Origin of the sequence: Roseobacter sp. EG26 (assembly GCF_049830555.1) — a bacterium.
Taxonomy (GTDB): Bacteria; Pseudomonadota; Alphaproteobacteria; order Rhodobacterales; family Rhodobacteraceae; genus Roseobacter.
The window spans coordinates 1-46,781 of record NZ_JBNBLH010000017.1 but is presented as its reverse complement, the minus strand read 5'-3'; the positions used below and the strand labels follow the sequence as shown (position 1 = coordinate 46,781).

Genomic DNA, 46,781 nt, shown 5'->3' with positions numbered 1-46,781 from the left:
GACCCGGTTCAGCTCGCGCTCGCTCATCATCACCCATCCCATGCCCGCAACCTCTGCCTGTTATCGTTGCGGGCGAGAGTGACATTCCTGAATTGCAGATGGGTGACATTTTAGCTTTGCTGCTACATAATATATTCTTATAATGTGAATTATGTAATTAAATTTGACGAGGTTCGCGATTTGCAAGTTGACCTTAAATCTAAGAGATTTCAGATGCTTAATCACCTAGCCAGATCGACCGTACGGCAGCTCATATGTTAGGCAAGCGCTCTGTTTCAATATCGGCTCACTATGAAGCTCAAATATTCAGCAGCCAGAACACCAAAGCTGCGGCAGCAGGCATCAACCTGTATGTTAGTATCATATTCCCTTTGGTGCCCGAAGCTCCCACGGCCGCTGTGCCCACGATCAGCGCAAGCACAAAGGCTTGTGATGGCCGTTGTGAACCCTCGGGCAGCAGAAAGCTTAAACATAGCCCAATTGCGATTGCCCCGTTATAAGACGCGAAGCTGCGCCCCAGTGAAATTGTCTTGATTACTTCTTCATTCGTCAGGTCGGTCAGTCGTTTGCAAACGCCGGGCCATTTGAACCACTGCAGATATGCGAAGATAAAATGGCCCAGAATAACGGTCAGAAGCGCGAGAAGATAGAGCGACAACATATTAAATTCCTTATAAAAAGATGTTTTGAAAAATTATTCCCTCGTTAAGAAACTCGCGCCGAAGCGCATCATCATGCGGACAAACTGGGTGCGGTTTGCGCAATGTGATTTGGCTAGAATTGATTTTGTTTGAGCATTGATCGTGGCGACGGAGCGCCCTCGCCGATCCGCGATCTCCGGATTGGTCAACCCTTGCCCGATCGCGTTGACAAGTGATGTTTCAGCTGCGGTAAGTTGAAACGCCTGTTGAACCCGATGCGTATCGCAAACAACCGGCAACGTTGTGTCCGTACTGCACAGCAAAAAGCCATCAAAGACTTCGGAGCCCATTTCATCGGATCGGTGGATTGGTGAAACCTCGATGCAAAGCGCATCAAGCGCATGGCTTGTAATGTTTTCCTTGCGGGGTCGCGCGCCGAATTTTCCATGCTGACTTAAATCCGCCATCAGAACATCAAGGCATTTTTGCCCACGGTTGTCGGTGATACGCAGCTGACCGTTTTGGCTGACGCGAAAGGTGCGATAGGTTTCCTGCTGTCGCTGGAACTCCTGATTGCGCGCAACCACCATGCCCCGCGAGTCCAGGATGCAAACGCCAATTGTCAGCCTGTCGAGTGCCGAGAGCACCCCTTGATAGCGTTTCTGGAGCTGGCGCATGGGGATTCCGAGGTCGAGCGCCTTGGCCAGATGCGGCAAGAGATGTGACAGTAAATGCCGCTCTTTGCCTTCCAGTTGATCACGTTCGGCGTTCAATTGCAGGGAAAACAAAGAAATCGAACGATTGTCTTTGTTCATGACGCCCGCCGCACGGTGAAAAATACCCAGCTTCATCAGTTTTCTGACGTGTTCCTGCTGCCTGAGTTCCTCGACAGATCCCGCAAGAAGCGTGTCATCCAGCAGTTCGATGTCGTCATGATCGGTTGTGTGCCGCTGTATGATTGCCTGATCACGCGCCTCCAGATGCTCGCATTTTGACAGATACACCTCCAGAATATCGGATGAGTAGAACCCGGAATGGATGGGAGCCGTCAGTTTCGGATTTCCACCTTCTTCAACCCATTCGAAAACGATACTGCCCTGCGCGCCGACCTGTTCCACCAATTGATCCAGAACGGACGACCACAACCCTTGATTTGCAACAGCATCGTAAACCTTGAGTGTCAGGTCCCGAAGTTCGTTCTGCAAAATAGCCCACCTTCCCCTTGGCATGATTAGCCGAAAATACGCTATCATATCTCTGCCAATGGCCAAAATCATCGCCCATTCTGACGATGCAGCGACTTTTTGGCTGTTTATAACGGCTCGGCATTTTCCTTTCCGGCGCGTGCTGCGCCTTATCCGCCGCCTCACCTACATCTTGAACGCTGGACAGCGCATCTATCTTGAGGCTATTCATGCAAATCCTTGCATTGTGAGCAGCTTATGTCATCTATCCTCGTTCTTAATGGACCAAACCTGAACCTGCTCGGCACCCGCCAACCCGAGGTATATGGGACAACGACTCTGGCAGATATTGAAAATCTATGTGCCGATTGGGCACAGTCTGAAGGCTGCTCGGTGACGTTCGAACAATCAAACCATGAAGGGGTTCTGATTGATCATATTCATGCGGCAAGGGGTGAACACCAGGGCATTATTTTGAATGCCGGCGCCTACACGCATACGTCCATTGCCCTCATGGATGCGATTGCGTCTGTGGAGTTGCCCGCCATTGAGCTACATCTCAGCAATGTGCATGCGCGCGAGGCATTCAGGCATAAATCCTATATTTCCAAGGTCGCCGTAGGGTTGATCTCGGGTTTTGGGGCGCATGGCTACGTTCTGGCGCTGGAGGCGATGAAGCAACACGTTTCACATTAACCACCTGACGTAAGGCATTGGTAAAAAATGAAAACGGCGCCACTAGGGGCGCCGCCTTAAATAGCTTTGGGTCAGAGCTGCTTAGCCCTTGGCCGCTTTCGCAACCTCAGCGGCAAAGTCTTCTTTCACGACCTCGATGCCTTCACCGACCTCAAGCCGGGCAAATCCTGTGATGCTGGCACCCGCTTCTTTGGCGGCATCTGCAACAGTCAGATCAGGATTGACCACGAAGGACTGGTTTAGCAGCGTCACTTCGGACATATATTTTTTCATCCGGCCAACGATCATTTTCTCAATGACCGCTTCCGGTTTGCCGCTCTCGCGGGCGATGTCCATCTGAACCTGTTTCTCTTTTTCCACAACAGCTGGATCAAGGTCATCTTCGGACAGCGAAGCAGGGTTCACCGCCGCGATGTGCATCGCAACCTGTTTGCCAAAACCTTCGTCGCCCCCATTCATCGCAACCAGCACACCGATCTTGCCCATACCGGGCGCAGCGGCGTTGTGCACGTAAGATACAACGGTCTCACCGTCGATGCTCGACATGCGGCGCACGGACATGTTCTCGCCGACGGTCGCGATCTTGTCCGTCACAACGGTTGCAACGGTTTTGCCGCCCATATCCGCTTCTTTGAGGGCCTCAACATCGGCAACGCTCAGCGCGACATCGGCGATACCCGCAACCATTTCCTGGAACTCCGCGTTCTTACCGACGAAATCCGTCTCCGAGTTCACTTCCACTGCGACCCCGTGACCTCCCTGAACCTTGACAGCAACCAGACCTTCAGCAGCCGTACGGCCAGATTTCTTAGCAGCTTTTGCAAGACCTTTTGTGCGTAGCCAATCGACGGCAGCTTCCATGTCGCCGCCATTTTCTGTCAGCGCTTTTTTTGCGTCCATCATGCCTGCGCCGGTGCTGTCGCGCAGCTCTTTGACCATAGATGCAGTAATCGCCATCTCAGGTTCTCCTCTTGAATAATGAAATCATGGGGCAGGTATCCCCTGCCCCAAATGTCATGCGTGTGACACCTGCGGGGTTATGCCTCCGCTGGTGTCTCTTCTGCAGGCGCTTCGGCGACGGTTTCTTCAACCACAGCTTCTTCGACAGGCGCTTCTTCCATCGCGCCCAGATCAACACCCGCGGCACCCAGTTGCGCGGACATGCCGTCAAGAGCAGCGCGTGCCGCCAGATCGCAATAGAGGGCGATGGCGCGGGCGGCGTCGTCGTTGCCCGGGATGATATAGTCAATACCGTCAGGCGAGCAGTTGGTGTCAACCACGGCCACAACCGGGATGCCCAGCTTGTTGGCTTCGGCCACAGCCAGCGCTTCTTTTTTCACGTCGATGACAAAGAGCAGGTCAGGACGACCGCCCATCTCACGGATGCCGCCCAAAGACGCCTGCAACTTGCCCTGGTCACGCTCCATGCCCAGACGTTCTTTCTTGGTCAGGCCGGCAAAACCGACTTCGGCTTGCTCATCGATGGATTTCAGGCGGTTGATCGACTGAGAAACAGTTTGCCAGTTGGTCAGCGTACCGCCAAGCCAGCGGTGGTTCATGTAGTACTGCGCGCATTTTTCGGCGGCGTCTGCTACGGGCTGGGAAGCCTGACGTTTGGTGCCGACAAAGAGAATGCTGCCGCCCTTGGCAACAGTTTCACGGATCACGTTCAGTGCCTGGTCCAGCATGGGAACAGTCTGCGTGAGATCCATGATGTGAATGCCGTTGCGCGCACCATAGATGAACGGACCCATGCGGGGGTTCCAACGCTGTGTCTGGTGGCCGAAGTGTACGCCTGCTTCAAGCAATTGGCGCATGGAGAACTCTGGAAGAGCCATGTCTTTAATACCTTTCCGGTTTTATCCTCGGCGGGGGCATGACAGATTTCTGCCAACCGGCGGACCGATGAGGATGTCTCCCTCAACAAGCCCAAACCCCGCCTGCGGGTTTCAGTGCGCGCCGTATAGGCCAGTCGCCAGCACATCGCAAGGCCTCAATCACGGCTTTCGGTCAAGAAGTGATCGCAAATCGGCTCTGCGCGCTTGTCACTTGTGGAATCCGCATTCTAGTATCGCCGCAACCGCCTCCGAAGAGGGGTGGATGATCCAATGATCAATGACCGGGAGTGACCATGACCATTAATCTTAGAACCGCTGCTCTGGCGGTAGCCTTGACTGTTCCGGCGTCGGCTTATGCAGCCGCGCTTGACCTCAGCCCTGCAGACCCACAGCCCTCTGCGAGCAACCTCAATCCGGGCCTGGCCGTCTCATACGCCTTTCCGGGAGATGTCCGCACCGTGAAGGACGCGCGCAACGCTCTGAAACGCAAAAAGAAGGCCGGGCCACCTCTGGCGGGTCTGTCATACGATGACACTGAAGACGGGGATCTGATACTGACCTCTGGCAAGGCGACAAAGATCGCGGCCGAAATCTCGGGATACATTAAGTTTGATACACCCGGAACTTATGTGCTGGATTTTCTGAACAACGACGGGCTGGAGATCAGCATCGGCGGCCACATCGTGGGTTATTTTGACGAAGTTCACGCCTGCGGTTACGCGGGCGAACAGGAAGTGAATGTGCCCGAAGCCGGATACTACGCTCTTGAGGCAACCTATTTTCAGCGCAAAGGCACGGCCTGCCTGATGATGGAGTGGGGCCCCGATAGTGATGGTCTGGAACTTGTTCCCGACAGTGCATTTTTCCACTGATCCATTGCAGGGGCAAAACAGTGCCCCTGCCCTTCATCCTGTCAGATGCACACTGCGGATTTGCTGCTCGCAGGCGGCGGCCAAGGCCTTTCTGTCCTGAAATTCCGATACTTTCAGCGGCATGTGATAGGTAAGCTTTACCGCGCCATGGCGTGGCGTGGCCAGCATCCACAGGAAATGACTGCCGAAATCCATGTCTCCCCACCAGCCATAAAACCGCGGGTCGGCGTTGTCGGGCGCTTGGTAGGCCACGGTGACAGGCTGTACGGAAAGCACATCCCGCAGTTCTGGTGAAAAAAACGCCGCAAAAAGGCTGGATTTAAACGGCAGCACCCGCTGACCGTCGCTGCTAGTGCCTTCTGGGAAAAACAGCAATTTGTGCCCCGCTTGTAATCTCGATTGCAGCTTAACCGACTGCTCGGCGGCCTTGTTCCGGTTCCTTTCAATGAACAATGTCCCCGTGGCGCGGGCCAGCCAACCGATCCCCGGCCAGGCTGCAACTTCGGATTTGGAGACAAAATAGATGCGTTTGGACGCATTCAGCACGAAGATATCCAGCCAGCTGGAATGATTGGCCACAACAGCCCCCTGCCCGACCATCGGCTGGCCGGAGGCTGAAAATCCAATCCCAATGATGCGCAGCGCGTTGCGGCAGACAAAAACCGTAAGATACGGCGTGACGGGACGCGCCATGCCAAAAAACGGACGTTCGATGGCACGGATCAGCAGCAAGAGGATCAAGCCCCCAAATACCAGAACGGCCAGGGGCAGGCCTCGCAGGAAAACCAAGAGCCAGCCCAGCATGCCAATGCTGCGCGCGGGTGGCGGTCTCTCGCCCTGCCATGTGGTGCTCACCCAATCGGTCCCTGATAGAGCCGCGCCTGCCGTTCATTCATCCGCGCAGTATCGAGGATCAGGCAGACGTCGGTGGTGTTGAAACTATGATCAATGTAGGCGCCTTCGCCAACGAAACCGCCCAAGCGCAGATACGCCTTGATCAGAGCGGGGACCGCCAACATCGCAGCGCGCGTATCCAGCTCGCCTTCAGGTACAACATCCATGTTCTGAAAGGCCGCAGCCTGTGCCCGCACCCGCAAATCTTCAGGTGCCAGATGACGGTGATGCAACAGGGAAAGAGGTTCGGCCAGTTGTGCAATATCCGTGCCATGGAAACTGGCCACGCCAAAAAGCACTTCGATTTCATGTTTGGCAATATATTGCGCCAGACCGTGCCAGAGGTGGTACATCGCCATGCCGCCGCGATAATCGGGATGCAGGCAAGAGCGTCCAAGCTCCAGCAGGCTGCGATCAGAAGCGAGCAAGACCGATAGATCATATTCGTCGGCTGAGTAGAACTGCCCCGCTGCTTCCGCCTGATCGCGTCGCATCACCCGGTAAACGCCAACGACCGCGTCCTGACGGTGGTCCGTGAGCAACAAGTGATCAAAAAACGGGTCGAAACGGTCTTTCTCCAGGCGCTCCTGATGATCGACCAATGCGCCACCGCCGCCCAATTCTTCCACAAAAACGGAATAGCGCAACCTTTGCGCAGCCTGAAGGTCTGCCGCAGTTTCTGCCAACCTGACAGAGAACGGATTTTGCTGCGTTATTGTCATTTTGCAGAGTCTGTCCTCGTTCAGCGCACCTTGGTTGGTGATAGTGATATGCCGATAATTTCGCAACGCGGCACTGTGACCGGTTTACAATACTCATGGTATCGTTAACCTTTTGGCAATATTCTTCAGCCATCAAATACCGGGATTAAAGCAACGCGGGTGCTATCAATGACGATTTTCCCTTCGTCTCGAAAATTCACTGTCACACGGGCATTTACGTTGCTTTGGACCTGCCCGATACCCCAGTCAGGGCAGTCAGGATGTTGCACTAACATGCCGGGAGACAGGATTGCATTCAAATCTTCCATGGCACCCTTTTCGCGCAGGAGACACTAGATGGGCCCCAATAACGTTAACCTTGCGGCACTGATAGGCAGCCGCATCTGCCATGACCTGATATCGCCTATCGGCGCCATCAACAATGGGCTGGAGCTCCTGGGGATGTCAGGCGGCCCACCCGGACCCGAGATTGACCTCATTCAGGAAAGCGTTGGCAACGCAAGTGCGCGAATCCGGTTTTTCCGCATCGCCTTTGGTGCTGCGGGCGAACAGATGATGGGACGCGCCGAAGTGATCTCCATTCTTGACGACCTGATGGACGGAGGACGGCTGGATGTGGCCTGGGGGCCCATGGATGCGCAACCGCGGTTCGCCGTGCGCATGTCTTTCCTGGCGCTCCAATGTCTTGAAAACGCCATGCCCTATGGCGGGCGGATCGAGATCAGTCAGGATGGCGGCAACTGGCTCCTGCACGGTCGGGCCGACAAGTTGAACATAGATGAGCCGTTGTGGTCGATCCTTGCAACAAAAGAGCCGCCAAAAGATCTGAGACCGGCGCAGGTTCAATTTGCGCTTCTTCCGCTGATCGCGGGGGATGACGGGCGCCGTGTGATCACCGAAATCACCGAAAACGAGGTCAAACTGCGCTTTTAAGCGCGGACGGTCCCCTGCCCTTTCACCTGGTATTTAAAACTGGTCAATTGTGCCGCGCCGACCGGACCACGCGCATGCATTTTGCCTGTCGCAATCCCAATTTCGGCCCCCATCCCGAACTCGCCACCATCTGCAAACTGTGTAGAGGCATTGTGCATCAGGATGGCGGAATCCAGTTCCTTCATGAAGCGCGCCGCGGCATCAAGATCTTCCGTCAAAATACAATCCGTATGATTTGAGCCATGGCGGCGAATATGTTCCATAGCCGTATCCAAATCGGGCACAGCCCGTGCAGCGATGATCATGTCGAGATATTCGTGACCCCAATCGTCGTCGCCCGCCGGCACCGTTCCGCTGATGTTGGCGAGCTGTGCATCGACGCGCACTTCGACGCCTTTGTCCAAAAGAGCCTGGATCACGTCGCGACCAACGGTTTCCGAGATATTTTCGTTGATCAACAGGCATTCGGCAGACCCGCAAATGCCAGTTCGCCTTGTCTTGGCGTTCAGTACCACATTCAGCGCTTTTTCGGGGTCAGCGGTCGCATCTATATAGATGTGCACAATGCCTTCGAGATGGGCAAAAACGGGCACGCGTGCTTCGCGCTGCACCAACCCGACCAGCCCCTTGCCACCACGCGGGACTATCACGTCAATCGTGTCGATCATGGTCAGCATTTCAGACACGGCGGCGCGATCGCGCGTGGGCACCAACTGAATGGCATCTTCTGGCAGACCCGCGTCCTTGAGCCCCTGCACCAGACAGGCATGCAGCGCCGTGGAGGAATGGAAGCTCTCAGAACCTCCCCGCAGGATCACCGCATTGCCCGCTTTCAGGCAAAGCGCCCCGGCATCAACCGTCACATTCGGGCGGCTTTCGTAGATGACACCTACGACGCCCAGTGGTGTGCGCACGCGCTTGATGTTCAGCCCGCTGGGTTGATCCCACTCCGCGATCACTTCGCCCACAGGGTCGGCCTGTTCAGCCACGGCGCGCAAACCGTCAATGATGCCGCGCAAACGATCTTCATCCAGCGCCAAGCGGTCCATCATGGCGTCAGACAGGCCCTTGTCGCGACCATAAGCCAGATCTTGTTCGTTGGCTTTCAGAATGGTAGCGCGCTTGGCCCAGACATGTTCAGCGGCCGAGATCAGTGCTGCGTGCTTTCTCTCCGCCGTTGCAAAACCCAGGGAGGTTGCCGCGGATTTGGCGCGCGCCCCGATTTCCGCCATAAGAGAGGGGATATTTTCAAAATCTTTCATGGCGTTATGCCTTTCAGTTGATCTATCAAATGCGCTGGATCGCGATGCACATCCCGCGTCAAACTGCCATGTCGTCGCGATGAATTAAAGCGGCACGTCCCGGATAGCCCAGCAGCGCCTCGATATCCTGCGATTTTCGACCCTTTATGATGCGCGTTTCATCCGCCGTATAGCGACAAAGCCCGTGTCCCAGAATATGCCCGGACGCATCGGAGATGGCCACAGCATCGCCCCGCTGAAAGGCCCCGTCCACCTGCGCCACACCTGCTGGTAAGAGGCTTTTGCCGGACATCAGTGCTTTTACCGCGCCGGCGTCGAGCGTAATCGTTCCGCGTGGTTTCATCGCGGCAATCCAGCGTTTGCGAGCGGCTTGCGGGTCAGTTTGCGCCGAAAACCAGGTTGCGGGCGCACCGTCCTGCAGGCTTTTCAACGGGTTTCGGGTCGACCCTTCTGTGATCGCCATGGCGCACCCTGCCGCCGTGGCGGTTTTGGCGGCCATCAGCTTTGTTTTCATGCCACCTTTCGACAGGCCAGACCCCGCGTCACCTGCCATGGCTTCGATTTCAGCTGTAATCCGGTCGATCCGGTCAAACCGCGTGGCGCTTCTGTCTTCAACCGGGTTGGCGGTGTAAAATCCGTCCACATCGGACAACAGGATCAACTGATCTGCGCCAACGGTTACAGCAACTTGTGCGGCCAGCCGGTCATTGTCGCCAAAGCGGATTTCATCCGTCGCAATCGTGTCGTTTTCATTGACGATGGCGACCACCCCCAGCGATAAAAGTTGTTCCAGCGTTGCGCGGCTGTTGAGATAGCGGCGGCGGTCCGTGCTGTCCTCCAGCGTTACAAGCACTTGAGCAGTCGTGATGCCATGTGGGGCCAGAGCTTCTTCGTAGGCGCGCGCAAGGCGGATCTGCCCGACAGCGGCGGCGGCCTGTGACTGCTCAAGGGCAAGCTCGACGGCAGGCAATGCCAGAACGCCGCGCCCCAGCGCGATAGAACCGGAAGAGACCAGCACAACGTCGATCCCTTTGGTTTTCAGCCAGGCGACATCTTCGGCCAGTGACATCAACCAATCGCGGCGCAACTGACCTGTTTCGCGATCCACCAGAAGGGCCGACCCTATCTTGACGACAATGCGCCGGGCCGTCGTCAGGGATGCCACGGTTCTTCCTCCACCGTCGGGCGGTGTCGCAGGCGATCCTCATCAATCTGCCCGCGCAGTGCCCGCAGAACGTCGGTCACACCGTCACGCGCAACCCCGGACATCATCATGACCGTACCACCGCTGGCTTCGCGCAGCGCATCTGCCTGCGCCGCGCGCGCGTCATCGTCCAATGCGTCGATCTTGTTCAGAACCGTGATCCGGGGTTTCTGGGCCAGATCACCGCCATACGCTTCGAGTTCGCCAATGATCGTCTTGTAGTCCTCAACAGCGGTTTCAGAGGTGCCATCCACCAGATGCAACAGCACCGCACAACGCTCCACATGCCCCAGGAACAGATCGCCCAGACCCCTGCCTTCGGAGGCCCCCTCGATCAATCCCGGAATATCGGCGACGACGAATTCGGTGTTGTCCACGCCGACAACGCCCAGATTGGGATAGAGTGTGGTAAAGGGATAATCCGCGATCTTCGGGCGCGCATTCGATGTGGCCGCAAGAAACGTGGATTTCCCGGCATTGGGCAGCCCCAACAGGCCGACATCCGCGATCAGTTTCAGACGCAGCCAGAGCGTGCGCTCCACCCCATCCTGACCAGGGTTGGCGCGGCGCGGTGCCTGATTTGTCGCGGATTTGAAATGCAGATTGCCGAAGCCGCCGTTTCCACCGCGCGCCAGCTGCACCCGCTGTCCCACTTCGGTCAGATCGCAGATAACGGTTTCCTGATCCTCATCCAGAACCTCGGTGCCGACCGGCAGGCGCAGGACGATGTCGTCGCCGTCCTTACCCGTGCGCTGACGCCCCATGCCCGGCTGACCATTCTTGGCAAAGAAATGCTGCTGATAGCGAAAATCAATCAGCGTGTTCAGCCCATCCACAGCCTCTGCCCAGACCGAACCGCCGGTGCCACCATCGCCACCATCGGGCCCACCGTATTCGATGTATTTTTCACGCCGGAAACTGACACAGCCACCGCCGCCCGCCCCGGAGCGGATGTAGACTTTACACAGATCGAGAAACTTCATGGCGGCTTCCTAGCCTTATGCGGCGCGACCCTCAATCAGAGTTTTCGCAAATATGTCCATGTGGGCACGGTTGTGTCGCGCGCAACGCAGAAACTTTCCGCATCCCCAAGATATTCAAACCCGCAATGGGTCAATACCCGCGCGGATGCCGGATTGTCCTGAAAAACACTGGCGAACATGGTGCAGTTTTTTAAAGGATTGGCATCGACCAACGCCTGGACGGCATCGGAGGCCAGACCGGTGTTCCAGTAAGGGGGCGCAACCCAATAGCCAACTTCCGATTGCTCCCGCTCCAGCCGTGCGAGCGAAATCAGCCCCATGACCTCGGATGCGCCGGATTTAGAGCCATCCATGACCCAGACATCCTCGTCGCGCTCATCGGCCACGCTCCGGGTGATAAATGCCTCGACCATGCCCGGTGGCACTGGATGTGGGATGGAGGTTGTCATCCGGGCAACACGCGCGTCGCTCCAGTAAAGATCAATCAGCCCCATGTCCGATTTGCGTAACGGGCGCAGGTCAAACCGTTCCGTCTCCACAACGGGCTGTATCGTGATCTTCTTCATTTCCATCGTCATGTCCCTCCTCCGAACAGTACGAACAGAACCGACGCGACAGTCAACGCCGCGAGGCTCCACATTAGATAGGGTTCATATGCCGTTCCCGCTACCGTTCTCGCGATCGCATCACCGGCAAGTGTCCATAATGGATGCAGAAAAACCTGACATCCCAGTAGTATCAGCGCGATTGTCAGCGTGGCCTCCAGCGTCGGCGTGCCAGGGGCAACAAAGGCTGTGAAACCACCGACGATCATCGCCCAGGCTTTGGGGTTCAGCGGGTGCACGATGAGCCCGGCCGCAAAACCGGGCGGCGTGCTGGTTTCGCGGCCCGTCCTTAACCGCATATTGGCCACCTTCCAGGCCAACCAGATGATATAGGCGGCGGAGGCATATTTCAGCGCCTCAAAAATCCAGGGCGCGCGGTCTGCCAGCTCCATCAATCCGAAGCCAACGGGCCAGATAACGAGTTGCTTGCCAAGGGCAACACCCGCCACGAACGGCAGTGCCGCGCGAAAACCAAAACGAGCGCCCGTGGCCATAAGCGCCATATTGGCTGGCCCCGGCGTGCCGACCTGAGACGCAGCAAAGACGGCAAAGCTGGTGATTGCAACGCTCATGACCGGGCCTGCCAATCCTGTGCTGTCAGCCGCATTTTCTGGACTTTCACTTCCGCGCCATGAGAAAGACTATGCACGTCCGCTATCTGCGTCGGCAGAAACCCGAGCTTGTCCAGGACATGGCGCGATGCTGCATTTCCAAGCTGATGGCCTGACATAAGTTCACGATGGCCGCGTGCCATATGGCCATCCACGAGCCCGGTCGCCGCTTCTGTTGCAAACCCCTGTCCCCAGAAAGGGACGCCCAGCCAATAGCCAAGCTCGTCATGTATCGCGCAGCCACCGATGAACGCCCCATCATGCGTGATCGCCAAGGCATCCGGGTCCTCAAGATGTCGGGAAATGAAAGCCTCCGCGTCGCCCGCAAGGTAAGGGTGCGGCACACGCGGCAACCAGCGCGCCACGTCCCACTGGCCGATCAACGCGGTAATCGCGTCTGCGTCCGCCATTTCATACGGGCGCAGCAATAAACGATCGGTGTGGATGCATTCTGACATCGTGGGGGCCTAACACATAGGTATGGCAAAAATGAGAAAGGGGACCGGCGGTATCGCCGATCCCCCTGAATGTTTCATGTCCTTGAGGAAGGGCTTATTCAGCGGCCTCCGCCACCGGCAGAACCGAAATAAATGTGCGGTTCTTGAGACCTTTGTGGAAAGTCACGGCGCCATCGACGGTTGCAAAGATCGTGTGATCCTTGCCCATGCCCACGCCTTCACCCGGCCAGAACTTTGTGCCGCGCTGACGCACAATGATGTTACCGGGGATGGCGGCCTGACCACCATAGAGCTTCACGCCAAGGCGACGGCCCGCTGAGTCGCGACCGTTCCGGGATGAACCACCTGCTTTTTTATGTGCCATTTGGTCTCTCCTTAGCCTTTAGCCAGTTCTTTGGCCTGTTCGATCCAGCCTTCACGCTCGATCCGGCCTTTGAACGACAGTTTCTCGTCCATAGCAGCAACGTCCTCTTCGGTCCATGCTGCAATTTGTGCAAAGGAGGTCACGCCGCCTTCGATCAGTTTTTTCTCAAGCGCCGGGCCAACGCCGGACAGCTTTTTCAGGTCGTCTGCACCCGCATCCGCTTTTGGTGCTGGCTTGGCTTTTGCCTTGGGCGCTTCGGCCTTGGCTTCCGCCTTCTTGGGGGCCGCTTTCTTAGGTGTTGCCGCTTCAACGGCTTTCACGGAAACGGAGCCTGCACCCATCGCAGCCTTGACGCCGGATTTATCAGCGCCGGACGCCAGAATATCAGTAACCTTGACCAGTGTCAGCTTCTGGCGGTGGCCCTTCGTGCGCTTGGAAGAGTGCTTCCGGCGGCGCTTGACGAAGTTGATGACCTTCTCGCCCTTGACCTGATCGACGACCTCGGCCTGAACGCCGGCGTCTTTGACGAAGGGCGCGCCGACAACCGTCTTGTCGCCACCCAGCATCAGAATATCGTTGAATTGGATTTTTTCACCTGCGTCAGCAGCCAGTTTCTCAACACGGAGCGTATCGCCCGCCTGAACCTTGTACTGCTTGCCGCCGGTTTTGAGGACCGCGAACATGCGTCTTTCCTTTGCTCTACCGCGTCCTGTGGTCCCCGTTTCCGGGCGTTTTGGCGAATGTGCCACCTCGAACAGCGCACTCAGTCAAGAGTGATCGTGATAAAAACAACAAGGCCCGGCGCACCGGACCTCATGTATGAAGCCGCCATTTGCACCACGGGGGCTGCCATGTCAAGCGCGTTTGTCCTTAGATATCATTCGCTGTCGCGTTCAATGCCACAGCCCGCCCGAGACCGTAGGCAACTTCCTGAAAGATATCCTCGTACCCCTTGAACAGGGCTGCATTCAGCGCCTTGCCGGCGTCACTACGGGAGAAGGCAAGATACGCTTTCAGATCATCTTGTTCCAGGGGCTGATAGGCCAACAGAAAATAGCCGTAAATCCATGCCTGCGCATCTTGGCGCACCTTCTCCTCTGAGGCCCAGACTTCCTTGAGTATGTCATCTTCGGACATTTCCACGAGGCGACCATCCGCCATACCCTGATAAAACTGAAAGCTGGTGCTCAGGGTAATCGCCACATTGAGCTCAAGAAGGTCGTTTGCCTCGATAAACTCCGCGACAAGAGCGGCTTTGGGATCGTTCCGGTTTTCAAGATCCTGATAAGCCTCGGCGGACGCCTGCTGCACCGTCTCATCCAGCATGGCGCGACGCGCGGCAATCTCCAACTCGGTGATCGTCTGACCTACCACCGTGTCGAAAAACGCGATGCTTTGATCCAGTTCATCGTCATTCAGGGCATCCCCCAATGCTGCGTAGAGCAATTCCTGCATGCGTATCGGGTTGTAAAGCGCATCAACCTGGGTCTGCCAAAGCGCCCCACCCTGCCCGCTCAATAGATCGGCATCCAACCCATCTGCATCCTGCAATCCTTCGGTGCGAATGATCCCGGTCAATTCAGGCAGGCGCAACGCATCCATCAACACGGTCACCCGTGCATCTGACCAGGCAGGAACAGCCATCGTCAGGAAAACAATCGCTGCGCAAACGACCCGCATGATCAGAGGTCTTGGCTCGGCTGCAGCTTTTGCAAGCGTGCAGCAACAGCCTCGTAGCGATTGGCCATGATCTCGAATTGAACCGCATTCATCAGCTCATAAACCTGTTGCATCTTTGGATGTTCCAACGCATCAGCATAGGCGGTGATATCGTCGTCAGAAAAGGCCTGATAGGTATAGGCCGATCCTGTCAGACCAGCCAGTTGCATGCTGCGCCGAAGCTCGCCCTCTTGCGATTTCAGACTTTCACGCAAATCCGCTTCCTCCATCCGCAACTCAATGACGCCCGCAGAAGCCGCGGCCATGAGAAAACGCACCTGCACCTCCTGAATGGCGCGGACAGAAGCATCTTCCGAGCCTACGGCCTTGTTGAGCCGCTTGAGTTCTTCAAGACGTGGAGACCCGATCTGAACCAGACCGGCGACAATGGCTTCGCCGCTCTCTGTGCGCAGGGCTTCATCTTCTTCCATGTGCGACGTGTTCTCCGCAGCCACTAGCCGTCGCCCCAGATCGGACGCATAAAAGTCCACCGCGTGGGTCAATAGATCGTCCTCAAGGGTCTGTGAGAGGATGTCCAAAGCCATGGCATGCATCTGTTCGGTATCGAACACATCCTCCACCAGACGCGTCCATTCAGATCCAAAATCCTCAGCTTCAAGACCGATCATGTTGGGCGCATTTTCCGCGCTCAACCGGATGCTTTCCAAGGCAACATCAAAGCCAGTTACTTCCAGAAACGCCTCCAACCGGTCCAAGTTCGCCGCCCGCACCGGCGACAGGAATATTGTACCGATCACCGTGATCACTAGGAAAAATTGGCCGGGATGGAACCATTTGGTCATCAGGAACTCCTGTATCTGCTCGGATTTGCTGTTTGTTGAGCCGAAGATTAGGGCATTTGTACGAACGAGCAATGAAATTTCCCGTGTTCACCGAATGCCGGCCGATCTTTTCTTGTCAGTACTCTGAAAGCAAAATTGGCCTCTTTCTGCCAGCCGCCCCGCGGCACGGTGCCGACGCTGGTTGAAAAACCTCGGCGCGTCATTTCAAATCAAACCGATCTCTTAAGATCTGCATGTAAGGTTATGAAAATAAATCAATTCCTCCGATTGCATATCGTGCTTTCCAAACCGGCCTTCAACAGTGAGGTCAACGCACTCAACATTTGCTAGCTTTTCGGTGCCGTCACGACCCCTTGCAATCGATCAGCAAAAATCAGTCAAGTCAGCGCATCTGGTTCTCCCATATTGGAGAATTCGGGCTTTGCGACGGCGAATTTTCGCAATTTGCAATTCAGGTTTGCGATACATCAACGCGAATGTAGACTGACCTCAATTAGCTTTTCCGGACTTCTATTGACCGCTTTCATTGCACATATTGGCGCCTATGCCGCATTTTTCGGCCTTCTTGACGCCCTGCTCTCTCGTGAAGCCAGGGAGAGTTTTTCAATGTATATCTTTGGCTTTGAGGGTTGCGATTTCCCTAAAATGGAAAAGGCCCTGATGGATAGCTTGATAGGTTTCGTGCTGCCGCACGGTCGCCCTATGCTAAGCCTATTCAGGCTTTGGATGGTTTCGTGGGCAGCTTTGACACTTAGCTATTCAATCGGCTCGTATTGGACATTCGAGACTGGAGGCGATGGACACGCATATCAAGTGGCGCTGGCCGAAGGCTACGGTGCCGTAGCTTGGCTTCTCTTTCAAGCAGCTGTGGCAATTTCCGTTTTTGCGACTTTCAGTCTTCCAAACGATTTCATCAGCGCAAGGATCACGCGTGCCATCTTTGTGCACGAACAACGTTCGCTGGCAACATATCCGTTCTGGATACTGGTTGACGCCGTCGCTTCTCTTTTGGTCTGGGGTGTTCTCATTGTCGCGATACTATCTATCGGTTTTTTTGGGGGAGAACCATTGTATGATACCGAAAGCATCAACAGTTTCGGCGATTATTTCTCCCTCGATGGTTTCTTCGTCGCCCTATCTACCGGTGTAATTTTCAGCGGTAACTCGATAGTGTTCCTCTCGGTTGTGCAGATCATCGCGTTGCTGCTTGGCTCGCTTACCCGGCTGCTTTCGGGAGCATTGCGGGTCAACCAATGGTTGGCACTCAATTCCAACGTACATATGGCCCCGTTCACCTTCCTTGGCATCCTGACAGGGATCGTCGTTTACCTGATTTGGGGTGTTTAGTGTATGGGCACCAGCAGCCAAACGCGGATTCTGGGACTTCGGGTCAACCAAAGCTTTGGGTCACGTTGCGACGATTGTGTCAGTAATCTGATCGCAGGAGCGATCGACAATAACGCAGCTTATAGATTGCAAAAAGCTAATGCGATCAAAGCAGAAGCGAAACCGGACAAAAACAGATCAGAGCATGAATTGCCAAAAAAGCAATCTTAAAAGCAGCAAGCCCCCTTGCGGACGCAAAAGGAAAAGCATAGTGAAATCAGCGTCGGAGAGGTGCCGGAGTGGTCGAACGGGGCGGTCTCGAAAACCGTTGTGGGTGCAAGCCTACCCAGGGTTCGAATCCCTGTCTCTCCGCCACCATCATTAAGCAATTTTGAATAAAAGAGGTACTTGTGAGGCATCAGTCGCACCGGCATCCATGATGGACCATAAGCAGGCAGGTGAAATACCCCATCTCAGGCGACCACGCGGACCCGGCACCGTCTGGATTTTCAAGCTGCTACCCCCTGCTTTAGCCGCCCTCCAAAATATATGGGTATTGGGTACTTGGCAGCTCCTAGGAGCCCGTAAGTCAAGCGATTTCGAAACTCTGTCTTCCCTCTTGTAAAAACCAAGCAAGCCGCTTTGCCGACCTGGAAAACCCTCACCATCCCAACACCAACACCAACAAAGATGCAGATTAAGTCGGTCCCCGCTCGGCTGTCGATTGCCAAGACATCACCCCGACCGTTTCAAAGAGGAGAGCGAACGGCCCGATCTTCGGTGACGATAATTTTTCAAAAGCCCTAGTGAAGCGCATCAGGTGGCGGAAAACCGCCGTGGCTCGAAAACTTCCCCCCAACAGCGCCGTTTCCCTTAAAAAACCAGAGCATCTTTGAAATCCTCTGGAGATTTTTGGGGGCTAGTTTCGGTCAAATTCCGCGCAAACGAGTTCGGAGGAATTTCAACGCTGACGGGAATCTAACCGGGATGTACGCTTAAGGTATTATTTTTCAAAAATGGTATTCCTATGGTCGCCCCAATTGAGCTTTTTCGTTATTTCGTGGGCCGCGCTCCCAGACCGCGGCGAATTGTCTACCGGTTGATCCTTGCAGAACTGAACACCACGTTCAGTCGGGATATTCTGGCCGCCGCCGCCTCGCCCCGAGCTCGAGAAGCCGTGCGCAGCGTGTCGCGTGCTCATATCGCCCAGAACACAGCGACCCAGCAGCTTGATGATATCGAGCGCCGGTTTCCCCTCAGACGATTTGCAGAAAGTTGGGACAATGATGCACCCGACACCCTTGGTGCAGCGCGCGCAATGGTCCTGGCAATTTTCAACAGACCGGTTGAGGACGTCGTTGGCGACGACGAATTCAACCGAATACGCGACATTCTGCGGGATTTAATGATCGCGCTGAAACTTGCGGTCCTTCCGGAATCTCTGCCCATCCGTCGCGCGTCCGATATGTTGCGGGCGTCGGAGCTCCTGCTGACGCTGCACCAGAACCCGGAGGCCATAGATTTCGAGGATTCCTCGGCGCTCCTGAAAGCGGTGATTGCCCTGCCTCCCGAATTGTTCCCGCCGGCGGACCCTGTCGAGTTGGAGGAAGAACCCGAGCCGCCAGAAGAGGACCCGACCACAGAAAAACTGGAAGAACGGGCAAAACGCCTGGAACTGGCCGCGGCGGAGGTGGTCGGTCTTTCCGGATCCGGTATCGAAAGGGTACGTCGCGCCCGGGTGGCGACAGGCGGACCAGACGCATTGAGCGCCGGAGGACGGGAAAGCACGACAGGTAGAACTGCAACAACCGCTGCCGCCGCGCGGCTCAGCGATGAGGCAGACGATATATCTGACGAAATCTCGTTCATTGGTGTCTCGCAGGCAGCGGTTGGCCGTTTGTCGTCGGACACCCAGGACCTTTTGGCCGAGCTTGATGTCGACATCACCGGGCGACCCTATGACGAGGTGCTTGACCGTATCGAGGTCGAACACCAGATGACGACCCTGCGACTGATCGATGCGGATGCTGCCGATGGCGCCGGGCCGCGTATTCGCACGGGATCAGCCGTGATGCCTGCCGCAGGAACGGCCAGCCCGTTGTTTCCCGGAATGGGAACCATTCTTGACCCGTCAAGCCTACCGCCAACAACTGTTGGCCCGATCAAACCCATCGGTGTGGGCGATCTTCTGGTCACGCGCCAGCAGATCAAACGCTATGAGGCGGGCGAAATCTCCCACGTAGAAAATGTTCTGCAATCGGAATCCCGTAACCGCGAGACACGCCGCCTGCGCCGCACCGAAGAGACCTTCGTGTTCGAAGAAGAGGAGAAAAAGGAGGAAGAACGCGATCTCCAGACGACCGAACGTCTTGAAATGCAGAGCGAAATTCAAAATACCCTGCGCGAGGACAAGCAATTCAACATTGGGGGGTCGGTGTCTGCGGGATACGGACCCTTTGTCCAGGTCGAAGTGTCATCAGCCTATGAAACAGGCACATCGCAGGAACAGATCAACAAGCTGGCGACAAGCTACGCCAAAGAGGTGACCGAGCGGACCGCTTCAAAAGTGGCGTTACGAACGCGACGCGAACAAACCCGCAAGACCATCGAGGAATTCGAAGAAAAAAACCAACACGGCTTCGACAACACGGAAGGCACCGAACATCTGTCCGGCATCTACCAGTGGCTTGATCGTGTCTATGAGCTTCAGGTTTATAACTATGGATTGCGGGTGCTTTTCGAATTCGTGGTACCGGAGCCGTCGGCACTGCTACTGCGAGCGATCGAGCACCAGATCGGCAAGCCGGAAGGATTGAAGCCGCCCCGCAAACCTTCCTTTGGACCGGGGCATCTGACACGCACAAACTACGGCAAATATGTACGGCGCTACGAGGCGGAAGGCGTTCAACCGCCGCCCGCTTTTGCCACGCGCATCGGCAAGAGTTTCACCTTCACCTCCCAAAGTGGCGAGGCCGAAGACAACACTTCCGAAGCGCTGCTCAATGTGCCAGAGGGTTTCAAGGCTGTCTCCTGTAGCGCGAAAATCCTGCACTACGGTTTCACAAGCGATACACGACGGGCCTATGTCTCTGTCGGATCGAATTCGCTGCACCTCAAGAAACGCGCCGAGGGGTCGGCATCGCCCGACAGCAGCGACCTGCATGATACCTTGCCCGAAATCGCTGGCGAGGTGCCTGTCGCTTTCTATGCTGTAAACGTGCTCAATTGTTCGGCGACTGTCACCATTCATTGCGTGCACACACAAGCCGCGTTTGAGAAGTGGCAGGTTGAAACCTACGATGCGTTGCTGCGTGGTTATGATGCGCAGCGCGGACGCTATGAAGAAAAGCTGGCCATCCTGAAAGCCGAACGATCAGGTGCCGCGCCCGAAGGTCGAAACCCCGGTCAGAACCGCCTGATCGAACGTCGGGAGATCAAACGTTTGTCGATCGCCATGATGACCGGCCAGCACTTCGCCAATACCGGCGTGCATCTTTCGCCTCAGGCGGCTGAGTTCAATTTTGATGCCGCCGAACGCGCGGGCGTTTATGCCCGCTTCTGGGAAAAGGCCATTCAGTGGAACGAGTTACAGTGGGAGCTTCTCCCTTATTTTTGGACGTCGCGAGACACGTGGGCGCGCATGCTCTACGAAGACACTGATCCGCTGCATGCGGAGTTCATCAGTGCCGGTGCTGCGTTGGTGCGCTTTGCAGTATCTCCGGGTTATGAGGCGGCGGTGCTGCACTTCCTGGAAACAGGCGGTGTTTGGGAAGGCGGTGACGAGCCCAGTGTCACCTCGGAAGAATATGCAGCGATGCTGGATGAGGTGGAAGCCGTACGGAATCGCGAAACTGGGGACGGGCCGCTTGCCACTCCGGAAGGATCAGGTGAAATCCCTGTCGGAGATCCTTGGGAAATCAGGGTGCCGACCACTTTGGTCAAATTGCGACAAGACAATGCGCTGCCTGAATGGGTCAAAGATGAGGATGGCCGCTGGCATCCGGTCGACCAGCCGGATGACTAAGCGCGCTACCGCTGTGCCGACACATACTCCCGGGTGCTAAGATGCGCTTACCATTGATCCTTGCGGGCCCGATCGTGCGGCGGGCCACGCCAGAAAAAGTCTGGGTGTGGCTCGCGACAAGCGAATTGCTCGATCCGCCTCATCTGATGCTCTTTACGGATGGCAATTCGCCTACCTCACCGGGCCCGGTCAAAGCCAAGATTGAATACTACCCAGTCGCCGTGGCCGACAACATGTGGATTTACATGTTGAGCGCGACGCCGGACACGCCGCTGGACCGAGGGCGGATATATTTCTACGATGTTCGGCTCGACGGGACACGTCCGCTGTTCAAATCCGAAGATTACCGGCAGTTCCTTCTTAAAGGAAATCGGCTGCCGACCTTTATGCTTGGGGCCAGAGGCCAGAACAATTTGCGGGCGCTTTACGGGTCCTGTCGCAAACTGCATGGGCCCAATCCCGACATGATGAAAGCGGCTGATGAAATTCTGCAAGACGCTACCGAAAAGAACCGGCCGCAGTATTTCTTTCTGGGCGGCGACCAGATTTATGCGGATGATGTCGACAGTCAGTTGCTGGTGCTGACGCGACCCTTGCGCGATGCGCTTTTTGGCGGCAAACGTGAAATAATTCCGGGCCTCAGCCCCGTTGCGCTCAGCGACACCATCGATCGCTCCAAATTTCTCGAACATTTCTTTACATCCGGGCACATGCCGCATCATCTGCTGACTTTTGCGGAATATGCGGCGACCTACATCATGTCCTGGAACGGTGACCTATGGGAGCCTTTGCTGAAGGCCGGGAAATTCTCGTCACTCGACAAGGCGGATTTTTCAAACCGGATCATTGGCAAGAGAGTCCTCGACGGCGCGTTGGGGGCAAAGAGCGCCAGGCGGGTGCTGGCCAATTCAATTTGCTACATGATCTTTGACGATCACGAGGTGACCGACGACTGGTTTCTCAATCCCGAATGGCAGCTGAACGCCACAAAATTCAGTTCGGGGCAAAGAATTCTGACGAATGGCATGGCGGCCTATTGGGCGTTTCAGGGATGGGGAAATGATCCCGAAGCGTTTGACGATACCTATCGCTCGACCATCAGCAGGTTTGCGGAAACACGTGGCCGCGGGACTGAAGATGCCTGGTCAACCCTGATCAAAACGGATTGGTCATTTGCGGCCCCGACTTCGCCACCGGCGATCTTCCTCGATACCCGGACCAAGCGGGAGGAATCGCCAAAAACGCTTGATATTGACCGTGCTGACAGGGGGCTTACCGGACCAATCACCTGGACAACCCTGCGCCTCAAGGATGCACCGCGCCTTTTGGACAGTGGCGAACGTGCGCGGCTCACCGCCTTGATATCCAAGCATTCAGCTTCCGGTGAGCCCCTTATCGTGATCGCGGCCGCGCCGATTTTCGGATTTCCGCCGATGGAATGGGTGCAACGCGTCATTGGGCGCGAGTCGGGCACCGCGGCTGACCTGGAAAGCTGGGCCAGCAACCCGCGCAATTTCATCGATGCATTCGACCTGTTTCTGGATGCGCAACCCAACCCGCTGATCGTTCTGTCAGGCGACGTTCACTATGGTTTTGAGATCGTCGGGCGCATGTCAACGGCGAGCCAATCGGTGCCTTTTGTCCAGCTGTGTTCGAGTGCCATGAAGAATGAGATCATAGGAGGCAGCAAGTTCTTCTTCAAAATCATTAGCTTGTTTGGAGAGTCTGTTGCTTCTTTCGGGTTCTGGGATCTCAAGGAAAAAGGCAAGACAGACGGGCCTATCGCCTACACGGAGACCAGTGATTTCGCCAATGGCGTCTTCAGCAACAAATTCAAATCATCGCCCCATTACCTGCTTCAGACTCAGTTCATCAAAAGATCAGGCAGGCGCTCGGTCAAACAACTGGTCGAACGTCAGAACAATCTGGGGGAACTGTTGATCCGCGGGCAGCAGGTATCACATCGACACTGGCATCCATCGTCGGCAGGCTCCTTCAGCGCACGGTCCTTCAAAAACTGGAATACAGGCAATTGGCCGATCCCCGATATGATCCGCGCACTTCGAGCCCTGTTTGGATCATGAACACCGCTGGATGTTTTGCCCGACGCAGGTGAAACTACGCGGCGGAACGGATCAGGCATCCAAAATCTGGATCAGTGCAGTTTCAGCCTGCAGAGCCATCCACTTGCATCTGATAGTCTTCCGCGTCGAACCATCCTTGCGAGGATGTGATTTTCAGACTCTCGTCTAATTCCCACTCTTCCCACCCGCTGACATCCAGCGGATTGCCGGTTTCAGCATGATGTCCTGTAAAGGTCCAAATAAATATAACATGATTGCCTGCGGCGCGAATGCCGCCGCTGGTCAAAAGCAGATCAGGGACATCGGCATGAAACCCCGCAGCCATTTCGGCCAACCCTGTGTGACCGACCGAAGGATCGCCCCGATTGATCACAATTTGCGAGTTGGGTGCATGGCACGCGGCAACTTCTTCGGGAATTCTTGAATTCCAGGCGGCGGTGTAACGCGTGGCAAGTTCATCCAAGGTGGCTTGACTGAAAGACATTGAGGTATCCGTTGGTAATGAGAAATCATATCTGACAAAACGGTCGCCGCAATATCCGGATTTGTCAATTTCGACCCGGATTGAGATGCACAAAATAGCTGAGGTCACACGCAGGCGCGACCGCAACCGTTCCGTAGTATCTCTCAAGAAAAACGGCCCGGATAGATCAAAAGAAAGGACGCCTCAGCGCTTCCTGAGCGTTGGGAGACCAAATAGCCTTGAGAGCGAAAATCCGGCGCCACCCTCAGCATCCTTGGCTTCCGCATGCTTGATGATCAGCGGCAGGATGGCGTCGGCCATCCGCGCATGCCGCGCGAAAATCGACCCCGTAAAAGGCTTGCGCCCGCTAATCAACGGGATCGGGAAACCGGCCATCCGCGCATGCCGCGGAAAAGCGAACTTATCAGCCGGCTTGCGATTGCTGATGAGGGAAATTGGGAAATTTGCCATTCTCGCCCCACCAGGCACGAGAGCATTGGTTCCTGTTTTCCCGTTGATCAAATGCGGGAAGGGCCAGTTCGCCATGCGGGTGTGGCGCCCGATGATTGTCCCGCTGAAAGGCTTGCGCCGACTGATCAAAGGGATCGGGAATTTCGCCATCCGGGCGTGACGCGGAAATGCAAACTCACTCCATGGCTTACGACGGCTTATTAATGGGATCGGGAACTTCGCCATCCGGGCATGGCGTGGAAATGCAAAGCGATCACTGGGTTTCCGGCGACTGATCAGTGGAATTGGAAAATTCGCCATCCTTGCGTGACGCGGGAAAAGGAATGCTTCGGATGGTTTTCGACGGCTGATCAGTGGGATCGGCCAATCTGCCATATAGTAACCGGTAGGTGCCAAATCCTTGTCCCGGGTCAGAATATGCGGATGATCTTTCAGGATTGTCGCCGTCGCCTGAGGTTTGTCCTTTACATAGACCTCTTCGATCAGCTGGCCCATATCCACGGCACCCATTTCGGCGGTCAATTCTCGGGTTTTCCTTGCAGCACCCAATGGCTTGTAGGTTGCTTTGGCCAGCAAAACCGCCCCGCCTGATTCCAGGCGTTTTTCGTAAGCTTTTGCGGTCTTGGCTTCGACATGCTCCGCAGCCAGCGCATCCGAGAGACCCGTCGCATCTGTAAAGACAACCAGGTCATTTTTGGGGAACCGCTCGAATTGCAGCGCCTGTTTGACCAGTTGAGCCTTTCGCGCGCTCTCAAAATACCGCGTAATGACTTGTGTCATGATGCCTCCGCCGGTTTGGAATGCAGGTCCGCTACAGACCGCTGGGTTATGTCAGGGGCGCGGGCATTTGCCGCGCGCCAAGCCCCACACAGGGGCAACAATATAGCGCAAGCCAGCGCCAGGAAAACTATCTCAATTAAGAAAACCGCATTGTAGGGCGTGTGGACCGCAAGGTCTGACTGCGCTGACATGGCGACGATCACGTCGCGCACGATGCCTGCAAGAGCCACACCGAGACCGGCTGATGTCGCCTGAACCGCGCCCCAGGTCCCTAGCGCAAGGCCGATCTGGTCGCGCGCCGCCGACCGCATTGTCGCCGTCAGGGTTGCGTGACCAAAGAGCCCGGCACCGATACCCGTCGCCAGGGTGCCCGCCAAGAACATGAACGAGCCGCCGCCGAGCGAAGACAGGATTATGGCTGCGAAGCCGGGAATGCCAATCATCGCGCCGATCAGTCCAAGCCGCGCAGGAGACCGACCCGCGCCCAAAACGCGTGAGGCGACGCCAAAACCGATCAATGTGCCGCCAGCCAGAATCGCAGTCAATTTTGTGGTCTGCGCCACAGAAAATCCCAATGCCTGTCCGCCATAAGGTTCCAGCAGCACATCCGCCGCCCCGAAACCGAATGTTCCCAGGGCAATAACCGCCAGAAGTCTCTTTTTCCCTGGCTTTTCAACAAATTGCGTCCAAGCAACACGAAACGGCAGGAACTGTGTGGTTTGCATTTTCTGCGCGCGTACCCGGTCTCGCGCCTCTTGTTTCCAAAGAGCCAGAAGGTTCAGCGCAACGGTCACAACCGCCGCCCCCTGGATCACCTGAATGAGACGGCCGGGCGTGTAATTCTCCAGCAAGGCACCAAAAACAAGCGCGCTCACGACCATACCAACGAGCAACATCACGTACATCAGGCCCACAACTTTGGGCTGATCCTGCTCGTCTACAAGATCGGTTGCGAGCGCTAGGCCGACGGTCTGAACCATATGCACGCCAGCACCAACCAACAGAAATGCCAATGCGGCAGAAGACAGGCCCATCCACCGCGGCGCGTCCACCGCTTCACCGTATCCTGAGAGGACAAGCAGCGCGAAAGGCATGATGGCGAACCCGCCAAACTGATACAGCGTGCCTTTCCAAATGTAGGGCACGCGGCGCAAGCCAAGCGCCGATACATGCACATCAGATTTGTATCCAATGATTGTGCGCAGCGGGGCGAAAAGCAGGGGCAATGCCAGCATGACGGCCACAAGTGTCGCAGGAACGTCCAATTCGACGATCATGACGCGGTTCAATGTGCCAACCAGCAGAACCACCGCCATGCCGACGGTGACCTGAAAGAGAGATAATCGCAGCAGGCGTGAAAGGGGCACGTCCTTGCTCGCTACATCCGCAAAGGGCAGATAGCGCGGCGCAATTGATGCCAGCTTTCGCAAGGCAAATGTGCGGTAGTCGAACATTAACTTCTCGCAATTCGCAATCCGTTAGCGGCCCGCGGGCGCATTGCCCGCAGGTCGTTTCCGTGTCAGGCCCCTTATCGCATCAGCGAAAGGGACCATCCGTTAATTCTTGATGATAGCCGGCGGCGCGGCCGCACTTGCATTGACCACATCCGGGCTTTGTAAAACGGCCGTTGTCGTGGTGCCGTCCGGCATGATGACAAGAACCTGCTGTCCGCCGTTTTGCATCGGCAACGCATAGGATGCCTTGGCCGTGTTTTCGGGGAGTGTCGCGGCGGCTGCCTGTTGATCACCTGTGCCCAGTTCGACCCCGGAGAGGAAATCGGACACCCAGGACGTGTTGCTCAGAACAGCAACATGAACCGAGAATGAACCTACGGCGACTGCGCCGAGGAACAATGGAACGCCGACGGCAGGGGGAACGACAAGCCACATTTTTGCATTGTTCATGATATTCCTCCTTTAGCCGAGCCAGGGTGTCGCGGCAGCGACAAGCATGTGGGCGATGAGCGCGATGAGACCGAAAACGCGTGTACCATCAATAAGATAACTGTGAACTTCTTCGGCTTCGTGCAATGTTAGACCGGTTGGCCAAACCTTGTCTGGGTCGTCGGACATAGTGTTTCCTCCAATTCGCTTCATATGAAGTGCTCCAGCAGCCTCCGACGTGAAGGCGCAGCGCTGCCGAGCAGCTCTATGGTCGCGACACGCACACTCGCTCCATATATCAAGAGTGTCATATTTTACAGACAATGCAAGTGTAAACTTTACTTTACGCTCCCTCAGCGCAAAGAAGCAGCACATATACGCTCAGATATCGCTTTGTTCTGGCGCGTGCAGTGGCTTGCCCCATCCAGCCAATGAAATAAGGGCGGTTTGCGCAAAAATCTCAACGTTGATCCTCAAGCGAGAAAAATCCGATCCACACAAGGTTTGAAGTCTTTGATGTGATCGCCTCAACCCGTCTGCGGTCAATTTGAGCGGAACGGAAGCCGCTTTGCGGTTTCAGCTACGGCGCATAGCTCATGCGAACTATTTCGTGCCCCGATGTGTCGTCAAATCGCCGGCCGATTTCGGCAAAACCATATCTTAGATAGAAGCGATGCCCTGAACGGTTACGCGCAAACACGTCCAGCTTGACCGTTTCGCGCTGCGACAAAATAAAGTTCAACAACGCGCGCCCGATCCCCTGGTGCTGACATTCGGGCCGGACATAAAGTCCTGTGATGTCATCCTCCAACACCGAAATGAACCCAACCGGCACACCTTGTTGTTCCCAGATCCATGTCTCGGCCAGTTCCACGAAACGTTTTCGGATGATTTTTTGCAATATGTCCAAATAGGTGTCACTGAGAAAAGGGTGAGATTTTTGACTCGCAGCGCGCCAGATTGACACAATCGTTTCCGTGTCCTGGACTGCAAAGGGCCGGATCATGACTGTATTTATCCCTCAATGCAAAAGGGTCAAAATTCCTGACGCTCATCGACATATTCTGCGCCCGGCATGGGAACGGGAACCGCGCCCTACCCGCAACAAACTGAACGCCCCGCAAAACGTGCGGCACTCCCGTCAGCTTGCCGGAACAAACACGCGCGCGCAACGCAAATCCTCGGTGGGCGTTTTCAAGTTTGCCTTATTTTGTTGATCTTTCGGGGCCAACCAAGTAGGTTTAACTGTGCATGTGTGGTTGTGACGTGGGTGGCCAGTGGTCAATGTGACGCACTCGCTGTCCGAGCTCTTGAGGAGGAGGCTTGGACATCTCGATAATGCGAATGGCTTCATCGGAGCGCACAGCGCGACGATGTGTCTTGTGGGGAGAAAGCCGGACAAATGGTCGATATTTTTTCCAAAAAGGAAGGCCCGCGTCGTGAGGACGTCGTAGCCAAACGCATCATAGGCGAAAACAAGGAAACAATTCACCGTCTCGCGGATCAGATCAGCAATGGCGGATTTTCCAAATCACGCGCTGCGATGGCGCAAGCAAAAGAAACTCCCAAGCCCGACGGTCTCAGCATCCATATTCTGGGAGACACCAGCAAAGCGGTGGAACCCAAGCCGGTATTCAAGATCAGTCTGAACGACCGGGTCCTGATCATGGACGCGAATTCTGGAAAGCAACTTATGTTCCTGGGCGAGATGCGCCGTAAAGACAAACAGAAGTACTTTGCGCTTGCGACCAAGGAAAATGGCTTTTTTGCTCCCTTGGATGACGAGACGCAGGACTGTTTGCGTGATCTTGACGGTGTGATCATCGAGACCCGCGACATCGAAGACAAGTTTTCCGACGTTATGAAAGTTCGACTGGGGTTATGAAAAAACTTCTATCGTTCGCTGCTTTCTCCTGAGCAGGAACGCCATTTTTGGCTGCACCTTGTGGAAGAGATTTGATGCGATCAACCTACTTCAGCCCCAGAAACCGCAAAGCGTCAGCCCAGGCTGCTCTGGCCAGCGACAACAGACAACGCGATACCATGCGTGCGTGGGAAAGTTTCGTCGAGCGTGGCAGAGCAACTGCGGATATAGAGAAATCAGTGCGCGCGGAAATTTTGGATTCCTGGGCCCGCTGTACCGATTCCGGTATCAATGCCCTGTGCCGCTCGACTCCCCAGAAAATGAGCGAGGACAGCGTTCAAGAGCTGCGACGCAAGAACCGTGCTCTGTGTCGCGCGGCAAAATATGCGTTCCAGCGTTTGGCTCCGCATCTTCTTGAATCGCGCGCGATCCTGCTGCTGACCGACCAGACCGGAACGGTCATTGAAGCCACCGGGGACGCCAAAACGCTCGACACCGGGCGCGAGATTGGCCTGGAAGTTGGCGGCGTTTGGGACGAAGACGTGATTGGTACCAATGGCATTGGCACAGCATTGCGCACAGGCATGCCCACTTACGTCCATGCCTCGGAACACTTTTGCCAGGGAATAAAGGCCTGGACCTGTGCCGGCGTGCCGATTTTTGATCCGCTCGACAGAACGGTCATCGGGGTTGTTGATCTGTCGGGTCCGCCCGATATCTTTCGCCGCCACAATGTCGCGCTTGTTGTCGCGGCCGCACGCGAAATCGAAATTGCCCTGGCAGAACATCAACGCGACGAACGCACGTCTTTACTGGAAGCTTTCATTGATTTGCCAAACCCACGAGACAAGGAAGATGCCATCGTGCTTCTGAACGAATCCGGGCGCATTGTGTACAGCAAGAACACTGAAACCTTCGGGGATGGCCGTGCTGATGATTTCCTTATGGGGCGGCAATTGGTGAGCCTCGGCCCCGAGATGTCAGACGGTGAAGTGGCCGCCGCATTGCCACCCGGTCTCACCACCAAGGCGATCGACATTTTGAAGTCCGGCGCCAGCATACAGGGTGCGGCCCTGATCCTGCCGCCAAAAACATCGGCTGCGAAAATGCCCGTGAACCCGAGTGGTATCAGAATTTCCCCGCGCCGTGGTGTGGAAGAGCAAGAGATTCAGATCATCGGCGAATGCCCGAAGATGCTGGAGACAATTGAGTTTGCGCGCCGTGCTGCGAAGGCCAATGTAACGGTTCTGGTGCAGGGCGAAACCGGTGTTGGCAAAGAGCTTTTTGCGCGCCTGATCCACAGTCAGAATGCACGCCAGAACGCGCCTTACGTGGCGGTTAATTGTGCTGCCATTTCGGGCGAACTTATCGGTGGAGAACTGTTTGGGCATGTTGCGGGCGCTTTCACCGGGGCCTTGAGGGAAGGCAAGCCGGGGAAATTTGAGCAGGCAGACGGCGGTGTACTTTGCCTTGACGAAATTGGCGATATGCCACTTGAGCTTCAGACATATCTGCTGCGCACGCTGGAGCAACGGGCAGTTTACCGGGTGGGCTGCAACAAGCGACGCGCCGTGGACGTGCAACTTGTTGCCATCACCAACCGCGATCTGCGACAGGACATCGAAAAAGGACGCTTTCGCCGGGACCTTTTCTATCGCATCGGCACCATCATAATCGACGTCCCGCCCCTGCGCGAACGCGGCCAGGATATCGACCTTTTGCTCAGTCACTTCAATCAAAAGCTGTCGCAAAAATTTGACCGCGCACCACTGGTATTCGACCAAAAAGCACTGGCTGCCTTGCAGGATTATCAATGGCCGGGGAATGTGCGCGAATTGCGAAACGTCATTGAAAGAGTGTGCCTGTTGCATAATGACACTGTCGTGACGCTGGCAGATCTTCCGAAGGACATCACCGAACCGGATACCAGTTTTCTTGCAACCGGTTCCAGAAGCTACATGAGTACCGACAAAATGGATCTGGATCAGATCGAGTCTCATGCCATTCAGCGCGCCATTACGAATTCCAATGGCAATCTCACAAAGGTTGCGGCGTCATTGGGTATTTCGCGCCCGACGTTGTACCGGAAAATCAAACAATATGGGTTGCACCGGGGAAAGTAGAAACGGCCTCATTTTCAGCGTAAGATCGTGCCGGAAGACGGTCAACAGCCACCGCAAAGAGTGGCTGTTTCAGCAGAGACGCCTGCGCTACGGAACGATCACGCCCCGACCGGTAAAGCGCCGGTTCTTGAAGTCATCGATGCCCTTGTTGATGTCATCAAGCGTATACTCGGTGTAGTGCATCTTGACCAAACCGTCTGCATTCAGCTCCATCAGCTCAACCAATTCCGTGTAGTCGCCAACGAGGCTGCCACCGATCTTGATCTCGTTGATCACCAGTTCCAGCGTTGGAATCTCGATGGTGCCGCCATAGCCAACGACAATCAGTTCGCCGCCCTGCCGCAGCAGTTTCCAGCAGATGTTTTCGACACCCAACTCACCAACAAAGTCGATGACAACGTCACTGCCGCCACCGGTTGCTTCCTTAACCTGCTCGATCAGATCGGGCCCGCCATCCAACACGATATCTGCCCCCAGTTCCTTGGCCAGAACCTGCGCGCCCGGTTCGCGGTCCACGGCAATGACACGCGCGCCACAGAGGTTTTTCAGGCATTGGATCGCAATATGGCCCAAACCTCCAACGCCGAGCACCGTCACATAAGCCCCCGGATGGACCAGACCCGCGGCCTTTTTGGCGGCGCGGTATGCTGTGATGCCCGCATCTGCCATGGGGGCGACCTCCAGAGGGGTGATGTTCGTGTTCAGCTTGATGACGGAGCTTTCGTTAGTGACGAAATACTCCGCAAAGCCACCATCCAAGCCAAGCCCCGGAAACAGCCCGTGGTCACAATACATGTCATGACCGTAGCGACAGTTGAGACAAATACCACAACTGCGGTGCGGGTGGCAGATAACCGCATCGCCCGCTTTCACTGACGTCACATTCGAACCGACCTCTTCGACCCAGCCGGCATTTTCGTGCCCCATGACATAAGGCAGCAATCCGCCATCCGCATCCATCACGTCTTTCCATACCCCTTCGATGATATGCAAATCCGTGCGGCACAGGCCCGCCGCCCCCACTTTGACGATAACCTCGTCCGGGCCATTGACCGTCGGCGCCGGGACCTCTTCGATCTTGAGCTGAACGTTCATCTCGGGGTCGTAATCGTATAGCCTCGCAGCTTTCATGTCCTGTTCCTCTTTCTTGCTGGACAAGGGCGCGGCATTTCTGCCGCGCTCACATTCTGGTTAGGGTCGGCCCAACAACTCGGCGCCACCACCCAGGGCTGGCCCCTCTGTCGGGTCGGCCTCCCCCTCCTCAAGATCCCCCACAAGGGTCTCAGTGGTCAGGATCAGTGTCGCAACAGATGCTGCATTCACCAGCGCGCTGGCCGTGACCCGAACCGGGTCGATGATGCCTGTTTCGAACATATCGACGAAGATGCCGCCATTGGCGTCATAACCGCGCCCGGGCTGACCATCGGCAACCGAGGCAATTACCGCCGTGGGATCCGCCCCTGCGTTACTGGCAATCCGCTCGACAGGACGCGTCAAAACGGACCGTACAAGATTGACCCCTGTGCACACATCGCCATCGTTGCCCGAGACAAGATTGTCGAGAGTAGATCCGATTTGCGCCAACGCCGTGCCGCCACCGGCTACGACACCATCCTCGAATGCTGCTTTGACGGCACAAAGCGAGTCCTCGATAAGCTGTATCTTGCGTTTCTGTTCCACCGGCGTGAAGCCGCCCGCATAGATCACCGCCGTACCGCCAGACAGTTTGGAGACCCGTTCGCGCAACTTGTCCTGCTCGATGTTTGGCGGTGCGACATCATGCTGACGCTGAACCTGATCGCGCCGCGCCCGGATCGCATCCGGATTCCCTTCACCCCGAATGATGCTGGTAAAGGATGAGCTTACCTTGACCTGTTGCGCACCGCCCAATTGAGCGAGAGTGACATTTTCAATCTTCTTGCCCAGATCGCGGGCCAGAACCTCGCCATTTGTCAGTATTGCCAGATCATCCATCATGGCGGCCCGCCAATGTCCGTATTCCGGCGGATGGACGATCAGATATTTGCCTGCACCACCTGAATCCATCAGCGAGATCACGACCTCGGGTGCGATCTCTTCGGCAACGATCAGTAAGGGTCGGTCCTGCTCATCGGCAATGTCGCGGGCTTTTTTCAAAATGTCAGGGCTCAGGATTTTCTGATCGGTCAGAAGGATCAGGGGGTTATTCAGAACCGCTTCCATATTGTCCTGATCGGTCACCATGTGATGCGAAATATAGCCTCGATCAAAGGACATGCCTTCGACAACCTCAAGCGTCGTATCAATTGTCACAGAGAAATCAGCGCTGATCACGCCGTCCTTTCCCACGCGGTTGAAGGCCTCTGCCACCAGCGATCCCAAATCCGCATCGGTGGCGGACACACGCGCAACGGCATTCAGGTATTCGGGGTGGTCGTCACAAGACCGCGAGGAGCGATCCAACCCTTCGATGATGCGTTCCACAGCCAGATCAATGCCCTTGCATAGATCAACAGGTTTGACCCCCTGCTCGGTTATCTTTACCCCTTCCTGTATCAAGGCATTGGCCAGAACGATGGCTGTCGTGGTCCCATCTCCCGCGACTTCATTGGTTTGCATCGACACTTCCCGCACGACCTGAGCGCCCATGTTTTCAAAACGGTCAGGGAGTTCGATTTCCGATGCAATCGTGACCCCATCTCTGGTGATCAACGGCGTGCCAACCGGGCGATCAATCATCGCGTTCAAGCCTTTGGGGCCCAGTGTCGGCTCCACTGCCGCCGCCAGTTTAGCAACTCCGCGCGCAAGGGCAGCCCGGGCAGTACCGTTATGTGTCAATAGTTTAGCCATGTTTATCTCCCTGCCAGAGCATGATCCTCTGGTCGTTTTGTGGTATTAAGTACCGTTGCCTTGCCGGAACCCGATCAGGGCGCCGCCTGCGGCTCTGGATGGATTGGTTCGCGTGGCGGCACCCGGTTCTGAATGAAGTCAATCAGCGTCGGGCCCTCCGCTCCGATCTTGACTTCCTTGTACCTGGTCGACTGCAACCCACGGCAAAGCGCGCCGTTGAATTCCATGTTGATCCGGACCCCGCGCAGCCGCGCCAGATAGTCCCGCAATCCTTGCGCGCTCAATGGCGCACCCTCCCAGGTGACAAACGCCAGGTCATTTGATTGCGTGGCCAGGCCATGCGCCAGAAGAATTTCGCGATACCGTGGTTTTTGCCTGGCTTCTTCCTGACCCTGGAAGGCAACCCTGTCGAAGATCTCCAGGGTCATTCCAACGATGTCCTCACCGGTGAAACCACGCGCCTCAAGACCGAGAAGCACCGTTTCCTGACGACGGATGAATGCCTTCTCCTGAAACTTCAGGCGCACGTTATCCAGATCGCTACCATCGCAATACTCCGAAAAAACATCGGCGAAATCTCTGGACCCGTTCACACCGTCATTCACACGATCTGCAAAGCAGTGGTCATTCAATGTCACCCTGATGTTCTTCACCCAGGGCAACTTGCTGACAGCAATACGCACGTCGAAACCCATCAGAAAAGCAAAGTTTGGCGAGCACCAGTAGGTCGGAAGTCGAAAATCGACTTCCACCTTTCTGCTGCTCTGATCCACATCAATTCGCTCGACAAAACCCATGTCTGTGATCGGTTCGTCCAGCTCGGGATCTGTCACCTGGTCCAGACAATCCCAGACTTCCGCTTCCAGTTCCGTTCTGTGAATTTCTGCAAACATCGCGTCACTCCGCCGCGATCTGCACAGGTGTCGCACTGAGCTGCTTTTTCTTGGCCGCGACGTCGATGTCGTAGAGCTTGGCCGCATTCAGACCGAGGATTTTCTCCTTGACCTCATCGGTGAGCTGCACGCCGCCGCGTTCGGCTGAGATGTCTTCGGGGATCTGATACTCCCAGAACTTTTCGACCAGCCACTTGGGCGTCCAGATGGCATAATCTGATCCGAACAAAAGCTTGTCTTCGCCGACCCACCACAGAAGCTCAGCCATCACCTCGCCGAAGTAGCGTGGACGGGAATGGATAAAGGGCAACGCCACCGCAAGACCGCCATAGACATTGGTTTCCTGCGTGGCGATCCAGCAGAAATCATCCAGACGGGGTAAACCGCAATGCTCGATGATCCAATTGAGGTTCTGGAAATCCGTCGCGGCATAATCCACGTCGTGGACATCAAAGGCATCCTTGCTCAGCGGAATGATCGTTGGGCCCTTGTGAACATGAATGTTCTTGATGCCGAGTTTGTCACAAAGTTCAAAACACTTGTAAGCGGCCGGATCGTTGAGGGCCCAGCCCTTGCTTTCGCCGTTCCATTCAGCGGTGTACATTTTCACACCCTGAATATCGAAGGTTTCTTTCATGTAATGAATGTATTCCAGGGCTTTTTCGCCATCGCGCGGGTCAAACGAGCCGTTGATAATGAACCGCTCCGGGTGGCGTTCTGCCATCGTTGTGCTGCGCTCGATGCTGGAAAAGCCGTTCTTGTAGAAATCCTTCAGATAGGTCGATTGGATGATAGCCACATCATCCGGACCGTCGATGAAGAGGTCCCGGTACACATCGTCCTCTGTGTACTTTTCGAACCTGTCCTTTTCCCACAGCTCTTCGGGAGGGCTGAGATTGGTGTGATAGGCATAAAAGCACTCGATGAACTGTTTGCCATGCACATTGCTCTGGTTTTCGGCGCTGCCGTCCCAAAAATGGGTGTGGCCGTCGACGATGAAGATTTCCTTGCCGTCCTTGGTGACAAACATTTGTACCTCCTGGGATATTTCGAATGGTGATCTTGGAAATTTAGATAACAAACCCGGTGGGTTCCGGGTTTGTCAGGCTGGCATTCTTATTCGATATACTCGAACACATCGTCCATATTGCCGAAGAGCACGACGGTGTTGTCATCCACCCGCACCATCCGCCCATAGTGGGTTGATGTATTGACCTCGAACGTTTCAGCCGTCATTTCGCGGCCCAGATACTCCCCGATCTCATCCATTTTGAAGACCAGTTTGCCCTCCCCATCCACGCGGATCGTCGCGGGGTTATGGGTGACGGTAACTTTCGGATCCTCGTCCATGAATTCCGCGATGGCGCGGGCTTCGACCGAGTCGTTCATTGTCACACCGCATTGATGTGAAATCGTTTGCTCAAAGGTGATATCCTTCATTGATTTGAAGATATTCTGCTTTGTTGCGTCGCGAGCTATTGTTGACATTGCTGGTACTCCCTTCAATCAGCGGGTCAGGCCGAGTTCATTCAATATCTGTCCAAGACGCTCGTGAGAGACGGCTTTGACATCTTCGAATGAGACCGGTTTGGAATGAGGTTGCGACCAGATCGGCTGAAGCGCGGTCGCGGCTTTGTCCGCCAAGTCACCGTGCTTTGTCACCCACGACTGCAAAAGGCCCTTGTTGTGGGCACCATGCTCTTCGTCGTTCACCAGCAGATACATCAGGTCGATGGCATTGGCCAAATTCCGTTCGTAATCCGCTTCAGCGGCCGAAATCACCGGTGGCGTAATGAAATCATTGTTGGCTGCGGCCGCCTGCATCAGGAAACCTGACCGGAACAGCTCGCCCACCAAAGGTTCGAAGATCAGATTGATGGCAAAGTATTGCTCAAGATAATCTTCGCTGCCCATGATGCTCTCGATCGCTTCACGAGTTGGCTGCCAGAGCGGGTCTTCAAGCCAGGTTTTTTTCCCCAGATCGTCATCCCAGCCTTCGATATCCATTCCGATTTCGGCCAGATAGAGCGTGATGTCCTGCGACAGGCGCATCTTGTAGGATGAATTCGTCAACGTCGCATTGTTGATCATTTGGGTATAGCCGTACCGCTGCGCCTGCATCAGCGAGGTGCCCAGCCCGAATTCCGCGTGCTTCCAGGCACCCAGATGCGCTTGCAGAATGCGGTTCCATACCTTGTCAAAAGCAGCCGGTGCGCCGGCTTTGCGCGCGTTGCTGATGACCGATTGCACCATCGAACATATCTTTGACTGGCGCTGGTAATGGGTGCGTTCCCATTCCTGATCCGGGGCTCGGAAAGCATGCCAGTTCGAGCTTTTTAGCGCGGTGTAGTCTTTCTGGTAAGCGCCGCCGCCCTTGGCGCCGCCAAAGTCGATAATCCAGTCCTGGATCAAGTACCGTTCCGGATCAGGTTGCACGTCAACGGTGACGTCTTCGTAATGTGTGGCGCGTTTGCCTCTGGGTTCAAAGTAGTTGTATTTGCGGCTGGTTGACCCGACAAATGTGGCTGAACCTGCAGCGCCGGACCCGACAGAACTTGATGTTGCTACCATGGTAGCCTCCCTTGGTTGGTTAAATTTACGCGACTAGCGATCAGCCCTAAAACTCAGTGGAGAGCCGATGAACCGGAAGTTGGCGTAAACTTGTCGAAGAAAATTCGTTCGGTTTCGAACCCGTTCATAAAGAGAACCGGGGTGAGCGCGTCGATCATCGGGGGAGGTCCACAGGCGTAGACATCGCCTTCTCCGTCGATATCCAGGTCCTTCAGGCGACGATCGACGCATTCATGCACAAATCCGCGCTCCCCTTGCCAGGTGCCATCTTCCTCCGCGTGGCTCAGCACGGGGATGAACTCGACCTGCGGATGGGCATCGGTCAGCGCAGCAATGTCGTTCAGTTTGAACAGGTCATCCTGCGTGCGCGCACCGTAAAAGAACATCACGGGGCGATCCTCGCCGCTTACCAGATGATCGTGAAGAATAGACCAAACGGGCGACATCCCGGACCCGGCTCCCACCAGAATTACGGGTCCGTCTCTGTCTTCGCGTCGGAAGCACATTCCGTAGGGTCCGCTGATCGCGACGGAGGCGCCTTTTTTGATGCCTCCGGCGTCGAGTTCTCCTGAGAACTTCCCTTCCGGGTATTTTTTGATGATGAAGGAGAGTTTTTGGGTTTCGCTCGGCGGATTTGCCATGGAGAACGAGCGTGTAATCTCCTCCCCCGCTTCGGTGGTAACCGTGATGTCGACATATTGGCCCGCCCAGAATTTGAGCGGCTTATCAATTTCAATCTCTACGCCGCGAATGTCATGGGTGAGTTTCTGGAAATCAACAATACGCCCGTCAAAACTCTTTACGGGGATGGATTTCGACAAAAGCTCCTCATCGTAATTCAGGAGATCAATTTCCACGTCACTGTAGGCGATGGCCCGGCACATCAGGATATGCCCCGTCTCCTTTTCGTAGTCACTCAGCGCGAAGGTCGAATATTTCAGCATCTCGGTTTCGCCGTCGTTCTGAACGCATTTGCAAGCGGAGCACTGCCCTTCTTTGCAGCCATGCGGCAATGCAATGCCCTGACGGAACGCCGCATCCAGAATTGTCTCGTCCTCCTCGACCTCGAACTCCACACCAACAGGTTCCAGTCGGACGTTGTAAATCTCACTCATTTTTTAGTCTCCTGCGATCCAGAGCTGCGCGCCGGATCTCGGTTCAATAGTGGGTTGCCGAGGCCGCAAAGGCCTCGACAGGTGTTTGTTTAATTGCAGGGATTGATGGTGAAGCCCGCGCGATAATCCGCGAGATGGGCTTCGCGATCGCTTGGAGACATTGCACGCAGGGCGTTGAGCGGTGACCCCAACGTATGTCCACGCACGTGATCAAGCGTCCACATGTCCTTGTTGTCAAAACGCAGGTGCGGCTGCGGCACCAGCGTTTTGCCATCCTCCCGGACAAAGTTCAGATCGGTGATCGCATCCGCCAGATCCCAGCCATCGTAAACGGTTTCCCATTCCCGCTTGCCTGAGAACTTGCCCATGGCCGGTGTCGGACGCCCCTGATATTCGTCAGCAAAGGCCTCAACAGCCGTCCAACGGTCCAACTCATGCGCGAAGGTGTGCAGCTGACCATCGATTTCGTCCACGACGGTGTCTTCACGGATCAGACAGGGTACCAGGCAAGACCAGCAGCGGTGCGGATAGACATAGCCTACGTCCTCATTGAACGTGATGACCTTCTGGCCGGGCACGCTCAGTTTCGCATACCACTTCCAGAACTCGCCAAACTCCGCGTACCAGCCTGGATACTTGTGCTCGAACCATTCGAAGTCTTTTTCGGTCTGAGCCTCAATCCGCCAGAAGTTGACCGGCCATCCCACAGCGAAGAACTGTGCGACCTTGTGGACGTAACTTTTTTCGGTGATCCGCTTCCAGGCTTCCTGGACATCATCGTGGTGGATTTTGACGCCATATTTTTCGAGAGGCAGCATATACGTCCGGTAGTAATCCTCGAAAATCCAGCGATGCCACATTTCCGCATAGGATTCCTTTTCCTTGTCGCGGTTCGTGGTGCCATATTCGATGAATGTGCCAATCGCAGCGTCGACGATTGCGTGGTTCTGCCAGAAGGCATACCGCAGATCGCGCTCCAGAAGCAGATGGTTCTCCGGCTCTTTCAGCGCCGCCATCAGCAGGGAGTGACCGTTGCCGATATGGCGACTTTCGTCCGACTGGACCGACAGGAACACCGTGGGCAGCGCATAATCACCGTTGCGCGCAGCCTCAGAGGGCATCGCCACAAACAGCGTGTTGGTGAAGGCTGTTTCGGCTACAACCGTCAGATACATGCATGCTGCGGTCATCGTATCACCGGTGATGAAACCTTCGCCGAATTGACGACCGATCGTGGTCGCATAGCACTTGCCGAAGGCTTCTTCGGTGATGTCGAACCCAGCGGGGTCGATGTAGTTTTCCATGTACCACTTCTTCAGATTCATCTGAATGGTGGAATGCCGGAATTCATCGACCATCTGCATGGTGAAGCCTGTGCGCAGGTCTTCACCCGGCGCCAGCCGCGCGACCATGGCCATCGACCGTGCCGCAGAGATTTCCGGGAAAGGAATGATCGCCAGAAACAGTTTCATCCACTCGATCCAGCGCGGCTCGACATTGGCAAACATGTCGCCCCGCAAGGCTGCATCCAGCGCACCGTAAACCCGGTTGTCCTTTTCTTCTTCCATCGGGAAGTAGGACCGAAGCACCTGTTTCATCGGATCGCGTGGAGCCTTGGTGATCTTGTAGTCTGTCGGAAAGGTATTGGCTTCCTGAACGTAAGTGGGATTCCAGCCCAGATCAGAAATCTTCTTGGTGGCCTCTCCCACCGAGATACCCCGTTGGGAGGTAATCTTGTTTAGCGTTATCGCCATGCCATGAGTCTCCTTGTGTTTTGACCGATTGGATCGGCCGGTTGGAGGCAGCACATGCTACCGATTGTTTGACGGGTTCCGCCGGCAAAGCGCGGCCGAAAAACCAGTCGTTCACGTCACGGCAAAGGTTGGAGGGATAGGCCCACACGCGCCTGCCCTATCACCCCTACAAAGGGCCAGCCGGCGGATCGTGAGCGGAACGTTCTCCCTGTTCCTTCGTTCTTGATGGCTTCCATTTTCCTGGAAACACGGCGTTATGATTGGGTAGATGCAAGTTCCGTGCCAAAAACCGGAAACTGCGGAAATAATTTCGAAAAATTCTCACACTGCCATATAATGTACTGTAATTATTATATTTTTATTTTGAAAATTTTGCGCATTCGCCATTTCAGCTTTATGGCTTGGCCTTCAGAATGCTCTGACTGTGTTTTGTTTCATTACACAGCGTTACACCCTTCGCGCGGCGTTACACTTTGCTTTACATATGCCTCAGACGCTGCTTCGCGCGCCGGAAACTTCCCGTCATAGACGCTGGCGATGACAGCTGACAACCGACTGGTGGAGCAGGTTGCCTCAAACGCACCCATCCGATGGACGAGCGTCTCTCCCGCAGAAGGGAGCGCGTTTCGGGTCAGCGATTCGGAAATTTACGAGACGTAATTTCTCCACATCTCATGCTGTGTGAACTTATGAAACTATCGACGTTACACCTCGTAACGAAGTGAAACGAACCGCAGCGCGCGGGTCAAAAAAACTTTCATTTCGCAGTCTTGAGAGCGCCAAGTCTCCTTTGTGACGAGACCACGAAGTGCTAATCTCTGGTGATCGGACGTCGTTGAAACGTGCGGGATTTGATCAATTCATCGTGGCAAAACAGTGCGTTTGGACGCCTGAACTCGGAGCTCTGACGCTTCGCGAATTCTTGCTGGTCATTGCGAAAGGGTGAGGGATGGAAGAGGTGATGCGGATCGAGGCTATGTACCGGGACGCTTACGCGAAAGACACCGGATCAATTGGGGCGATTGGTGCGCGGCGCGGTTGGCATACTGTCCCAAATCGCAGAGATGTCGCAGCTCATATGTTGATGCGTTTCACGCAGTATTCGTTCGCGCAGTTCCTCCTCAATAAGGGCAAGCTGTTCCTGCGCACCAACAAAATTTGCAGGTTTTGGATGGGAGACAGCCTCGGCAGCAGCCTTCGCCAGGCGACTATCAGCCCCGGCAATCCTCTTGCTGGTCTCACTCAGCGCCATAAGAAATCGCAGTGTCGCGTCTGTTTTCATAGCAAAACGCTCCCGCATTCAACGATTGTCAGATCATAGGGGGCAATTGAATGACCGGTCAATCCGACACACTCGACGGACTTTTCCAGAAACGCATGTCTTTGATCAGCGCCTTGTCCCAGGCCAATGCCGATTGTCTGCGTGCGTTACAAATGCAAAGCGGAAACAGCATCTTGTTGTTGATGGAAGAGCCCTGCCCTTCCGCAACCACGTCACAGGACAAGGCAAACAACGAAGTCGACGCATGTCGGGCGCGCATCGACAGGCTGGAAACAGAGCTATCTGAACTGGATCAGAAGATCGAAAAAGCGGCAGTTAAGGAGGCTGATCATGGGTGAACAAAACACATCCGGATTGAAGTTGTTTGATCTGCTTGCACGGGAGTGGACGCTGCAAGAGGCGGTGGTTCAGGTGGCGTTCAACGAAGAAGATACGGCAGTTCTTTTCCGGCTGGCTTCGGGTGCCGTCTCGTTGGCTGCACTAAAAGACAGCGAGAGCCCAAAAGTACGGACACGTATGGAACTCGATACCGGGCGAACAACGATCAAGCCGCGTGAAAACCCGATCGCACCTCTCATTTCGCCTCAGCTTGTTCTGGATCCCGATTTGCCTGTCGCGCGTTTTGGCACTCAGGGGTTTGCGGGTGTCGACGCGCAGGGAGCAATTGTGCAGATCACTGCTGGTGGCCAGACCATAGAGAGAGGCAAACCCGGCGACAGCATCACGTCAATCTGCAGCAGCCGCTCCGGGCATCTGCTGACAATTGCCCGGGGCGCGCAGCTGAATTTGCACTCTCTGCCGGATATGGAGGTCCTTGTGGAAACTGCTCTCGACCACCCGGTGACCTGCCAATCAATGTCTGCTGACGGTACGAAACTGGCCGCCTGGGGCAAAGGCACACTGAGCCTCATCAACCTGCAGGGAACCTCAGCTGACGCCTGCCATATTCAATGCGCTGGCCCTGTGACCGATATCGTCTGGAATGAAGCAAGCGGTCATCTCGCCTGCGCCTCCAGTGACCGGAGCTTTCATATCTTCGACCTTGCATCACAGCATGTGCAGCGTGTCGAAGGATACCCCGCGCCCGTGCGCAGCCTCGCCTTCAGCGAAAAAGGAAACGCTCTCGTTACCGCTGGTGCATATCGTCTGGCCGGATGGTCCAGCGTCGATCTGCCCCATGATGATCTGCCGGGCACACCTTTGAGCACAGGCAAACCCGGTCTGGTGGTGATCGACACAATCGCTGCGCACCCCACTCTTGATCTGATCGCTACCGGCTATGCCAATGGGCTTGCTGCTATCTCGCGCGTTGGCACACCTGAAGAGATGATGTTGCACCATGAAATGGGCACAAGCATCAGCGCTCTGGGCTGGTCGAAAACCGGCGAGCATTTGGCCATGGGGTTTGCATCCGGCAAGGCCGCGATCGCCACCTTCCCTGCACAATTGTTCAAGTAAAACCCCAATCCAAACTGGAGACACCAATGGAACAAAAGCTTTCCAAAGAAGAGATCAACAAGGACAGGCTATTTGCAAAACTGGCCGAGTTATCTGAGGAAATGGTCGAGGATCATGGAAAGGACTTCGCAATGGGCGCTCTGGTTCTTGCCGCGCAATGGATTGCAAAAGGGGAAAGCGGCCCACCTCAGACCGGTGCCCGTCACTGAAGCCCATGTGACAAAGCCGGTGTGGCGTCAGCCGCGCCATTGGCAAGACTCCAACGCAGTTGGTCCACCGCAATCTCGGAAATTTGCGAGGTCCACGCACCCAAATTCAAGCCATCTTCCGACGCGAGATGTTTTGAAACGACATCCAGATCTTCGCGCAGGTTTTTTTGAAGCACATGAGAATAGGCACACATTTCCTGCAACCGAAACGTCACAAACCAGTGGCAATCGCTGATCTCACGAAAGCTGTCTTGCGAACTGTCGATTGTGGGCGCGCCTGGTGGATGAAACGAGGTGTGCACCGCAGTCCCGAGAACGGCTTTGACGCTGTTGCGCCAGTTTTCATATTCGCCGCTTTGATCAAACTCCAATCCCGATCTGTAAAGTTGTTGACTGACCGTTCTGAACGCCCGGCCTCCGGCAATGTGGCGCCGCCAAAACTCGTTGGCCTCCTCAACCGTGGCGCATTCGACAAAACGCCGCGCGAGCTTGGGGCGCGACAGGAACGCGAGGGCCATATCCACATTCTCCGAAATCGACCGGGCGATTTGCATCGAGGGCAGCGGCAGTTGTGTCAAAAACAACAAGCGTACAGCATCGAGCTGTTCGATCATCCGGAAAGTGACGGCATGCAGGGCTTCCCATTGCTGCGGTATCAATCGCATGCCATCCAGCCGCATTGCGATACTTGCGCTGTCACTCAACGAGGCAACCCAGATGACAGCCTGGTCAAACATGAACACGCCATCGATCGGAACGCTGTCGATTTTATCGTTACAATGATCGATCGTACGGTAGCCTCGCAAACGGCATATCGTGGCGCGCCACGCGGCGTCCAGATCCAAGCCTCGCGCAGACCACATCTGCCTGGTGCGCGCCAGCAATTGTGGCGATACCCCCGCGTAGTATCGTTCCAGCGAAACCGGCGTGTCTGTCTCAGACAGCGTTTTCATGCGTCAGTTTTCCCAACCTTGTCGATGTCAGCCTATCAGAGGGCCGCTTATGGGCAATGGCCCGCATCACATCATCGCAGCAACTATCATGGTTTCGGGAGGCATCTGCGGCCCGACAGTGATCCATGTCGATGAATTTTTCGCAGACGCGCCACCAAAGCCAGCGCCTTAACAAAACCATGATCGAAACACTTGCGATCATGCGGATGAACAGAGTTGAAATGCACGAATTTCTGTCGGATGCCGCAGAGAAAAACCCGTTTATCGAACTTGAAAGTCATAAGGATTCGACACCCGGACAGGCAAGCTATGATGTCGATGCGATGTCGACTGATCTTGCAGATGTGAGTGAGCATGGAATTTTCCAGCATGTTGTCAAGCAGTTACCCTACGTTTGCACTACTCCGGGCGACTTGGAAATTGCGCGGGCCTTCTTGCTGGAACTTGACCTTAGCGGTTGGTTGAGCGCGTCGGTCGAAGAGATCGCGGAGAAATATGCCCTGAACGCGCCAGATTGCGCAGAAATGCTCGTCCGATTGCAAACACTAGAGCCCGCCGGTCTTTTTGCTCGAAATCTCAGGGAGTGTATCAGCCTGCAGGCACTTGATAGAGGCCAACTGGACGACATCATGCGGCACATTATTGATCATCTTGATGAGCTGCGGTGTTTCGATCCGGAGCACTTGGCAAAGCGTATTGGCTGCAACACGTCAGACATTCTTGAACGTGTCCGCCTTATTCGACGCATGGACCCAAAACCCGGTGCGCAGTTCGATTTTCAGGAAGCGCCGCGCAAAACCGATGATGTGACAGTAGCTGTCGTTGATGGGAAATTGACTGTCACCTTGAATAACTTCAGTTTCCCGTCCGTTCGAGCTTTGCGTCTAGACACGAGTAACCATCGCAGTGGACCAAATACCGAGCGACTGCGGCACTTGGTTCAAGAAGCCAGATCGCTCAAGAAAGCCTGTGAACTTCGCAATGCAACGACTCTTTCCCTGGTGACCGCGATTTTCATTCGCCAACCGGATTTTCTTAAGGCAGGGTTTGCTGCGCTCCGCCCCATGCGCATGCGCGATCTGGCCAGCGAAATCGGTGTGAGCGAATCGACAGTCAGCCGAATTCTGCATGGCCTCACGATACTTTGCTCCCAAGGTAACGTACCCGCGCGAGCATTGTTCTGTAACGCGGTCACTTACGGCAACGAAACACAAACCAAACACGCCGCATTGCAAAGAATCCGGCAGTGGGTTGCTGCGGAAGATCAGCAAACGCCATTGAAAGATGAGGAAATTCTAGCGCGTTTTCAGAAACTTGGGTTTTCAATCTCAAGGCGAACGATCAGCAAATATCGCAACGAGCTTGGTCTGGTGTCCCCTCGCCTTCGGCGCAAAGCGGCCAAGAAAGCACCGCGCAATGCGCTTTAGCGGTTCCGTAGCCTTTATGGACGCTGGTGTGAACAACACAATCATCGAAGATTGGGAGATTTATGCGCCCCCGAAACGCGTTTCAAGTCGCATGCATACAGCTCAAAGGCTAGTATCTGTTGCCCGAAGTATGTTGATCCGCGCCACAGAATTGATCAAACAGGTCTCCAAGCCGACTTCTGACGGTTAACGGGTGGCAGCCCATTGCGGAAATTCATTTTGAACGTTCAAAGACTGGATTGCGGACTATACTGCCATTTGCCTCTATTGCTCTCTCTCTCAAGCAGAAAAGCTCGGAAAAAGTGCGCTGCCAAGCCTTTGCTTGCATGTATACACTAGTGGTTTAGCGACCAACGCGTATGTCAGAACCGGCCTTCAGCCCGGAAAAAGGCCTTATGAGCTTTCAGTACACTTTCGCTAACTATTCGGTTTCTGTTGTGGCACAATTCGATTACCGCTGCGTTAGTGTTGGCGCACGGTCCGCACTTTATGCGGAAACAACCGTCGATCTGAATTGCCGGGCGCAGCGACGGGGTGCCGGAGCTTTTTTCCTTGTCACACTGCGGACGCCGACTACGATGCCGTATATTATATTTAATTTGATTGCGTTGCCATGTCCTTTTCTTCGAGGAAGATATTAAAGAATCAGTTCACTATTCCATTTGGCCGTTTCAGACTGAAACGCGCCAGACCACGTGATGACTCCCCGGTCTTGGTTGGGCGTGAAGGTCAGCGGGCATTTTTTGTGGACGCGCTAACCGGCATCGGCGAGCGAGGCGCTTTTCTCATTACTGGTCGCCGCAGTGTTGGGAAAACAACATTTGTAGAAAACTGTATCGATGATTGTCGCCAAAACGTATTCCGGCGGTTTCTAGGAAGCGGTGCAGGACGTTCGGTCTATGATTTCGCTCTTCTAATCAGTTTTACTTTCGCGCTGATAGGAATTCTATTGGCGAGCGGCGAGTTGCTGGCTTACCTTGTACCCGAGCTTTCAAACAGCCCGCTTCTTTTCATTCCGTTGTTGGTATGCACCGCTATCGCAGGCACGCCTTTCATCCTTGGCCTCCGAACAGCCCGTGCCGCTTTTTCCGCGTTTTTGGACAGTGGCGTCACTATCGGATTGATTTCTGTCTTCGTGTTTTTTGCCTCGTCCTATTGACTCCGCCGTTCGAGTCTCCGGCTGCGGCCACGTCATCCCTTATTGTAGCACTCAGTTTTCTTTTCTTTTTCGGATCAGTTTTTTTACCGGCGAGCGCCTCTTACACTTGGGTTGATTTCGAAAGACGGAAAATTTTCGGTTCCTAAGAAACAATTGTTACACTTGAAATTATTGATATGGGATCCAGTCCTACCGCTTGTCCGTCGTCAGGGATTTTGGGACAGATGGCTGCCTGAACTAAGAGAGGGACTAGCTCATCTGGTTGGTTTGATTATGCGGCGGATTTGCGGTGAAGCAAGCGTCGCGTTTCGATGGTCTTCTGTT

Annotated in this window: 46 protein-coding genes and 1 tRNA gene; 14 read left to right on the top strand and 33 right to left on the bottom strand. The window is 55.3% G+C overall.

Features of this window, described 5'->3' with window-relative positions; all coding sequences use genetic code 11:
- Positions 1-298 precede the first annotated feature (298 nt).
- Positions 299-661: a DUF1304 family protein gene (locus ACOTTU_RS22895; RefSeq protein ID WP_425661514.1), complete on the bottom strand. Its 363-nt coding sequence runs from the start codon at positions 659-661 to the stop codon at positions 299-301.
- Positions 662-694: 33 nt separating this feature from the next.
- Positions 695-1,846 (bottom strand): helix-turn-helix transcriptional regulator, encoded by a 1,152-nt coding sequence (locus ACOTTU_RS22890; protein WP_425661512.1) that lies wholly within the window; start codon positions 1,844-1,846, stop codon positions 695-697.
- 237 nt (positions 1,847-2,083) lie between these two features.
- On the opposite strand from ACOTTU_RS22890, the gene aroQ reads away from it, so the two are divergent.
- Positions 2,084-2,521: a type II 3-dehydroquinate dehydratase gene (gene aroQ, locus ACOTTU_RS22885; RefSeq protein ID WP_425661510.1), complete on the top strand. Its 438-nt coding sequence runs from the start codon at positions 2,084-2,086 to the stop codon at positions 2,519-2,521.
- Between the two features lie 81 nt (positions 2,522-2,602).
- On the opposite strand, the gene tsf is transcribed toward aroQ, so the two are convergent.
- Together tsf and rpsB are read right to left on the bottom strand one after the other, a co-directional pair.
- A complete protein-coding gene (gene tsf / locus ACOTTU_RS22880; RefSeq protein ID WP_298921624.1) occupies positions 2,603-3,478 on the bottom strand; it encodes a translation elongation factor Ts in 876 nt (291 codons plus the stop codon).
- Between the two features lie 80 nt (positions 3,479-3,558).
- Complete coding sequence (rpsB, locus tag ACOTTU_RS22875; protein ID WP_298921622.1) at positions 3,559-4,359, bottom strand: 30S ribosomal protein S2; 801 nt, start codon at positions 4,357-4,359, stop codon at positions 3,559-3,561.
- A gap of 293 nt (positions 4,360-4,652) precedes the next feature.
- Here rpsB and ACOTTU_RS22870 point away from each other — a divergent pair, with 293 nt between their 5' ends.
- On the top strand, positions 4,653-5,231 hold the full coding sequence (locus ACOTTU_RS22870; RefSeq protein WP_425661507.1) for a PA14 domain-containing protein: 579 nt from the start codon (positions 4,653-4,655) through the stop codon (positions 5,229-5,231).
- A 33-nt stretch (positions 5,232-5,264) separates the two neighbouring features.
- On the opposite strand, the gene ACOTTU_RS22865 is transcribed toward ACOTTU_RS22870, so the two are convergent.
- The 3 genes from ACOTTU_RS22865 to ACOTTU_RS22855 form a co-directional block, all read right to left on the bottom strand.
- Positions 5,265-6,086, bottom strand: coding sequence for a lysophospholipid acyltransferase family protein (locus ACOTTU_RS22865; RefSeq protein WP_425661505.1), 822 nt, complete (start codon positions 6,084-6,086; stop codon positions 5,265-5,267).
- Positions 6,083-6,847 (bottom strand): GNAT family N-acetyltransferase, encoded by a 765-nt coding sequence (locus tag ACOTTU_RS22860; RefSeq protein ID WP_298921620.1) that lies wholly within the window; start codon positions 6,845-6,847, stop codon positions 6,083-6,085. Before ACOTTU_RS22860 ends, ACOTTU_RS22865 begins: the two co-directional genes overlap by 4 nt.
- A gap of 125 nt (positions 6,848-6,972) precedes the next feature.
- Entirely contained in the window at positions 6,973-7,155 is a 183-nt protein-coding gene (locus ACOTTU_RS22855) for a DUF3553 domain-containing protein (RefSeq protein ID WP_298921619.1), read from the bottom strand.
- A 28-nt stretch (positions 7,156-7,183) separates the two neighbouring features.
- Here ACOTTU_RS22855 and ACOTTU_RS22850 point away from each other — a divergent pair, with 28 nt between their 5' ends.
- The gene (locus tag ACOTTU_RS22850; protein WP_298921618.1) at positions 7,184-7,780 is read left to right on the top strand and encodes a histidine phosphotransferase family protein; all 597 of its coding nucleotides are present in this window, start codon (positions 7,184-7,186) and stop codon (positions 7,778-7,780) included.
- On the opposite strand, the gene ACOTTU_RS22845 is transcribed toward ACOTTU_RS22850, so the two are convergent.
- The 10 genes from ACOTTU_RS22845 to ACOTTU_RS22800 all read right to left on the bottom strand — a co-directional run bounded on the left by ACOTTU_RS22845 (position 7,777) and on the right by ACOTTU_RS22800 (position 15,789).
- The gene (locus tag ACOTTU_RS22845; protein ID WP_425661502.1) at positions 7,777-9,042 is read right to left on the bottom strand and encodes a glutamate-5-semialdehyde dehydrogenase; all 1,266 of its coding nucleotides are present in this window, start codon (positions 9,040-9,042) and stop codon (positions 7,777-7,779) included. The two genes, ACOTTU_RS22850 and ACOTTU_RS22845, sit on opposite strands and share 4 nt — an antisense overlap.
- A 58-nt stretch (positions 9,043-9,100) precedes the next feature.
- Positions 9,101-10,207: a glutamate 5-kinase gene (gene proB / locus ACOTTU_RS22840; protein ID WP_425661500.1), complete on the bottom strand. Its 1,107-nt coding sequence runs from the start codon at positions 10,205-10,207 to the stop codon at positions 9,101-9,103.
- Positions 10,195-11,229, bottom strand: coding sequence for a GTPase ObgE (obgE, locus tag ACOTTU_RS22835; protein ID WP_425661498.1), 1,035 nt, complete (start codon positions 11,227-11,229; stop codon positions 10,195-10,197). Before obgE ends, proB begins: the two co-directional genes overlap by 13 nt.
- A 35-nt stretch (positions 11,230-11,264) precedes the next feature.
- On the bottom strand, positions 11,265-11,801 hold the full coding sequence (locus tag ACOTTU_RS22830; protein WP_298921634.1) for a GNAT family N-acetyltransferase: 537 nt from the start codon (positions 11,799-11,801) through the stop codon (positions 11,265-11,267).
- A gap of 2 nt (positions 11,802-11,803) precedes the next feature.
- Positions 11,804-12,406: a LysE family translocator gene (locus tag ACOTTU_RS22825; protein ID WP_425661496.1), complete on the bottom strand. Its 603-nt coding sequence runs from the start codon at positions 12,404-12,406 to the stop codon at positions 11,804-11,806.
- Positions 12,403-12,903 (bottom strand): GNAT family N-acetyltransferase, encoded by a 501-nt coding sequence (locus tag ACOTTU_RS22820; protein ID WP_425661494.1) that lies wholly within the window; start codon positions 12,901-12,903, stop codon positions 12,403-12,405. The genes ACOTTU_RS22825 and ACOTTU_RS22820 overlap by 4 nt, the downstream gene beginning before the upstream one ends.
- Before the next feature lie 94 nt (positions 12,904-12,997).
- Positions 12,998-13,267 (bottom strand): 50S ribosomal protein L27, encoded by a 270-nt coding sequence (rpmA, locus tag ACOTTU_RS22815; RefSeq protein ID WP_195820307.1) that lies wholly within the window; start codon positions 13,265-13,267, stop codon positions 12,998-13,000.
- An 11-nt stretch (positions 13,268-13,278) separates the two neighbouring features.
- On the bottom strand, positions 13,279-13,950 hold the full coding sequence (locus ACOTTU_RS22810) for a 50S ribosomal protein L21 (RefSeq protein WP_298921612.1): 672 nt from the start codon (positions 13,948-13,950) through the stop codon (positions 13,279-13,281).
- Positions 13,951-14,137: 187 nt separating this feature from the next.
- Positions 14,138-14,947, bottom strand: a complete 810-nt coding sequence (locus ACOTTU_RS22805) for a DUF2059 domain-containing protein (RefSeq protein ID WP_425661491.1) — start codon at positions 14,945-14,947, stop codon at positions 14,138-14,140.
- A gap of 2 nt (positions 14,948-14,949) precedes the next feature.
- The gene (locus ACOTTU_RS22800; protein WP_425661489.1) at positions 14,950-15,789 is read right to left on the bottom strand and encodes a DUF2059 domain-containing protein; all 840 of its coding nucleotides are present in this window, start codon (positions 15,787-15,789) and stop codon (positions 14,950-14,952) included.
- A 513-nt stretch (positions 15,790-16,302) separates the two neighbouring features.
- Here ACOTTU_RS22800 and ACOTTU_RS22795 point away from each other — a divergent pair.
- From ACOTTU_RS22795 to ACOTTU_RS22780, 4 genes are all read left to right on the top strand, one after another.
- Positions 16,303-17,136: a hypothetical protein gene (locus ACOTTU_RS22795; protein ID WP_425661487.1), complete on the top strand. Its 834-nt coding sequence runs from the start codon at positions 16,303-16,305 to the stop codon at positions 17,134-17,136.
- Between the two features lie 264 nt (positions 17,137-17,400).
- Positions 17,401-17,490, top strand: a tRNA-Ser gene (locus ACOTTU_RS22790).
- A gap of 652 nt (positions 17,491-18,142) precedes the next feature.
- A complete protein-coding gene (locus ACOTTU_RS22785) occupies positions 18,143-21,139 on the top strand; it encodes a hypothetical protein (RefSeq protein WP_425661485.1) in 2,997 nt (998 codons plus the stop codon).
- A gap of 41 nt (positions 21,140-21,180) precedes the next feature.
- A complete protein-coding gene (locus tag ACOTTU_RS22780) occupies positions 21,181-23,223 on the top strand; it encodes a hypothetical protein (protein ID WP_425661483.1) in 2,043 nt (680 codons plus the stop codon).
- Between the two features lie 82 nt (positions 23,224-23,305).
- On the opposite strand, the gene ACOTTU_RS22775 is transcribed toward ACOTTU_RS22780, so the two are convergent.
- The 6 genes from ACOTTU_RS22775 to ACOTTU_RS22750 form a co-directional block, all read right to left on the bottom strand.
- Positions 23,306-23,707, bottom strand: a complete 402-nt coding sequence (locus tag ACOTTU_RS22775; protein ID WP_425661481.1) for a nuclear transport factor 2 family protein — start codon at positions 23,705-23,707, stop codon at positions 23,306-23,308.
- A gap of 183 nt (positions 23,708-23,890) precedes the next feature.
- Positions 23,891-24,937 (bottom strand): PucR family transcriptional regulator, encoded by a 1,047-nt coding sequence (locus ACOTTU_RS22770; RefSeq protein ID WP_425661479.1) that lies wholly within the window; start codon positions 24,935-24,937, stop codon positions 23,891-23,893.
- Positions 24,934-26,391 (bottom strand): PucC family protein, encoded by a 1,458-nt coding sequence (locus tag ACOTTU_RS22765; RefSeq protein ID WP_425661477.1) that lies wholly within the window; start codon positions 26,389-26,391, stop codon positions 24,934-24,936. Before ACOTTU_RS22765 ends, ACOTTU_RS22770 begins: the two co-directional genes overlap by 4 nt.
- 102 nt (positions 26,392-26,493) lie before the next feature.
- The gene (locus ACOTTU_RS22760) at positions 26,494-26,841 is read right to left on the bottom strand and encodes a light-harvesting protein (protein ID WP_298921603.1); all 348 of its coding nucleotides are present in this window, start codon (positions 26,839-26,841) and stop codon (positions 26,494-26,496) included.
- A 12-nt stretch (positions 26,842-26,853) separates the two neighbouring features.
- The gene (pufB, locus tag ACOTTU_RS22755) at positions 26,854-27,009 is read right to left on the bottom strand and encodes a light-harvesting antenna LH1, beta subunit (protein ID WP_298921602.1); all 156 of its coding nucleotides are present in this window, start codon (positions 27,007-27,009) and stop codon (positions 26,854-26,856) included.
- Positions 27,010-27,400: 391 nt separating this feature from the next.
- Positions 27,401-27,826 (bottom strand): GNAT family N-acetyltransferase, encoded by a 426-nt coding sequence (locus ACOTTU_RS22750; RefSeq protein WP_425661474.1) that lies wholly within the window; start codon positions 27,824-27,826, stop codon positions 27,401-27,403.
- A gap of 396 nt (positions 27,827-28,222) precedes the next feature.
- On the opposite strand from ACOTTU_RS22750, the gene ACOTTU_RS22745 reads away from it, so the two are divergent.
- Entirely contained in the window at positions 28,223-28,705 is a 483-nt protein-coding gene (locus tag ACOTTU_RS22745) for a hypothetical protein (RefSeq protein ID WP_425661472.1), read from the top strand.
- Positions 28,706-28,779: 74 nt separating this feature from the next.
- A complete protein-coding gene (locus tag ACOTTU_RS22740) occupies positions 28,780-30,807 on the top strand; it encodes a sigma-54-dependent Fis family transcriptional regulator (protein ID WP_425661470.1) in 2,028 nt (675 codons plus the stop codon).
- A gap of 87 nt (positions 30,808-30,894) precedes the next feature.
- On the opposite strand, the gene ACOTTU_RS22735 is transcribed toward ACOTTU_RS22740, so the two are convergent.
- From ACOTTU_RS22735 to ACOTTU_RS22695, 9 genes are all read right to left on the bottom strand, one after another.
- Positions 30,895-31,938: an NAD(P)-dependent alcohol dehydrogenase gene (locus ACOTTU_RS22735; protein ID WP_425661468.1), complete on the bottom strand. Its 1,044-nt coding sequence runs from the start codon at positions 31,936-31,938 to the stop codon at positions 30,895-30,897.
- A 60-nt stretch (positions 31,939-31,998) separates the two neighbouring features.
- Positions 31,999-33,636 (bottom strand): molecular chaperone GroEL, encoded by a 1,638-nt coding sequence (locus ACOTTU_RS22730; RefSeq protein ID WP_425661466.1) that lies wholly within the window; start codon positions 33,634-33,636, stop codon positions 31,999-32,001.
- A gap of 74 nt (positions 33,637-33,710) precedes the next feature.
- On the bottom strand, positions 33,711-34,529 hold the full coding sequence (locus ACOTTU_RS22725; protein WP_425661464.1) for a metal-sulfur cluster assembly factor: 819 nt from the start codon (positions 34,527-34,529) through the stop codon (positions 33,711-33,713).
- A gap of 4 nt (positions 34,530-34,533) precedes the next feature.
- Positions 34,534-35,559 (bottom strand): amidohydrolase family protein, encoded by a 1,026-nt coding sequence (locus tag ACOTTU_RS22720; RefSeq protein ID WP_425661462.1) that lies wholly within the window; start codon positions 35,557-35,559, stop codon positions 34,534-34,536.
- 86 nt (positions 35,560-35,645) lie between these two features.
- Positions 35,646-36,017 (bottom strand): MmoB/DmpM family protein, encoded by a 372-nt coding sequence (locus tag ACOTTU_RS22715; protein WP_298921593.1) that lies wholly within the window; start codon positions 36,015-36,017, stop codon positions 35,646-35,648.
- A gap of 18 nt (positions 36,018-36,035) precedes the next feature.
- A complete protein-coding gene (locus ACOTTU_RS22710; RefSeq protein WP_425661459.1) occupies positions 36,036-37,100 on the bottom strand; it encodes an aromatic/alkene monooxygenase hydroxylase subunit beta in 1,065 nt (354 codons plus the stop codon).
- A 53-nt stretch (positions 37,101-37,153) separates the two neighbouring features.
- Complete coding sequence (locus ACOTTU_RS22705; protein WP_298921591.1) at positions 37,154-38,215, bottom strand: NADH:ubiquinone reductase (Na(+)-transporting) subunit F; 1,062 nt, start codon at positions 38,213-38,215, stop codon at positions 37,154-37,156.
- 89 nt (positions 38,216-38,304) lie between these two features.
- Complete coding sequence (locus tag ACOTTU_RS22700) at positions 38,305-39,969, bottom strand: aromatic/alkene/methane monooxygenase hydroxylase/oxygenase subunit alpha (protein ID WP_298921590.1); 1,665 nt, start codon at positions 39,967-39,969, stop codon at positions 38,305-38,307.
- Between the two features lie 1,009 nt (positions 39,970-40,978).
- The gene (locus ACOTTU_RS22695; protein WP_425661457.1) at positions 40,979-41,251 is read right to left on the bottom strand and encodes a hypothetical protein; all 273 of its coding nucleotides are present in this window, start codon (positions 41,249-41,251) and stop codon (positions 40,979-40,981) included.
- Between the two features lie 50 nt (positions 41,252-41,301).
- Between ACOTTU_RS22695 and ACOTTU_RS22690 the strand changes: the two genes are divergently transcribed.
- Genes ACOTTU_RS22690 through ACOTTU_RS22680 form a run of 3 tightly spaced genes read left to right on the top strand, consistent with a single transcriptional unit; the run spans position 41,302 to position 42,918 of the window.
- Positions 41,302-41,589, top strand: a complete 288-nt coding sequence (locus tag ACOTTU_RS22690; protein ID WP_425661455.1) for a hypothetical protein — start codon at positions 41,302-41,304, stop codon at positions 41,587-41,589.
- The gene (locus tag ACOTTU_RS22685) at positions 41,582-42,709 is read left to right on the top strand and encodes a WD40 repeat domain-containing protein (RefSeq protein WP_425661453.1); all 1,128 of its coding nucleotides are present in this window, start codon (positions 41,582-41,584) and stop codon (positions 42,707-42,709) included. Before ACOTTU_RS22690 ends, ACOTTU_RS22685 begins: the two co-directional genes overlap by 8 nt.
- A gap of 26 nt (positions 42,710-42,735) precedes the next feature.
- Positions 42,736-42,918: a hypothetical protein gene (locus tag ACOTTU_RS22680; RefSeq protein WP_298921580.1), complete on the top strand. Its 183-nt coding sequence runs from the start codon at positions 42,736-42,738 to the stop codon at positions 42,916-42,918.
- Here ACOTTU_RS22680 and ACOTTU_RS22675 read toward each other — a convergent pair.
- Entirely contained in the window at positions 42,912-43,871 is a 960-nt protein-coding gene (locus tag ACOTTU_RS22675; protein ID WP_425661450.1) for a hypothetical protein, read from the bottom strand. The two genes, ACOTTU_RS22680 and ACOTTU_RS22675, sit on opposite strands and share 7 nt — an antisense overlap.
- Before the next feature lie 125 nt (positions 43,872-43,996).
- Between ACOTTU_RS22675 and rpoN the strand changes: the two genes are divergently transcribed.
- Complete coding sequence (rpoN, locus tag ACOTTU_RS22670; protein WP_425661448.1) at positions 43,997-45,298, top strand: RNA polymerase factor sigma-54; 1,302 nt, start codon at positions 43,997-43,999, stop codon at positions 45,296-45,298.
- A 613-nt stretch (positions 45,299-45,911) separates the two neighbouring features.
- Positions 45,912-46,457 carry a hypothetical protein gene (locus ACOTTU_RS22665; protein ID WP_425661446.1) on the top strand — a complete coding sequence of 182 codons (546 nt, stop codon included), beginning with the start codon at positions 45,912-45,914 and terminating at the stop codon, positions 46,455-46,457.
- The last annotated feature ends 324 nt before the right edge of the window (positions 46,458-46,781 follow it).

Bases quoted from the DNA above. Each gene is read 5' to 3' on its own strand.
- ACOTTU_RS22685 (WP_425661453.1), top strand. From the start codon at position 41,582: ATGGGTGAACAAAACACATCCGGATTGAAGTTGTTTGATCTGCTTGCA.
- ACOTTU_RS22810 (WP_298921612.1), bottom strand. From the start codon at position 13,950: ATGTTCGCGGTCCTCAAAACCGGCGGCAAGCAGTACAAGGTTCAGGCG.
- ACOTTU_RS22680 (WP_298921580.1), top strand. From the start codon at position 42,736: ATGGAACAAAAGCTTTCCAAAGAAGAGATCAACAAGGACAGGCTATTT.
- ACOTTU_RS22770 (WP_425661479.1), bottom strand. From the start codon at position 24,937: ATGACACAAGTCATTACGCGGTATTTTGAGAGCGCGCGAAAGGCTCAA.
- ACOTTU_RS22895 (WP_425661514.1), bottom strand. From the start codon at position 661: ATGTTGTCGCTCTATCTTCTCGCGCTTCTGACCGTTATTCTGGGCCAT.
- rpsB (WP_298921622.1), bottom strand. From the start codon at position 4,359: ATGGCTCTTCCAGAGTTCTCCATGCGCCAATTGCTTGAAGCAGGCGTA.
- ACOTTU_RS22850 (WP_298921618.1), top strand. From the start codon at position 7,184: ATGGGCCCCAATAACGTTAACCTTGCGGCACTGATAGGCAGCCGCATC.
- ACOTTU_RS22690 (WP_425661455.1), top strand. From the start codon at position 41,302: ATGACCGGTCAATCCGACACACTCGACGGACTTTTCCAGAAACGCATG.
- ACOTTU_RS22785 (WP_425661485.1), top strand. From the start codon at position 18,143: ATGGTCGCCCCAATTGAGCTTTTTCGTTATTTCGTGGGCCGCGCTCCC.
- ACOTTU_RS22710 (WP_425661459.1), bottom strand. From the start codon at position 37,100: ATGGTAGCAACATCAAGTTCTGTCGGGTCCGGCGCTGCAGGTTCAGCC.
- ACOTTU_RS22760 (WP_298921603.1), bottom strand. From the start codon at position 26,841: ATGAACAATGCAAAAATGTGGCTTGTCGTTCCCCCTGCCGTCGGCGTT.
- ACOTTU_RS22805 (WP_425661491.1), bottom strand. From the start codon at position 14,947: ATGCGGGTCGTTTGCGCAGCGATTGTTTTCCTGACGATGGCTGTTCCT.
- rpmA (WP_195820307.1), bottom strand. From the start codon at position 13,267: ATGGCACATAAAAAAGCAGGTGGTTCATCCCGGAACGGTCGCGACTCA.
- ACOTTU_RS22695 (WP_425661457.1), bottom strand. From the start codon at position 41,251: ATGAAAACAGACGCGACACTGCGATTTCTTATGGCGCTGAGTGAGACC.
- obgE (WP_425661498.1), bottom strand. From the start codon at position 11,229: ATGAAGTTTCTCGATCTGTGTAAAGTCTACATCCGCTCCGGGGCGGGC.
- ACOTTU_RS22765 (WP_425661477.1), bottom strand. From the start codon at position 26,391: ATGTTCGACTACCGCACATTTGCCTTGCGAAAGCTGGCATCAATTGCG.
- rpoN (WP_425661448.1), top strand. From the start codon at position 43,997: ATGTCGATGAATTTTTCGCAGACGCGCCACCAAAGCCAGCGCCTTAAC.
- ACOTTU_RS22775 (WP_425661481.1), bottom strand. From the start codon at position 23,707: ATGTCTTTCAGTCAAGCCACCTTGGATGAACTTGCCACGCGTTACACC.
- ACOTTU_RS22705 (WP_298921591.1), bottom strand. From the start codon at position 38,215: ATGAGTGAGATTTACAACGTCCGACTGGAACCTGTTGGTGTGGAGTTC.
- ACOTTU_RS22830 (WP_298921634.1), bottom strand. From the start codon at position 11,801: ATGGAAATGAAGAAGATCACGATACAGCCCGTTGTGGAGACGGAACGG.
- ACOTTU_RS22745 (WP_425661472.1), top strand. From the start codon at position 28,223: ATGGTCGATATTTTTTCCAAAAAGGAAGGCCCGCGTCGTGAGGACGTC.
- ACOTTU_RS22825 (WP_425661496.1), bottom strand. From the start codon at position 12,406: ATGAGCGTTGCAATCACCAGCTTTGCCGTCTTTGCTGCGTCTCAGGTC.
- pufB (WP_298921602.1), bottom strand. From the start codon at position 27,009: ATGTCCGACGACCCAGACAAGGTTTGGCCAACCGGTCTAACATTGCAC.
- ACOTTU_RS22665 (WP_425661446.1), top strand. From the start codon at position 45,912: ATGTCCTTTTCTTCGAGGAAGATATTAAAGAATCAGTTCACTATTCCA.
- ACOTTU_RS22870 (WP_425661507.1), top strand. From the start codon at position 4,653: ATGACCATTAATCTTAGAACCGCTGCTCTGGCGGTAGCCTTGACTGTT.
- ACOTTU_RS22720 (WP_425661462.1), bottom strand. From the start codon at position 35,559: ATGTTTGTCACCAAGGACGGCAAGGAAATCTTCATCGTCGACGGCCAC.
- ACOTTU_RS22730 (WP_425661466.1), bottom strand. From the start codon at position 33,636: ATGGCTAAACTATTGACACATAACGGTACTGCCCGGGCTGCCCTTGCG.
- ACOTTU_RS22715 (WP_298921593.1), bottom strand. From the start codon at position 36,017: ATGTCAACAATAGCTCGCGACGCAACAAAGCAGAATATCTTCAAATCA.
- ACOTTU_RS22740 (WP_425661470.1), top strand. From the start codon at position 28,780: ATGCGATCAACCTACTTCAGCCCCAGAAACCGCAAAGCGTCAGCCCAG.
- ACOTTU_RS22780 (WP_425661483.1), top strand. From the start codon at position 21,181: ATGCGCTTACCATTGATCCTTGCGGGCCCGATCGTGCGGCGGGCCACG.
- ACOTTU_RS22700 (WP_298921590.1), bottom strand. From the start codon at position 39,969: ATGGCGATAACGCTAAACAAGATTACCTCCCAACGGGGTATCTCGGTG.
- ACOTTU_RS22725 (WP_425661464.1), bottom strand. From the start codon at position 34,529: ATGTTTGCAGAAATTCACAGAACGGAACTGGAAGCGGAAGTCTGGGAT.
- aroQ (WP_425661510.1), top strand. From the start codon at position 2,084: ATGTCATCTATCCTCGTTCTTAATGGACCAAACCTGAACCTGCTCGGC.
- ACOTTU_RS22750 (WP_425661474.1), bottom strand. From the start codon at position 27,826: ATGATCCGGCCCTTTGCAGTCCAGGACACGGAAACGATTGTGTCAATC.
- ACOTTU_RS22820 (WP_425661494.1), bottom strand. From the start codon at position 12,903: ATGTCAGAATGCATCCACACCGATCGTTTATTGCTGCGCCCGTATGAA.
- tsf (WP_298921624.1), bottom strand. From the start codon at position 3,478: ATGGCGATTACTGCATCTATGGTCAAAGAGCTGCGCGACAGCACCGGC.
- ACOTTU_RS22855 (WP_298921619.1), bottom strand. From the start codon at position 7,155: ATGGAAGATTTGAATGCAATCCTGTCTCCCGGCATGTTAGTGCAACAT.
- ACOTTU_RS22800 (WP_425661489.1), bottom strand. From the start codon at position 15,789: ATGACCAAATGGTTCCATCCCGGCCAATTTTTCCTAGTGATCACGGTG.
- ACOTTU_RS22675 (WP_425661450.1), bottom strand. From the start codon at position 43,871: ATGAAAACGCTGTCTGAGACAGACACGCCGGTTTCGCTGGAACGATAC.
- ACOTTU_RS22735 (WP_425661468.1), bottom strand. From the start codon at position 31,938: ATGAAAGCTGCGAGGCTATACGATTACGACCCCGAGATGAACGTTCAG.
- ACOTTU_RS22845 (WP_425661502.1), bottom strand. From the start codon at position 9,042: ATGAAAGATTTTGAAAATATCCCCTCTCTTATGGCGGAAATCGGGGCG.
- ACOTTU_RS22860 (WP_298921620.1), bottom strand. From the start codon at position 6,847: ATGACAATAACGCAGCAAAATCCGTTCTCTGTCAGGTTGGCAGAAACT.